Raw genomic sequence first — 43,506 nt, forward strand, 5'->3', positions numbered from 1 at the left:
TCTCAGTTGCACTCGACTTAATAAATCCTCAACATTTAAGAAACTGGTTTGCTAGTTGCTGCTACTGTACCTCATAACAGCCGGAAGTGCTGTATCTGCGCTAGGACTCAAAAAATACGCCCCTCGTCCCTCGCTGATATCAAATTCTTGAAAGCTGTGAAATAGATTGATTTGGCGACTTGCACCACCTGTAATTACTTCAATTGGTTGTCCTTGAAAGTTACTTATAACTTGCGAGGACTCAGCGCCAAGTGTCTTATCAGGTACGATATTACTTTGCTGTGCCTGGGTTTTTGCTGTGGAGATATTTGCACTTAACCAGCCTAGTAAGCCTGCTAATCCAAACTGCAAACACTTGTGTAATCCGTATTTGATCGTCATTAGGTGGGCTTTTATATAGATTATTTGAGTATCTAATAAAACTGCACCTTTGGACAATAAATAAACGAATAATTGTTAATTATGCAGTTTTCTGTAATTCTCCATTCTCCACCTGTATACTGTACGCAAACAAGCAGAAAGGCTGGATGCATAAAATCAATTAGAACATTCTCGACTCAATAGCATTTGTCCATTATTCAGCCGATATAATCCTTGTGGTTCGATAATTGGCTCGTTTTTCTTCCAAGCATGGGATGTAGTTTCAAAGCTTTGTACATCTCCAGTTGTGTAGTAGGTAGAAACTAAAATTCCCGGACGATTAGTATTCAAACCACCAGAACCAGTGATAGTAAAAGAGTTTTCTTGTCGTTTAGTAGCGCGTGAAATGCAGCTATTGGCGATGAGTGCATTGGTATCAATAACTGGAGATAATTGGGTAAAGCCGTTTTGAATGGAACTGGTATCAGGTGCGTTAATGTTGATAACACCTGAAACGCCAAGTTCTGAACTGGCGGTAATATCACTTTTTTTGGTTGGTTTTGTCCGTGACTCGATACCAAAGATACCTTGCGAGTTGATTTGAACTTTTCCACCTATTCCTGTAAAGGCATTGGCTGCGATGTCGCTGTTTTCTTCGGGGACGGCAACGATAAATCTGGAATCAATATTGATGTTACCACCATCGCCACCTGATTGCGCTGTACCTGCGGTGGTCGAAATTTGGCTACCATTACGCAATAATAAGCGATCGCTGGCACTGAAATTAATATTTCCACCATCACCAGAGTTAGTTATTGCAGCAATAGATGCTTTATCAAGTGCTGTAGAAGCAGAATTAATATTAATATCTCCGGCTTTTCCTTGTCCAAAGCTGCTTGAACTGATTCCCCCGCGATTTAAAAATAAAAAATTTGTTGTCAGGTTAATATTACCTCCATTGCCCACAGCGTCTTGATTGACTGTACTAAAAACACCGCTAGAAAAACCTGTGGTGCTAACACCCTCAATAAAAATGCGATCGCGTGCATCAATGGTAATATTACCTCCATCGCCTCTAGAATAAGTACCAGCATTGACTATTCCACCATTAGTTAAAAATAAAGAACCTGTTGTCAGGTTAATATTGCCTCCCCTACCTTCACCTTGTAAGGTACTAAAAACACCACTTGATTTTCCATTACTACCAACACCATCAATAGCAATCGCATTGCTAGCATTAACTATAATGTCACCTGCATTACCTTTACCAAAACTGGTAGCAGCAAGTTGTCCGCCATTGCTTAGTTTTAAGGAATTGGTTGTTATTTGAATATCCCCACCTTTGCCAACACCTCCATCCTCTAAAAAACTAAAAGCGCCACTAATACCATCGATAATTACAGCATCGCGGGTATCAATATTTATATTTCCAGCATTCCGTTTTGCAGAGGTGAGAATACTAGCGCCATTTTTTAGCGTCAACGTTCCTGTTTTAACCTGAATATTTCCACCATTCCCGCTTCCACTAGCATAGATATATACCCCGCTTGGCACATTTTTACTATTGCTTCCGCCAAAGGTAACAGCATCGCGCGTATCGACAAAGATATTACCACCATTACCTTGACTACTAGTAAAAGCGGCAAGTGAAGCACCATTTTTTATAAATAACTCCCTCGCTTTGATGTCAATATTCCCCGCGTTACCCGTGCTATTGCTTCCCGCCACAGTGCCTACGGAAGTAAATAAATCATTTTCACCACCATCAAAAGTTACTGTATCGCGGGCGTTAATGGTGATATTGCCTCCATTTCCCTTTCCATCTGTACTTCCAGAAATGGCTGCGCCGTTGGTGACGGAAAGTGAACCTGTTGTAATTTTGATGTCACCTCCTTTACCTTCACCACTCAGTAAGTTACTAAATAAACCGCTATTTACATTAATAATTTGGCCATTATTCAAAGTTACACCCTTGACGACACCATCAATTTTGACCGTATCACGAGCATTAATGGTGATATTTCCACCATTACCCCCCTTTCCTTCAAAAAGTGAAGAAGATATCGTACCCCCATTTGTTAATAACAGCGATCCTGTTTCAATTTGAATATTTCCGGCCTTACCACTGTATGCTTGCGTATCGGCTTTACTAGGCAAACCATTACCGCCAATTCCATCAAAAGTAATAGTATTGCCAATATCAAGAAAAATATTACCTCCATTTCCTTGTGCGCCATTGAAAGCACTTATTTGTCCGCCATCTTTCAGCAGTAAATTACCCGCAGTGATGCGAATATCACCACCATTACCTATTGCCTTATAAATACCTTGACTTGACACTATACTGCCATATTTTCCTCTCCCTCCAAAACCTGAAAATGTTACATTATCGCGGGCATTAATAGTGATATCTCCTCCATTTCCAACTCCAGCAGTAAAGCTAGATATTTCAGCACCATTAGTAACAGAAAGCGATCCTGTTGTCACTTGAATATTTCCTGCTTTGCCGACACCTCCAATATTTAAGTTGCTTTTCAAACCACTGAACACATCATAATCTAAGTTATTAAGATAAAACTTACCCGCCTCAATGAAAACGCCATCTAGCTTGACATTACCAGAGGCTTCCACAGTAATATTTCCAGCATTACCTTGTCCTGACACATTTGTTGATACTTGCCCGCCGTTAGTTAACGAGAGGGAACCTGTTTTCAGATAAATATTTCCTCCGTTACCTACCCCTTCATTAGAAACATCACTACTAGCATCACTATTAGTATCAAAGGCTATATTATCAAGAGCATTAATACTAATATTTCCCGCATTTCCTTTGCCATTGGTACTGCTACTAATAAAGGCTCCATTAGTAGCTTTTAGCGTACCTGTTCTGATTTCAATATTACCTGCGTTACCTTCAGCAGTGGGTTGCACATCATTAATAATCCGGCTAAAAACATTACCGGCATTACCATCTAACGAAATATTATTACGAGCATTAATGATGATATTACCAGAATTACCTTTACCATAAATGCTACCTTGAATTTCTGAACCATCGTTTATTTCCAAAGAACTGGTATTAATAGTAACGTTACCACCATTACCTATAGCGCCTTCATTTACCTTGACAAAAATTCCGTTAGATTCCCCTAGTATCGAGTTACGAAAACTGATATTACCTTGAGCATTGATATTTACATTTCCTGCATTGCCTTGCCCGTAGAGATTAGCATTGATTTGTCCAGTCTTTTCTAACGTCAATGTCCCAGTTGCAATGTTGATATCGCCAGCTTGACCAAATGCTCCTATTTGGACTACGTTAACGATCGCACTTCCATTTATTAATGTTGTATCTCCTGTAGCATTAACAGTAATATTTCCACCTTTACTATTTGGACTGCCTAAACCTATATCTATTCCCGCTCTTAATACACTTCCCTCTGCCAAATTTACATTTCGAGCTTGAATGTTGATATTTCCGCCACCCGCACCGCGAACATTAACTTCTGCGCCATTACTCAACGAAACATCGGCACGTTCAACATTTTCAGGTAAAACTAAACCAAAATTATCACCCACCATATTTAATCCCACATTTCCCGGTGCAGCCAAACCCGCTAACTCAATGTTTCCCTCATAAGCGCGAACACTCCCGCCATCTATATTGATATTTCCACCAACAAGCAGCAAACTTTTACCATCAGCAACTCGCAAACCTGTAACATCATCACCGATGGGATTAATACCTGCGGGTGCTTGGGATTGATTGATAATTCCTCCATTTGCTTGGATTTGATTAAACAGCAATACTGAAGGATTAATAGTCAACAATGGCACGGCTTGGGGATTTGTGGCACTAAAAACCCCTTGATTCCCAAACTGCAAACCGTTTGCAGTCGTCCCCACAAAGGAACCTTCTACATCTAAACTGGCATTTCTCCCAAACACAATGCCATTGGGATTTATCAAAAATAAATTTGGGCTAGAATTACCGAATGTGCCGAGTATCCCCAAAATTTCTGAACGGTTATTCCCTGTCACCCGTGCCAAAATATTCTGAATATCTGCGCTAGGGCTGAAAAAATATGCTCCCCGTCCCTCGCTGATATTAAATTCTTGAAAGCTATGAAATAGATTGCTTTGGCGAGTTGCACCACCTGTTATTACTTCTATTGGTTGTCCTTGAAAGTTACTTATAACTTGAGAGGACTCAGCCCCAAGTGTCTTGTCAGGTACGATATTACTTTGCTGTGCTTGGGTTTTTACTGTGGAGAGACTTAAGCAAAAGCAGCCCACTAACCCTACTAATCCAAACCGCAAACACTTTTGTAATTCGTATTCTCTGGTCATTTGATGCAATTCTATTAGATTACTTGAGTATCTAATAGAATTGCACCTTTGGATAATAAATAAGCAAATATTAATTATTAATTATGCAATTTTTTGTAATTTGTCTATTCTCTATGCATGTACTTGCAAGCAAATAAGCACAAAAGGCAAATGGGTAACATTAATTAGAACATTCTCGACTCAATACCATCTTTCCATTATTCAGCCGATATAATCCTTGTGGTTCGATAATTGGCTCGTTTTTCTTCCAAGTATGGGATGTAGTTTCAACACTTTGTATATCTCCAGTTGTGTAATAGGTAGAAACTAAAATTCCCGGACGATTAGTATTCAAACCACCAGAACCAGTGATAGTAAAAGAGTTTTCTTGTCGTTTAGTAGCGCGTGAAATACAGCTATTGGCGATGAGTGCATTGGTATCAATAACTGGAGATAATTGGGTAAAGCCGTTTTGAATAGAATTGGTATCAGGTGCGTTAATATTTGTTGTACCTGAAACGCCTAATTCTGAACTTGCAGTAATATCGCTTTTTTCGGTTGGTTTTGGACGCGACTCGATACCGAAGATCCCTTGAGAGTTGATTTGGACATTTCCACCGGAACCGGTGTATGCATTCGCGCTAATGTCGCTGTTTTCTTTGGGGATAGCGATGATGAATTTAGAATTGATGTTGATGTTACCGCCATTGCCACCTGCTTTTGCCCTACCTGCGGTAGTGGAAATTAAACCGCCACGGCGCAAAAGTAATAAATCATGGATATCGAGCGTAATGTTACCACCATTACCTGCATTTGTGAAAGAAGCGATTCCGCTACCTTTACCAAGAATTTCCAGAAAATTAGCCTTAATTCTAATATTTCCAGCGTCACCTGTACCGAAGCTGCCGGAGACAATTTCAGCATCATCACGCACAATCAGGCGATTGGTAGTAATATCTATATCGCCACCTTTACCATTAGCCCCTTCCTGAACTGATGATAGTAATCCAGTTGCAAACTCACTGTCTGAACCAGTCAGGATAATGTTATCAGCTTTTACTGTTAAATTACCTGCATTTCCATTTCCCCTAGTTCCTGATGATATCTGCGATTCTTCTTGGACATTTAATAGTTGAGTTTTGATGTTGATATTGCCTCCATTACCCTTAGCTTCACTGTCAACCTGAGTTCTAATGCTGCTACTTCCTCGTAAATCAATTTTCTCGGCATTAATCCCAATATTTCCGGCATTACCTTGACTGAATGTGCCGGCAGAAATTTCTCCCTGATTGCTGAGGTTTAAGCGTCCTGTTGTCACGTCAATGCTGCCCCCAGAACCAATTCCCCCCGTTTGTAATTCTGCAAATAAACCTGATGGTGCAAATGAGCCATCTAGTAGTTCTCCACCAACCCCAGTAATATCAATAGAATCAGTGGCACTAACCACCAAATTACCCCCTTGTCCTTTACCCCCTATTAAAATTGAGGCTGATATATTTCCACCATTACTCAACCGCAACCGTTCTGTGTCAATAGTTATCGTACCACCCCGCACATCTGCATTACTTTTCAACACATCCGAGGATAAGTTACTTCTATAAAAAGTACCCCCGAAGCGAGACAGAAATTCTTGTGTTAGAGGGTCAGACAAAATTTCTTCCACACCAGCTTGATCTAGTGCAGCCAAAAACTGTTCTTTAGGTATGAAAACAAACCCATCCAATTCTACATCTTTGGCGCGGATGGTAATATTCCCGGCATTACCACTGCTTTGCATGGATGTGGTGTCTATATGTCCTCCTTGACTAACAGTGACTCGCGGCGTTTCAATCGTTAAATTACCTCCATTTCCTGAGCCAGAAAATGTACTGCTTGATACATAGCTAGAGTAACCGCTAATATCTACGTATTCATTAGCTTTAATAAAAATGTTAGCTGCATTTGCACTGCTATTAGTATCCGTTCTAATCTGACCGCTATCTTTGAGATTAAGTCGCTGGGTTTCAATGGTGATATCCCCTGCTATTGCTTGAGTTGTACTTCCTCGTGGTGTAGCAATAGCCGTAGATATATTACTCTGAGTCACCTCAACCGCATTCCGAGCCTGAATCGAAATAGAACCGACATTTCCACCACCAGATGAATTTGCTGTCACTCCGCTTCCTAATAAATTATTTTGAACTCGCAAAGTACCCGTTTCAATCCGCAGATTGCCTGTTGAACCTGAACCAAAGCTTCCAAGTCCTAAAGAAGCTTTGTTAGTGATATTGACAGCATCTGTGGCTCGCAGTGTCAAGTTTCCTCCATTACCTACACCAGCAGATCCAACAGAGACAAAGCCACCATTGATATTAACCGAGTCCGTAGCATTTAAAGTCAGGTTCCCTCCATTGCCTTGGCCAAAACTCAATGCAGAGATAGTACCGCTATTTTCTGCTATTCCATCTCCGCTAATTGTGATTTTCCCGGCATTGATGCTAACGTCACCACCCCCACCCGTGGCTAAAGCGCTGCTAGCAGATACAATCAAACTGCTGTTAGCAAGAATTACTGCATCGCTGGCTTGAATTTGAATATCACCACCCTTTGCTGCACCAGAAGTAGCGCTGAGAATTCCAGCACTGTTATCTAAATTCAATTGAGTTGCATCAACAACAATTGAGCCGCCATTTCTACCAAAAATAGACGAACCGTTTAGTCCAATCTCTCCCCCAAATAGTTCAATTGCACTATTGCCACTTGCAATGATGAAGCTACTATTTGTTAAGTTGATGGGTGCGCGTCCGAAATTTTCTGGTAATTTAAAACCCAATGAGGAGCCATTGACATTTAGCCCAACAGTTGTATCTCCACCAACTGCTCCTAATTTAACTTGTCCATTTTGACTAAACAAATAACTACCATCCAAGGTGATTTCACCCCCTATAAGTGCTAGTGTGCTACCAGAGCCAACACGTAAAGCATCAATAATATTTCCCTGTGAATCTCGAATCACTGCTTGGCTAGTAATACTTCCAGGTTGTGAACCAAATTGCAAACCAACAGGTACATTGATAGCTAATAACGGCGGTGCTTGAGGATTTATGGCGCTAAACTCTACCCCATTGGGAAAGATTAAGCTATTTGCTGTCGTCCCCAGAAAGGAACCCTGTACATCTAAACTGGCATTTTTGCCAAACACAATGCCATTGGGATTTATCAAAAATAAATTTGGGTTAGAATTACCGAATGTGCCGAGTATCCCCAAAATTTCTGAACGGTTATTACCTGTCACTCGTGCCAAAATATTCTGAATATTTGCGTTAGGGCTGAAAAAATACGCTCCCCGTCCCTCGCTGATATTAAATTCTTGAAAGCTGTGAAATAGATTGCTTTGGCGAGTTGCACCACCTGTAATTGCTTCTATGGGCTGTCCTTGATAGTTGCCTATAACTTGAGAGGACTCAGCGCCAAGTGTTTTATCAGGTACGATATTACTTTGCTGTGCTTGGGTTTTAGCAGTAAGAATACTAACAATTAACCAACTCAATAAGCCTGTTAATCCAAACTGCAAAAACCTGTATGATCTGTATTTAATTATCATAAGGTGTTATTGATATAGATTCTTTGAGTATCTAATAGAATTGCACCTTTGGATAATAAATAAGCGAATATTTTGTTAATTATGCAGTTTTCTGCAATGGAGCGATGTCTGACGACTAGCCTTACAGCTACGCATTTCTGCATTATCCGGTTTTTCTCATGTCTGCTTCGGTAGGGGCAATTCATGAATTGCCCCTACGTGAGAATAAGGGTTTTGGCTAAGGTGCGATCGCAACATATCATGTCCGCTTGATTACTTGTTAAACCGAAGAACCCCTCCCCGCGTGCGGCTACGGTGTACATACAAGTCGTATTACCCCCCCTTATAAAGGGGGGAAATCGGAAATCCGGTTCCCTCCCCTTATAAAGGCGAGGGTTAGGGTGGGGTGCAATGATCGTGGGAATCATAACTAATTAACCGGACGTGATATTACACCACAAGTTATTTTTCTTACAAAAGTCTTATTTTTTGGCTAAAAATTGCATAAAAGCTGTCAATGCACTTTTCTGCATCTTCCAGGTGGAAAAACTGCACACAAAGCAGCAGAAAAGGTTGTGGCTTCCTATGAACTTCTCAGATATTGTGTAACTCATGGGCAACAGTAAAACTACTGAACGCCACTATTTCCTGGTTTTTAAGCTAAGTAATTACACAATTTCAGATTTGTACAAGTTAATTGCATACATATTTTATAAGGATGTTGAAACGATGATTATCGTCATGAAATCCGGTTCCACTCGACAAGAAATCGACTTATTACTCACAGAACTTTCACGCTGGAATGTTGTCCCAGAACTCTCTGTAGGTAAACACAAAGTAGCTATTGGTTTGATTGGTGATACGACAGAAATCGACGTGCGCCAAGTGCAAAATTTAAGCCCTTTTATTGAGCAAGTGCTGCGGATAAAGAAGCCATTCAAGCGGACTAGTTTAGAGTTTCGTAATGGTGAACCCAGTGAAGTCAAGGTGTTTACACCCTCTGAAACCATCACTTTTGGTCAAAACCATCCTGTAGTCGTAATTGCCGGACCCTGTTCTGTAGAAAGCGAAGAGATGATTGTAGAAACTGCACTGCGAGTCAAAGCAGCAGGTGCAAAGTTTCTCAGAGGAGGTGCTTACAAACCCAGAACTTCACCTTATGCTTTCCAGGGACATGGAGAAAGTGCCCTGGAGTGGCTAGCAACAGCTAAAGCGGTTTCTGGTTTGGGTATTATTACTGAAGTAATGGATGCGGCTGAATTGGAAGTAATTTCATCAGTTGCAGATATTTTGCAAATTGGCGCACGCAATATGCAAAACTTTTCTCTTTTGAAAAAAGTCGGTGCAACAAATAAACCTGTGTTCCTCAAACGTGGTTTGTCAGCCACTATTGAAGATTGGCTGATGTCAGCAGAGTATATTTTGGCAGCAGGAAATCCCAATGTGATTTTGTGTGAACGAGGCATTAGAACCTTTGACAGGGAATATACACGCAACACTTTAGATATATCTGCAATTCCGGTTTTGCGTAATTTGACTCACCTTCCAATTGCGATCGATCCTAGTCACGCTACTGGTAAATCGGAATTGGTGACATCAATGTCGCTGGCTGCGATCGCGGCTGGTTGTGATTCGCTCATGGTTGAAGTTCACCCTAACCCTCAAAAAGCCCTTTCAGATGGGCCTCAGTCGCTCAATTTTCCTAACTTTGAGCAATTTATGAAAGAAATCACTCCTCTGGGCAAATTCTTTGGTCGCTGGCAAGAACCAAGATACATAAACAGTAAAGTAACTCAGTCGCAGACATCCTTAGCAAATTGGAAGATTGGGGTTCTTTAAGAATTGTTCACTCGTCAGCCAAGATTGAAAACTTTAGTCACAACAAACTATCAAAAACATGAATACAGTTAGCTTAAGTACAAACACTGCCCAAAAAACTGCCTTTCCTTTTGTCTCTAGTTCTGATGATGCTGTAGTCGTAGGCGATCGCAATCTCACTGTTGAAGAAGTAATTAGTGTAGCGCGTTATGGCAAACAGGTACGTTTAACTGACGATCCAGAAAAACTCGCTAATATCCAAGCATCCTGCGATTATATTCGTAATGCCGTTGAATCTGGTGAACCTATTTATGGGGTGACAACTGGTTTTGGTGGGATGGCAAATGTAGTAATTTCTCCTGAATCTGCGACTTTACTACAAAATAATTTGATGTGGTATCACAAAGTAGGCGCAGGTAAAAAAATACCTCTGGTTGATGTTCGGGCTGCCATGCTTCTACGTGTGAATTCCCACATTAGTGGTGCATCGGGGATTCGTTTAGAAATCCTCAAGCGGATGTTAATATTTCTGAATGCTGGTGTTACACCTCATGTCTGCGAATTCGGTTCCATTGGTGCTAGTGGTGATTTAACACCCTTAGCATATATTACCGGGGCATTGATTGGTTTAAATTCCAGTTACACCGTTGACTTTAACGGTGAAGAAATAAACGCCCTAACAGCACTCAAAAAGCTGAATTTAGAGCCAATGCACCTACTTCCTAAAGAAGGATTAGCAATGATGAATGGCACTTCAGTCATGACAGGTATCGCTGCTAATTGCGTCTACGACACCAAAAACCTCTTAGGTTTGTCAATGGCTGCCCACGCCTTAGCTATTCAAGGTTTAAATGGGACTAATCAATCATTCCACCCATTTATCCATAAACTCAAACCACATTCAGGACAAAAATGGGCTGCCGATCAAATGCTCAACCTGTTAGAAGGTTCACAGTTAGTTAGAGACGAGTTAGATGGCGATCACAAATATCGTGGCGTACATCCGATTCAAGATCGTTATTCACTACGTTGTTTACCTCAATACATGGGGCCAATTGTCGATGGTTTTGACCAAATAAAAAAACAAATTGAAGTAGAAATTAACTCTGTAACTGATAACCCACTTATCGATTTAGAAAACCAAGCAAGTTATCATGGCGGTAATTTTTTAGGACAGTATATTGGTGTAGGGATGGATCAATTGCGTTATTACATCGGGTTGTTAGCTAAACACTTAGATGTACAAATAGCGTACTTGGTAGCACCAGAATTTAACAATGGGTTATCTCCATCTTTAGTTGGTAACACAGAGCGAAGTGTCAACATGGGGTTGAAGGGATTGCAAATTACTGGCAACTCGATTATGCCTCTGTTAACCTTCTATGGAAATTCTATAGCCGATCGTTTTCCTACCCACGCAGAACAATATAACCAAAATATCAACAGCCAAGGTTTTGCTTCTGCAAATTTAGCACGTCAATCAGTAGAAATCTTTCAACAATATATAGCGATCGCTTTAATGTTTGGTGTGCAAGCAGTTGATTTACGCACATACAAAAATTTGGAACATTATGATGCTCGCGCTACACTCTCGCCTGCAACTAGAGATTTATATCTAGCAATTCGTAATGTCGTCGGACAAGCGCCTTCTGCTGAACGACCTTACATTTGGGACGATAACGAACAAGCCCTAGACGAACACATTGCCAAAATTGCAAGTGATATTGCCAATAGCGGACAAATTGTGCAAGCAGTTAACAATCTTTTGTTGACCTTAGAGGATGTTTGAAAAGTTCTCTGAGCGTTAGCCAAGGGTTCTAGATCCTCTTAAATTCCTTTATATATTGGGGGACTTTAAATCCGGTTCCCCCCTTTTTAAGGGAGAGTTAAAAGGGATCAATTAAACACTTTTCAAACAATCTTTAAACTTCTTATAGGAGATGCAAGAGACAGTTTTTTTACGTTCGCGGAGCGTGCCGGAGGCATTACCGCAGAGGCGCGGAGGACTCAGAGAGAAGAAAGAGAAGAAAAAAATTGCTTAAGCCTAGTGTATTGTCTTCTCAGATCATCTCAATCTGTTACGAAAAATAATAATTTTTTCTATTAAATTGGGGAGAAAATACAATGGTTCAACAGAATATATATCAAAGTGTACGGAAAAATCCTCCTGGTCCACGCGGTTTTCCGATTATTGGCTGCTTTCCACAAATGTCAACAAATCCATTACAATTTCTTACTAATGCAGCGCGTGAGCATGGTGGTGTTGTCCATTTAGGGGCAATTGGCCCGCAACAACTTTACTTAATTGCCGATCCAGATTGTATTAAGTATGTATTGCAAGAAAATCCTCAAAACTATACAAAAGGTGAAAATTTCAAGGATATAAAACTGGTAATTGGTGAAGGCTTGGTAATTAGTGAGGGTGATTCATGGCGTTCCCAACGTCGCCTAATGCAACCATCTTTTCACCGTCAGCAAATTTCCGCGATGGTCGATGACATGACCCAGCTTACTGACCAGATGTTAGAACGCTGGCAAAAAAAAGCAGCCGGTACAACTCTTGATGTCTCTGAGGAAATGCTCGTTCTAACACAGAAAATACTCCTGAAAACGACTTTGAGTATTGAAGCTGATAGCGACACTACTAAACTAATTCAAGCTTGGAATATTATTTACAAGTTTCTTAGCGATCGCTTATGGGCTGTCATTAAGCCGCCTATTAGCTTCCCTACGCCAAAAAATCGCCAGTTTACACAAGCAATTAACACCCTCCGCACAGTTGCCAACAACATTATTCAGCAACGCAAACAAGGCAATGATACTACTCATGACATACTTTCAATGTTCATGAGTACCCAGGATGAATCTGGTAAAGGATTGAGCGATCGGCAATTACACGATCAGATAGTTGGACTCTTCTCGGCTGGATTTGAAACCTCAGCTGTCACACTCGGCTGGATTTGGTATTTGCTTTCTAAGTATCCCACTATAGAACGCCAATTACAGGCAGAACTGACTACAGTATTGGCCGGAAGAACCCCGACTTTTGAAGATTTGCCGAACCTTAAATATACCAAAATGGTTGTTCAAGAAGCCATGCGACTTTATCCGGGTGCTTGGGTTTATGCCCGCAACAACTTAGCTGACGATTCCATTGGCGGCTATGATATCCCAGGTGGTTCCATGCTTTTAATTAGTCCTTTTGTTACACACCGCCTCCCTGATTTTTGGGATAATCCTGAAGGCTTTGATCCTGAACGATTCACACCAGAAAACTCTGCCGATCGTCCGCGTTATGCCTACTTTCCTTTCGGTGGCGGCCAACGTCAGTGCTTAGGTGACATCTTTGCGTTAACAGAAATTCAGTTAATTGTAGCAATGGTATGTCAACGTTTCCGCCTCAATCTATTGCCGGAACATCCAGTTGAATACCAGCCATTGCTAACTCTGCAAACACGCAAAGGTATCATGATGACATTGGAGCCACGAACTAAAGTTGATAACGTCAGTCAGTTAAATAATCAAAAGACATTATTAACTCATTAATGCCATTAAGACTTACGCAAAACCACACGCAGTAGGAGCAGTTCATTAATTGCCCTCATAAGAAAATCATGATTTCGATTATTGTTTGCGTAAGTTATGACTATTTCAGATGTTTTAATTTGCCGATGAATTTTTGAGAATTTTATAACTGTAAAAATAGGCAAACGTAATAAAATTAAGTGAGTATTTTTAGCCATGAATATTGCCAATCATATCGAGCGTGGTCATCAATTATATCCTGAAAAAAATGCTCTGATATTTGAAGATCAACTCTTTACCTATAAAGAGCTTAATCAGCTAGTAAATCGTGTTACTAATGGGTTACATGGATTAGGAATTAAAAAAGGCGATCGCGTCATTTTGTTTTTACCAAACATTCCAGAATTTATCATTTCTTATCTTGGTATTCTCAAAATTGGTGCGGTTGTCGTCTCAGTTAACGTCATGCTCAAAAGCAATGAAGTTAGCTACATTTTCAATGATTGTGCTGCTAAGGCAATAATTACCACAGAGTCACTCGTTGAAAATGTACCAGAGGTAGATTTACCAGAGCTAGAGCATATTTTGATTGCAGAAGGTAGCACCAAAAAGGGAGTTTCTTTAGCGAAAGTAATGGAAACTGCTTCTCCTAATGCACACGCTATTCAAATAGAACGCGATGCTCCTGCTAGCATCGTCTATACATCAGGAACAACAGGTTTTCCTAAAGGAGCAACTCTTTCCCACGGCAACATAATTTCTAATATGTATTCCCAAAACCGTTGTTGTGGAATGCAACCAGACGATCGATTACTACTTTACTTACCCTTATTTCATTGTTTTGGTCAAAATGCTATTCTCAACGCCGCATTGAATGTCTGTGCTACAATTATCCTACAACGTCGATTTGACCTTGAACAAGTACTTAATGCGATCGCAACTCATCAAGTAACAATGTTCTTTGGTGTACCAACGATATTCATTAATCTCTTAAATAATGATTTATCTAGTTACAATCTCAATAGCGTGCGTTATTACTTTTCAGCAGCCGCACCGATGCCAATTGAAGTTGCACAAACTTGGCAAGATAAGTATGGAAAAGTCATCAATGAAGGATATGGTTTAACTGAAACATCACCATGTGCATCTTATAATCACGATTTGAAATACAAACTCGGTTCTATTGGCGCTCCCATCGAGAATGTAGAAATGAAAGTTATTGACACTAGGGGTAATCAGGTAGAGGTTGGTGAATTGGGTCAGATAGTAATTCGAGGGCCTAATGTCATGCTTGGTTATTGGAATCGCCCATTTGAAACTGCTGAAGTAATTAAAGATGGCTGGTTCCATACTGGCGACATTGGTCGGGTAGATGAAGACGGTTTTTTCTATATCGTTGACCGTTTAAAAGACATGATTAATATGTCTGGATTTAAGATATATCCAACTGAAGTAGAAAATGTAATTTATCAACACTCATCTGTTGCCGAGGTAGCTGTATATGGTGTAAATGATGATTATAAAGGTGAGATAGTTCACGCAAATATTATTTTGAAACAGGGTCACGTAATTAGCGAAGAACAAATCATCAAATTCTGCTCTGAAAGAATGGCAAAATATAAACTTCCCTGTAATATTAATTTTGTAGATTTCTTGCCAAAAAACCCAACGGGGAAAGTTCTAAAACGAGTTTTGCGCCAGCAATCAAGTTCTAAAAGGCTCTTAACAAATAAATCCTAGTTTGAGTTAAATACTCAATAAAAATGAAAGGTAATAGGGAAAACTAGATTTTAACTTATCCTACAAGACAAGGATTGGTACGCCCACGAGGAGCAAGGCTTTAAACCTTTAGCTTATTGTGTAAACAATCAACAAAGAGTAATCAAGTTTGGCAATCATGAATATTAAATCTATCAACAAAAGCACTACTTCTTCTCAAGCTTTGGGAACGAAAACTAACCCATCACCTAATCAAATTTCATTTGAAACTTCAACCGGATCTTCCATTTTCTCGCCTGCGTTGCTAAATGAAAAATCTTCAGAGTCAGAATTAACCCAACCTACAGTTGCACAAGCTTTAATCGAGATATTAGAAAATTTGGGAGTTGAGTATGGATTTGGTGTTTCAGGAGGCGGTATCGGGCCATTATGGGCAACATTAAACCGTAGCAGCATCCAATTGCTTCACTTTCGCCATGAATCAGGAGCAGCCTTTGCCGCGACTGAAACTTATTTTGCCAGCGATCGCCCCGTCGTGGTATTTACTACTACAGGGCCTGGGATCACTAACGCTCTGACTGGGCTTTTCGCGGCGCGAGGGGAAGGAGCAAAGGTAATTTTCTTGTCGGCTGCAACCTCAACTGCAAATCGCGGTCGGGGAGCTTGTCAAGAAACTAGCGCCCACACAATGCCTTTCTCAGGAATTTTTACATCAGGGCCACTATTCAATTACGCAACTATATTAGAGTCTGGGGATCAACTACCAGAAATTTCTCGCAGACTTGCCCAAGGTTTAGCCCAACCAGGCAGCTTTGTAGCCCATATTAGTGTTCCCACCCCAATCCAGACGACACCATTAAAAGCACAATTACCTCAGCAAGGGTTTTCTCAATCTGTACCAACAGCTAGCGAGGAAGCGATCGCTGAATGTGTAAAACTATTATCTGAAGAATCCTTTGCCATCTGGGTTGGCTTTGGGGCGCGACACGCCGCAGAGGAAATCCGCCAGTTGGCACAAAAAACTGGGGCGGCGGTAATGACATCACCTCGCGCCAAAGGGATTTTTCCAGAACATCATCCCCAATTTATCGGTGTCACAGGCTTTAGCGGACATTTGTCAGTCCTGACATATATGCAGGAGCAACGACCGCAACGCATACTAGTGTTGGGAACCCGCCTTGGTGAACCTACTTCATTTTGGAGTCCGACGATGATTCCAAGTAATGGATTCATTCATGTTGATATCGATCCGCAAGTTCCAGGAGTAGCTTATCCATCTGTAGATACTGTTGCTATCCACTCAGAAATCAAAGCATTCCTCAGAGCTATATTAAAACACTTGCCAGATCGTCTTAATTGGTTTCCCAATTCCTCACTACCGCGTCCTGAAATCTACACCAATGCTCCCCGCGCTAATGGTTTAGTGCGCCCCGAAGTACTCATGGATGCAATTCAACGGCTGATTATTGAGGGCAGCGATGCCTCAATCTTAGCTGAAGCAGGTAACTCCTTTGCTTGGGCAACTCACTTGTTGCGATTTAAGCAACCAGGTCGTTACCGGATTAGTACTGGTTTTGGCTCTATGGGTCATGCTACCACCGGGGTAGTCGGTACAGCATTAGGGCGAAAAGGTAAAGCTGTTGCTATTGTTGGCGACGGAGCAATGTTGATGAACAACGAAGTCAGCACAGCAGTAAGATTTGAGATTCCATCTGTCTGGATTATCCTCAACGATGGACGCTACAATATGTGCGCCCAAGGAATGGCATTGCAAGGGTTAAGTGGCGAGGTTCCAATAGATACAGAGATACCAAGTACTGATTTTGCCGCGATCGCTAGAGCTATGGGAGCCGACGGTATCTGTGTTAATACTGAATCAGACTTGGAAGCAGCCCTACAAAAAGCACTTTCTTCTACTCTTCCATTCATTGTTGATGTGAAAATTGACCCAACCCGACCCGCACCTATTGGAGGTCGCATCCAAAGTTTGATTAAGCAAGGAGCTATAGAAGCCAAAACGGTTATTGGTCATTAGTCATTAGTCATTAGTCATTGGTCATTGGTCATTGGTCATTAGTACCAATGATTAATAACTATATAGCGTTTCCAAATCATACAAGGTATATCATAGCCCCCTCAGGGGGTCGGGGTGGGGTTCTTTTACCTCACTCAACTGAGAATCGCTCTAGTATCAGTATTTTCCACTTTCATCGTGTAACACCAAAAACAAAATCAAAAGGATATTTGTCATGACAACATTAGAACCAGTAGGTATTCGTGCAGTCTCGGTTAACTTTCCTAGCATCATCCGTACAAACAATTACTACAGAGAGAATTTTCCAACGATGGTTGCTGAGGCTGAACAAAAAACTCTAGCAAAACTGTTTGTACCCGACCAAGCCACAGTCACCAGTGATGACGATATCTGGTCACAAGAGGTAACACCATATATGTCAGACCCCTTCCGTGGTACTGTCGAACGAAGGGTGTTAGCTCCCGATGAGACTTCACTCTCACTAGAGTATCGCGCCGCTATCGATGCCCTCGAAGCCGCAAAGCTATCTCCTGAAGATATCGATCTCATGATCGTTACTTCACTATTTCCAGAGCAAATCACACCTGGTAACGCTGCTTTTCTCGCTGGGAAACTGGGACTACAAGGTGCGGCGTGGAATATAGAATCAACTTGCACTTCAGCATTAGTTTCGCTTCAGACGGCCTGTTCTCTAGTGCAAACGGGACAGTATCGCAATGTGTTAGTGGTCGTCTCAACTACATATTCGCGCTATACTGACGAAAATGATACTTTGGCCTTTTTATCAGGCGACGGTGCTGGAGCCTTTGTAGTTGGGAAACTGAAACCAAACCAAGGTATTCTCGGTACTAAAATTGCCAATACTGCTGCTACCTGCGGTGCTTTCTATAATGAATTCACCACCGACGAACATGGTAACGTCAAAATGTTCATCCGAGGCGGCAAGGGTGCAAGCAAGATGTTTAACGAGACAACGGTGAAGTTTATTCGTCTATGTTGCCACGGTGCGATCGCTGATGCTGGACTCACCTTAGATCAAATCAACTTTTTTGTCTTTAATACACCTAGTGCTTGGTATTCACGAGTTTGCATCCGCGCTCTAGGTATTAAACCAGAGCGTACAATCAACATCAATCCTCTATATGCCAACATTGGGCCAACCTTTCCTGTTGCTAATCTCTATCACGCCGCCCACGCAGGTAAAATTCGTGAAAACGATTTAGTTCTCGTCTACACAATGGGTTCATCATCTAATGCTGGTGGTTGTGTAATGCGCTGGGGTGATGTCGCACTAGGCCCTGCTCCTGCTCCTTCAGTTAGCTTGTCTCAACAAGAGGATAGAATTCTGATTCGTCATTAGAATTCTTGAGAATTTGGAACTTATGAAACTCTTGACGAGAGCCAAAATCGTCAAAAATCAAAAAAATCTTGACTTTTGTAGAGACGCGATTAATCGCGTTTCTACAGTGCATACACTTAGATAGCAAACTATATTTTTTGAAAGGAGTTTTTTGATGCAGATTACAGAGTCAATGGCACAAGTACTGACCAATTCCAAGTCCGTGCTGAATGATCCAGGTTTTGTCCAGGCTTTTTTATCAGTAGCAGCATTTCCTCAAGATCCTGAGCTTGCATGGTATTTCAAGTTGGAAGAAACAATCAGGCATCTGGACGACATGCAAGCTTCTAACTATGTTGAACAGTTGCAACTTAATCCTGGCATGGCAGAAATGATTTCAAAACGCTATTTGGGGCCTCAGTATAAATTAGAAGACCTCAATAAAGACTGCGCTCCAGGGACTCTAGGTTATGTCTACTATCATCACATGACTGAAAATGGCATTCCTGCTTATGACTATAGTGCTTATGATTCACCTGATGATTTAAGCTATATCAAAATACGCAAAATGCAGACTCACGACATTTGGCACGTAATAACTAGCTATAATACAGAGATTTTGGGAGAATTAGCACTCCAGGGTTTTTGTCATGGTCAAGGGCCAACAGTCTATCAAACCTTATTGATGACAGCTTTAGTGCTGCACTTCACAACCGTTGAAACCAAGAGTCTGGGCTTGGCTCTAGAGGCACTATTTGAAGGCTGGCAACGGGGTCATGCTGCTCATCCCCTTTGGGCTGTGCGCTGGGAAGAAATGTGGCACAGACCTTTAGAAAGTATCCAGGCAGAGTATAATATACTCCCAGGTCAAGTTTTAAAACGCGATCGCCTACAAAACGATAAAATTTTCAGCCTGAAAGTATAGCTATATTGCGACATAACTAAAATGGCTTTGTTGAATAAATTCTCAATTGCTTCTGCTGTCAGCATTGCAGCATTTTTAGCTTTAGGAACCCTTGGTACAGATCCAGCCCAAGCTGCTCTGTTTAAATTTAGTTTCGAGGGTGAAGGAGCAAATGGTTACTTTATTTATGATGACTCCACTCCAAGTAATCCTACTAATACTCCTAATCTTGGTGAGTATTACGGCGCAGTTACAGATTACAAAGTTGATTTGGGAGCCAAAGGTGTTTTCGAGGGGTCTGTAGCTGACACCCTTCTATTTTTAAATCGTGATGGTAGTGGTCTTCCAGATCCTGAACAAGATCAATTTATTCTTTTTGTCAAAGAAAATGATCGCGTACCTGAGTCTGAGTACTCTGTCTCCGCAAGATTTATTTACCCCAAGGATGCAATAGGATCTTACAAATTAGTAACTACTGTCCCCAGCACGGCTGAATTAAAAGTCTTTCCATTTGTGGACTTTATTAATCGAGACTTTGGCGATTCCGTGTTTGAAGGAACTGTACAAACTCGGATTGAACCGATTCCTGAACCTGAATCAGTGTTTGGATTACTGGGAGTGGGTGCTTGGTTGATCTTCCGTCGTCAACGCCGACAATTATTATCTGCACAGGATTAATTAGGATCTTCAGTACTTAGTATACTAAATCAATCTACTGAAAAGTTTAAAATGTTGCTGTACACCAAAAACAGACATTATTTTTCACATTTTAGGCTTTTTCTAAGAACTGAAACGTTTTAAGCTTGATTTGAAAGTCAAACTTTGATGTTTCACTATTAATTTTGCATACCAGGTACTGAAGAACCATTAATTATAGCTAACTGATAGTATTTAGGTTTTTTCTGTTAGTTTATTCAGTTTTTTGCTATGAAGTTCAGGCGGTTCATTAGGCTTTAAATGTATCAGCTTTTGTAGAACCGGATTTATGACATGACGGAAACTTATTAACGCTAACAGTTTTCACCATCAAACATTTTGAGGGAGTTTCAAAAACTAAATTTGGCAATCATTTTTTTTAGAGGTAATAAAAATGGGTGTATTGAATAAATTTTCACTTCCTGCTATTTCAAGTACAACAGCCTTACTCCTGTCAGTCACATTAAACATAAATATTGCTGAAGCTGCCCTGTTTAAATTTACTTTCGAGGGTGAAGGAGCAAATGGTTACTTTATCTATGATGATTCAGCTAAGAAGCTAGAACCTCTCGGATCTAACTTTCCTCTTGCTGAGTATGATGGCTCAGTGGAAAATTATTCCCTTAATGCAGGGGGTATCATTGCTCAGGGAACTAAGGGATCGCAGCAAGATATACATGATGAGGCCAGAAATATTGTTTATCTTGGACGTGCCGGTAATTTGGGCTACGATGATACCATTGATGACTTTATTCTTTACGTTCCTCCGGCTGCTAGTGGGCGGCAATACGGTTTGTCAATTCGCTTTACCTACCCGGAGGGAACCTTTTCAGATTCTGTTGCCATACGAACGAGTGTACCTGACACCGCTAGACTCAGAGTTTACCCATACTGGGATTTCCCTAATACGACGGGAGACTACACATTTCAAGGAACTGTTAAAACAAAAATCGAACAGATTCCTGAACCTGCATCAGTGTCTGCATTACTGGGAGTGAGTGCTTGGTTTATTTTCCGTCGTCAGCGCCGACAACTATTATCTGCACAAGATTAGTTCACCGAGCCAATTTAGAGGTTGTTTGAGAAATTGGAAAGTATACTCAAAACCCCACTTCCATTCCTCTTCCCGATAGTCACAAAGGCTTTGAAACTACCATTCCCTTCTAGGGAAGAGGGCTATGGGGTTTAGGTTTCCAAAATTTCAGATGTTATCAAAAATACTTTTCGAACATCCTCTTAGTGCAAACCCGAATTGAGAAGGTTAGTGAACCTACAGTCGTGCCTGGATTATTTTTGGCAACAGGGGGCTTGGTTTATCTTCCGTCGTCAACGCCGACAACTATTATCAGTACAGGATTAATTATAGCGAACCAACTTAGTAGTATAATCAAGGCTTTTTCTGTTGATTTATTAAGTCTTAATATTATCAACATCAGGCAGTTTATGATATTCTTCGTGTGTCAGCTTTCCTATAACCTGATTTCTGAGAAATGGCGAAAACTTATTATCACTAATGTTTTTCACCATAAAAATTTTGAGACAGGTTAAAAAATTTAATTTGGCAATCAATCTTTTTTAAAGGTAAGAGAAATGGCTCTATTGGATAAATTCTCACTTCCTGTTATTTCAAGTGCAGCAGCATTCCTCGTATCAATAATATTAAATATCGACACTGCTCAAGCAGCTTTGTATCGATTCAGCTTTGAAGGTGAGGGAGTGAACGGTTACTTTACTTACGATGACACTGCCATAGGAACTCCAGATTCACCGAAGTCTACCCTATACTTTGAAGGGGGATATGATTATAAATTTGACTTGGGGGAGAAGGGAGTTTTTCAAGGAACCGTTGGCAATCCGATTGTTTTTTTACCCCGTCAAGAAGATGGTCTTACATCACCTGAAACCGACGATTTTCTTTGGGAGGTACGCGCTTCTCAACGGCAGCCAGCGTCTGAGTTTGCTTTGCTGAACTATTTTCATTACCCAAAGGGTACATTTGGGGAATCTACCGCTATACGAACAACAGTCCCAAGTACTGCAATCCTTGATGTCTATCCAAATGTGGACTTTCCTAATTCTACAGGCAACCTGCTGTATACAGGAACTGTCCAAACCCGAATTGAGAAGGTTTTTGAACCTGGATTGTTGCCTGCATTGTTAGGAGTAGGCGCTTGCTTTATCTTCTGTCGTCGTCAGCACCAAGGAAAACTAATTGATATAGATATGTAGAAAAGATGCTGGGTTGGTTAACTTCTAGCCCCATCTAGATTACCCCTCTTTCATCACCTTGGATCAAATTTTCAATTGTGAAACAATCGTTAATTTATCCAAAAAATGGAAGAGGAATAGAAATACTTGTTTTGTTTTTTAAGTTTTTATTCTCAATAATATTTCTATAACTTTCTCAGTAAATTTCGTCTACACCTGATATATATTGTATAAAGACCAGGCTAGACGATCGCACCCTTCAAAGCAGCATCAAGCTATTGGTATTAAGAGATAGTAAACATCAATACCAATAATATCATACCTTTCCCAAATTGAGTTCTAGCTAGCTATTCTTTAGCAGCAATCTCTGACAATTTGTGCTACGAAATAAAACTTTAAACTGATGAAACCGAAATATCCGCTTGAATCTAAAACAGAGAAGTTTGCTATTACACCACCCCCTATAAATAAATGGCTAATCACAACAACTCTCATGCTAGGTACATTAATTGCGATTCTTGATACTAGCATTGTAAATGTTGCCATTCCTCAAATTCAAAACAATTTAGGTGGGTCGATTGATGAAATTAGTTCAGTTGTAACATTCTATATTATTAGTAATGTGATTGTAATGCCCTTAACTGGCTATCTGAGTGCCTTATGGGGTCGCAAACAGTTTTATGCCGGAGCAATCATATTATTTACAATTGCCTCATTATTATGTGGACTATCTTGGAATTTATCAGCCCTTGTATTCTTTCGTGTTCTTCAAGGATTAGGTGCAGGAGTTCTTTTTCCAACTGCTCAGGCTATTTTATTGGATACCTTCCCTAGAGAAGAACATGGCAAAGCAATGAGCATTTTTGGTCTGGGAATGCTTGTAGCCCCGGCTTTTGGGCCTGTATTGGGAGGCTATTTAACAGATATGCTTACCTGGCGTTCTATCTTCCTGATTAACGTTCCAATTGGATTGATTGCTGCGGTAATGGTGTTTCGATTTATTCACGATTCACCTTATTTAAAGAAACCACAGGGTAAATTCGATTGGTCAGGTTTGATAGCTTTGGTAATTGGTTTATCTAGTTTGCAATATGCTCTAGAAAATGGGCAACGATTGAATTGGTTTGACTCTACGTTAATTATTGTTCTATTGATAGCTGGGGTTAGTGCGATCGCATATCTCGTTTGGTGGGAGTTAGTGAATCCCTCTCCCATCATGGATTTATCATTATTTAGAAATAGAACTTTTGCCCTTGGTAACATCATCACATTTTTAGCTGGATTTAGCCTTTTTGGTGTACTGTTTATATCTCCGGTGTTTCTGAGTCAAGTTCTGAATTATGACTCATTAACAATCGGAATGCTACTCATGCCTGGGCCAGTGGCGACTGCTTTGATTATGCCTTTAACAGGTGTGTTGGCAAACCGTCTAGATGCTCGGATGATTTTGGCAATAGGAATAGCTTTTTCTGCTGCTGGTACTTGGCAATTAGGCGATTTAAATCTGCAATCAGATTACTGGAATATATTTTGGCCCCAGATTTGGCGAGGAATTGGTTTAGGATTATTATTTGTCCCTCTGTCTTTAACGACATTAAGCTATGTCAGCAAAGCTAAAAGAACTTCTGCTTCCGGCCTCTACAACCTGATTAACCAGTTAGGAGGTAGTATTGGCATTGCTGGGCTAACCCTGATGCTTGGGCGTTTGCAAGCATTTCACTCTACCAATCTCGCCCAGATCGTCAAACAATCCGAAATAGTGCAGCAGCAAGCAGCAGTTTTTGCTTACAATGACTTATTTCGCTACAGTACCTTCATCATTCTTGCTAGTTATCTACCTTTAATATTTCTGAAAGTTAGACTAAAAAGTCGAAAAAAAGCTCCAATTATCTTGGGTTGAAAGAGTAGCTAACTAAAATTTTGTATTGAGACAAAAATTAAGTTTTTAAAGGTCAAATCAATATGGATAAGTTCACATTGCTTACAACACATACATACCAACAAACTCACATGTCAGCGCAACTCGGAGAATGGCGGGTGCGAGGACTCCGGGGTGCAACCACAAGCCAAAACTCAGCACAAGCGATCGCTGAGGCTGTAGATGAGTTATTGAATGCTTTAGAAGCAAACAATCCCTTAGATCCTGCCGAAATCGTTAGTGTCACCTTTTCAGCGACTTCTGATTTAGATGCAATGTTTCCAGCTGCTGTGGCACGTCAACGCCCGGGTTGGGATCAAGTTCCTCTGTTAGATGTGCAGCAAATGCAGGTAAACGGTAGCCTGAAATGCTGTATTCGGGTGCTAATTCACCTTAATACCCCTATGCCTCAAAATGCATTACGCCCGATCTATTTGCGGGGTGCTGCACAGTTACGCCCAGATATAGCGAGATGCAGTTAAGCGTAAGCGTAGCCGATCGCAGACATCGTTATATCTGGAAAAAATCATCATATATTTGAGAGGTCTTATGCTTCCAGAAAAGCTGAAACAAATTGACCAACAACTGATTGATTTACTAGGAAAAAGAATTGCTGTTTTAGCTGAATCACAATCTATATCTTTAGAAGAACAAATTACTAATTTTGCATTTTCCTTAGTGCAGGCTGGTGTTCCAGAGTCAATGTGGAAAAACCTGGTTACAGGTTGTACCTCTGCTGCTAGTGCATTTTCGCCTCCAGCAAATACCAAACCACGACGAATTACTCTAGTTGGCGGACGCGGTATAATGGGGTACTTTTTCCAGCAGAAGTTATCAGCCGCCGGTCACTACATCAGTATTCTTGACCAAGGAGACTGGGAACAAGCAGAATCTCTACTAAAAAAAGCAGATTTAGTTTTAGTTTGTGTTCCTATTGAATATACAATAGATGTGATCCATAAACTTGCTAAATACCTCTCTCCAACTACTGCTTTAGCTGATATTGCTAGTATTAAAACTCCAATATTACAGACTATGCTTGAGCAGCATAGTGGCCCAGTAATGAGCTTACATCCAATGTTTGGCCCAGGGATAAAATCGTTTTTATGCCAAAAAGTGGTAGTCTGTTCTGGTCGTGGAGACAATGCATTTCAATGGCTTTTGGATTTAATTGAACATGATGGTGGTAAACTGATTGTGTCCACACCAGAAGAACACGATGAAATGATGATTGCTGTTCAAGCAATCCGTAATTTTACAACGTTTAGTCTTGGTGTTTTCTTAGCACGAAAAAATATTGATATCCGTCGTAGCTTAGATTTTTCTAGCCCAATTTTCCGTCTAGAAATGGATATAGTTGGTCGGTTGTTCAGTCAGTCTGCACCCCTGGTAGTAGATATTATGCTTGCGACATCAGAGCGTCGAGAAGCTATTGGGCAACTAGCAAACACTTATAATCGGTTGGCACAATTAATTATTCAAAACGATCGAGATAGTTTAATTCAGGAGTTTAAAGCAACCCATAGCTTTTTGGCAGAAGACATGCACTCTGCTGTAGAAGAAAGTACTCATGTGATTAACACCCTGAGTACACTCTTAGCAGCTAAAGATGTCGAACAAAAACAACTATATTTTAGTAAACAAAGTGCGATCGCTAATCAACCCATAGCACCACGAGCCGAGATGCTTTCTCATGGGAGAACTATTGAATCCAAAGGGTAGGGTGCATTCGCGCAGCGTCTCGTCAGAGAAGGACACAAAGAAATCAGAGTTTCAAAGAGTTCTTGCATAAGTTCTAAATTCTTGTATACTCGACGCTAATTTTTACAACAGAATCAGAAATGTTAACTAGAAAGCAATTTTTAATGATGAGCGCAGGTTTAGGAGTAGCAATCCTGCTCCCCGAACTACTTAAAGGAAAGAGAACCTATGCAGCCTCGCCCCCACTTTCAAAATTTACCGAGTCTCTGCCGATTTCATACCCAATTTCACCGCCTAGTACCTTAGATATTGCCCCAGGTACACACTCGTTTCATAGCAGCTTAGGGTCTTCTACCACCTGGGGTTACGGCGGATTGCCTTATCTTGGCCCCACTTTCGAGGTAACAAGGGGAACGCCTGTTACGATTCAGGCATTCAACAAACTTGGGACTCATCCATTAGCTGGGTCAGTAGATACAAACTTGCATGGTGTCAATGCATCCGACATAACTAACCCACGGACAGTCATCCACTTACACGGCAGCAATACTGAACCTGAGAGCGACGGTTATCCAGAAGATACATATCTGCCAGGACAGAGCAATGTCTACAACTACAACAACAATCAAGAAGCCGGGACACTCTGGTATCATGACCATTCCCTTGGCATGACCGCCTTGAACCTCCAAGCCGGGTTAGCTGGAATGTATCTGATTAGGGATGACGACGATCCCATTGGTGGCAATGGCCCCCTTGGTATCCCTGCCGGAGCGCCTTATGAAATACCGTTAGTGCTGCAAGATCATTCCTTCAATTCCGATGGTTCGATGTCCTTCCCAGCTAGATGGGATCATGAGTTTTACGGTGATGTTGCTGTCGTCAACGGTAAGGCTTGGCCAAACCTGAATGTTGACCGAACTTTGTACCGCTTCCGCATCGTCAACGCCTCAAACTCTCGATTTTTCAGGCTTAAGCTGTCGTCAAATCGGCAACTAATTCAAATTGGCAGTGACGGAGGATTCCTAAACGCTCCAGTATATTTGTCTAAGCTACTGCTAGGGCCTGGTGAACGAGCAGACGTACTCATTGACTTTTCTCAAAGCCTATCAGGAGATAAAATTGTATTGCAAAATGACGCTGCTGCACCGTATCCCAAGGGTTTGGCTACAGTCATTGACCAGGGTTTCTTTCAAATGCCAGAAGTTATGCAGTTTACGGTGAATCAGGGCGCTGCCGTTTCTAAACCTATTCCCACAAGGCTACGAATCAACAATCCATTGGTGACAAAGATTGCCACTACACCAGTAAAACAGCGCAACCTAGTTCTAACAGATATTTTGAACTCTAACTTTCAGGTGTTAGCAATGATGCTCAACGCCGTTTACTGGCATGAAGCAGTCAACCACCCAGAATTGATGGAGCGACCACAGGTAGACACAGTAGAGCAGTGGAACTTCATCAATCTACAGCCATTTGCTCACACAATGCACCTGCATCTAGTACCATTTCAAATTCTTAATCGACAATCAATCAATGATACTGCGTACTCGGCAGCATACAGAGCTACTGGGCCGCGTGAAGTACTCATGCATAACGCACCTGGTGGGGATACAGTGCCTTATGGTTATCCACCACTCGACCCTACTCCCTATTTAAAAGGTTCAGCAAAACCGCCAGCAGCAAACGAAGCTGGTTGGAAAGATACTGTAGTAGTAAATCCGCTTGAGGTGGTTCGTGTGATAGTTCCCTTCGGTGCTAAAGCCGCAGCAAACTTGCCTTTTGGTAATTCATTCACTGGACGGTTTGTGTGGCACTGCCACATGCTTAATCACGAGGATAATGACATGATGCTACCCTTTGAGGTGCTACCGTAGCCTCGTATGTATTGGGAAGAAAATTAAAGGATGGGATTCTTTGGGAATAAATCATCAAGCGAACACGATTTTAATAGTGGTTTGAAATAAAAGGGGAAATAGAATGAATTTTGACAAAAAACTTGCAGCTACTCTTACTGGGACGGTCTGTTTTCTAACAGCTATGATGGCTCCGGTTTCGGCTGCAATGTTTAATTTTTCCTACTCTGGTACAAGTGTACTTAACCCCAATGACATTGTTATAGGCAGTGGAACATTAACAACTAGCCCTTACGATTCAGCTACAAATAGTTCTGAGATTATAAATATTACTGGTACAAGAAATGATGATCCAATAGAGTCTTTATTATCTCCTGGATCATTTCTTGACAATGACAATCTCTTACTAGCTGATTCTCCGGCATTGAGTGAATTTGGATTTGCTTACACCGCAGGAGGAGTGTCATATAATGTTTTTAACACTTATGACTATTTAGAAGTTGGATATCAAGGTTCCTATACAGGTTATCCCCTGAATTCTTTTTCTATAACAGCTATACCTGAGTCTTCTTTAATGTTGGGCATATTAAGTGTAACTGTTTTAGTAGCTATCAATAAAATGAACGGTAGACTCGCTCTTAAAAAACTCAATTATCCCAATGAAGGCGTTGCTGATTAAGAGATAGTTTGAAAAGTCTTTCACTGTAACGCCAACTAGGTGATTACTAAATGACCCATTGATCTCAGGTTGAATTAAGTGTTTTTTACTGTCTAGTTAGGGTGGATAACTACCACCCCATTGTTAAAAGCGTTATAACTGTTTGAAAAATATAAATCTAAAAAGGACGGCTACCTGCAAGGCTAACCCGCTTCAAAACCCGTCGTTCATTTGGATCAAATGCTTGACGGTAGTGCAAGGTAGCTTGATTATCCCAGTAGACAATATCACCTACAGACCATTTGTGTTGGTAGTAAAACTTGGCTTGATTTAGATGTTGTCTCAACTGTTCAATCAGTTTAGATCCTTCTTCCGGTTCTAACCCGACAATTTCCACTTCCGTCGCTACATCTAAGTAAAGATGCTTTTTACCACTTTCTGGATGTGTCCTAACTAAAGGATGGGGAAAGATCGGGCTGATTAAAGGAATATTTTTGTCTAAACGATATAAAGAGCGGGGTGCATTTCTATCTTGTAAAAATGGGTTGTAGGTAATTAACTGTAAATCTGCAATCCGTTGTTTAGTGGCTTCATCTAATTCTTCATAAGCTAAATTGGTATTTAACCAATAAGTATCTCCACCATGAGTTGGTATTTCCAAAGCATAAAGCAGCGAACCACTAGATGGTGTGGGAGTCCATTTGTGGTCAGAATGGAAAGTGAGTTCTCCAGTACCTGTATAGCCGCCATCGACATTAGAAATCGCAATCACTACCGGAGTTTCTCCTGGTTTAGAAGCCAATACTGGGGTTTCATATGATGGTACAAAGAGTGCGCCAAAGTAGAAAGCGAAGTTGAAAAGCTGTTCATCAGAGAGCTTTTGGTCTTTGAATATCAAAATGTGGCGATCGCGCAAAGCTTCTTTAAGTTGTAATATAACTTCAGGTGCGATCGCTCCACTGGCATCAAGATCGGTAACTATCGCTCCCAATGGGGCATCGATAGGACTAATTTTTACCTTTGTCAAAGTCGAGGTAGCCATAATATTCTCCTGTATTTTAATTTCTTGTTGGGGATAACTACTTATTGGCTAACACGTCTGAGGGAGTAATTTTGACGTACTCTTCAGGCGTTAAAAAGCCATCTCTAACATTCACCTTCTTGGGTATAAGTCCGAGGCTGTACCACTTATCTGCAACTTCCTGTTGCTTGTTAATGACTTTCTCAGTAATTGGTACTAGCCCATAATCATATTTATCATGCATTTTTTCTAAAGTCGGCTGATCTAGCTGAGTTACAGGAGCAAGCAATTGTGCCACTTCTTTGGGATAATCCTTAGTCCAGATTTCTGCCTTTTCTAGCTCCTCTAAAAACACTTTGATTACATCAGGATGAGCCTGATAAAATTGGCGTGAAGTGGAATAAAAGTTACCAGTATCTCGTAACTTTCCACCATCTGCTAAAACACGAGCTATTTTCTTTTGTTCATTTCTAGTAGCAAATGGCTCCCAGATATACCACGCATCCACCTTATTTTGACTGAATGCTGCATTTGCATCTGCCGGTGCTAAAAAAACTGATTGGACATCGCTCAGTTTTAAACCGGCATCTTCTAATGCTTTAACTAATAGGTAATGGCCAATAGAGGCTTTTTGAAAAGCTACTTTTTTACCCTTCAAATCGCTAACAGTTTTAATCGGAGAATTTACAGGAACTAAAAGTGAAATAGCTTTACCACTAGGGCGTGTAGTAGCTAGATAAACAAGGGGCGCTCCTGCTGCTTGGGAAAATATAGGAGGCGATTCAGCTGTAGATGCAATATCCAATCCATTTGCATTTAGGGCTTCTAACTGTTGTGGCCCAGCCGCAAACTCAGCCCACTGTACTTTAAAACCTAGAGGCTCTAATCGCTTTTCTAAGGAACCCTGTTTTTCTAAAACTGCTAAAGCGGAAAGTTGTTTTGAACGTACAATCCGCACTAGTTGCTTCTCTGTAGTGCTAGATGAAGCCACAGATACAGGGGAAGCTGCTGACTGTTGAGTGTTATTTTTTGCTTCACTACAACTTGATAGAGTCGTCGATAACATTAAGCAGTAGCCGAGAGCAAATAACAAGGAACGACGTGTTGTTATTAGACTTTTTCTGAATTCAAACTTTCCTTTTAAAGCTGGCATGGGTTATTTTATTGGTTCTCTTTTAGGTGGTTAGAACAATGGTGATTAATTGCAATATCAAGAACGAAAAGTCTATTTAAAAACTCTAATCAATAGATGTTTTTTATAATTCAAAAATTTTCATCATCAGTTAGCAATTCATAAAGGCGCTCAAGCACTAGTTCGCGTTCCATCCAGTGGAAGGCTCTACCAATTGTGGTTAACTTAAATTTCCCTAAACTAGAGTCGATTAACTCTGCTCCTTGTTCTAACCAAGTAATATTATTTGCTCCAACTGCTGCTGCTTGCCGTTTAGCTTCTGCAATCATGCCGGGATCGGGATCGATCGCCACAACTTCTTCAAATCTAGTTCGTAGACCAATTGAAATTAATCCAGGCCCAGTACCTAAATCAAGGAGTCGCCCTTGACCATTGAGATGAAATATTTCGGCTAATTTGTCGAATACAACCGATGGGTATTTGGTTCTATATTGAGCGTAGCCCTCTGCGGCTCCCTCAAATAAACTTGGGTCATAGGTAGCAAGTGTTTTTAGTTGAGTCATATCAATTTTGTATTTTAGATTTTGGATTATGTAGAGACGCGATGAATCCCCTCTGTCTGTGCGGATGAGGGAGCAGGGGAGGCTCTTAAGGTGGAGAGAGAAATAACCAATGCCCTAAGAATATTGGGTGATTACAGGTAGCTGATCGTTGAGTATCCAATCGCCGATCGCTCTCAATTTGTAATCCACAGGAGCGTGTAGGGTAAAGGTTCGCAAATCTCGCCAGTAACTTTTAAGGCATCAATCCAAGTTGCACCAATGCCACCATATTGCTTGGGTACAATCAGTGGTAGCAGTCCACTTTCACGTAGTTTATTAATTTTTTACTGATAGAACCTGTTCCTACTGGTAACGACAGCATAACTATTTTCTCCACCGCACTATTTCATCTGCTTCAAAATTTTAAATGTTTGATCTGTTTTGGCTGTTGAAGTGCGCTTATGTCCCCAACCAATGTTTTCTCGATAACTACCCAGTAGCCCCGCTTCTGCCAATTCTGCCTCGTTGACTGAAGTCGTCATATCGCTTTCTGGTGCTACATAAAGAGCATCAACTGGACAATACAATTCGCACATATAACAGGTTTGGCAGTCACTCTGTCGAGCAATGGTTGGTGGCGCATGAGGCACTCTGTCAAACACGTTGGTTGGACAAATATTTACGCAGATATTACATTCTATGCACCGCGACTTGCTGACCAACTCAATCACACTGCTGCTCCTATTTTGGATTGTGACTTTTCTGTAGTATGTAAAGGCTGACTCTTCACCCAAACTCGATCTAATCCGCCACTAATTAGGTGATGTTGCTGATTAGCATCAAGTTCTGGATAATCTTGATGTTTGTGCATACCACGAGTTTCTTTCCGTTCAATGGCACTGCTGTACATCCATCGTGCTGTAGCTACCATCGCCGCAGCTTCTCGCGCCCGAATTAGCTCTTTATTTGATTTTACCTGGCTACTGCGGAGTTCTTGCCAAAGATGATTTAGCTTACCCAAAGACTCGGTTAAGCCTTTTTCTGTACGGAAATAGTTCTTTTCGTAAGGAAATACTTCAGCTTGGACTGCTTGAATAATTTCATCAGTTGCCAACGTTTGAGAGCGATCGCTCTCAAATCCTACCTCCCCAACACCCTTAACATGGCGTTGAGTTTTGTATTCTCCCAAACTGCGGCTATACTCAGCAGCCGATTTCCCCGACCAATAGCCAGAAGATATTGCCCAAGCTGCGTTGTGACTACCACCGCCAGTAAATCCGCCACAAATCAGTTCCCGTGTGGCCGCATCTCCAGCCGCATAGAGTCCCCGAATAGAACTACTACAACTCTCATCTACAATCCGAATTCCCCCCGTACCGCGCACAGTTCCTTCTAAGCGCAGAGTCACAGGGAAACGTTGAGTAAATGGATCGATCCCTGCACGATCAAAGGGTAAAAAGAAGTTGGGCTGTGCTAAACGCATAGATGGCCGCATTGATTCAGCCGCTTTATCTATGATGGCGTAAACTGGCTGTTGCAGTAATGTCTCAGCAATTACTGACCGTCTATGAGAACTTGCCCCCGGAATTACAGTACCGTCTTCGTAGGTGAAGGTTGCCCAGTTATAAAACAGGGTTTTGGTAACTGAAGAAAAGGCGGCAGAGATGCCGTAAGCATTGGAAAATTCCATACCCGACATCTCAGCACCAGCTTCAGCCGCCATTAAATAACCATCCCCTGTTAAGACGTTGCATCCTAACGCTTTGCTGAGAAATGCACAGCCGCCTGTAGCAATGATCGTGGACTGCGATGTCTGGCGACAAGCCGCTTCGCGTCTACGCACTATCCATTTCTCACCAGTCTGACGATTCACACCTGTTGCACCAGCAACAGCACCATCGTCATCAACCAGTAGTTCTAAGGCGGGGCTGTTGTCTAAAATCTTGACTCTGGCGCGTTGAATTTGCCGCCGCATCAGCCGCATATACTCTGGCCCTTGGAGCGATCGCCGATAGGGTTTACCTTCATCGTCGGTAGGGAAGGGATAACCCCACTCTGCTAACTGATTGACGTTTATATATGTCTGATCCAGTACCCGATCCATCCAGTTGCGATCGGATAAAAACCCACCCAATGATTCCCGACTCGCTTTTGCAATTTCTCGTGCTTCTGGATCGGGTGGCACGTACCAAACACCATTCCCAGATACCGCAGCACATCCAGTCGTACCACAGTATCCTTTGTCTACGAGGATAACTCTAGCTCCACTTGATGCAGCACTCCAAGCCGCCCAAGTTCCGGCTGGCCCGCCTCCAATCACAAGCACATCTGTTTCTAAGTCGAGTTCAAAATCGGTTGTTAACGTCTTCAGCATCTAACATTTCCCCCCATCGATAAAGTCTTAAGCATCAAGTCTTCACCCAATCGATGCTGCAAAATAAATAAAAATCTAGAAATGGTTGCCCCTTAATAGAGGTTCTCACTAGATTATCATTTAACTACTTTATCTCGACCGATAAACAGTAGTTTTTAATATAACAAAGCTTTTCACAGTTTTCGACAAAAAGCAAGCATTTTACCAAATAACTTCAAACGTAAATTTATGTAAAATAAACGGAGTTATAGCCGTAGTCACACAGGTTAGGACATTTTGAAAGCATGAAAGCTAGGAATAGTAATACTTTTACCTCCTGCCTGCTGCTATATCTCTCATTGAAAAAGGCAAAAGGTTTCGTACCCTGCGGGAAGCTACGCAACAGACGGGGATTCAAACCCCGCCTGAACGAGAGCCACCAAGGTTAAAATCTAAAGACAGTACGAACCCAAGCAAATAAACTATCAGGATTGCTGGAATCCGAGTTTGGTGCAGTAATCCAGATCAAACCCGGTGTCACCTCAATATGATCTCCGATTTTATATTGGTAGAATGCCTCAACGTGTAGGGAAGTATCTTTGTCTGCTTGTCCGGCACCTGCTCCCAAATCTACATTCTTACTAAGACTGGTCATTTTCGGCTCCATACCAACTAAAATCCCCCCTAAAGCACCTTCACTAAAAAGATCCGGGAATGCCAGTCCTACAGCCCAATCCATAGCTTCGCCATCTCCATGCCCCAAATAGCGGTGTGCTGCATAACTTACCCAGGCATTGATTGCAAACTTGGGATTAACTTGATAGAACGCCTGTAGACCATAGAGGTTGCCCACAGTTCCGGCTCCAGGTACGGTACTGTTTACCAGGTTGCTCCCGACTGCTGGGCCAAAATTTGTTCCACTAAAACCTAGTGTATTTGGTGGGCTATAGGTATTAACGTAAGTTGCAGCCACCCGAAAATTCCTATCACCTGAGTAGTATATTAACTGTGCTAAAGCTAGATACCTGCCTGTAAATAAACCATTATTAGTTGTCGGATTGTTACCGTTTGGTGCGCTGTACGCTATCCCGAATTGAACCTGTTTGCCTAATCCTTGGAGTATGGCAATTCCGGGGCCGCTATCTCCATAGTTATAGACCAAAGACCGCCGTGAAAATCGTGAAATCCCATTAGCACCAGTCGCAGAAGACGATTCAAAATATGGGTTAATCGGACCAGAAAGACCTATCTCACTAGCTCCGTCAGACAAGGGATAAATGTTGACTTGGGTATTTGGAAAAGGTAGAAACCGATAGCGAACACCATTAAGAATAATAGTATTGCGTGCAAAAGTAATACTGGAGTTATCAGCAGCTCTCCCCTCATAAGTTCCCAATAATCCAGCTCTTGTTTGTCCCAATGATTCAATATTTCCACCTCCTATTGTTATACCTAGTGAATCTTTACCATTAAAACTGGTGTTTAACCGTAAAGAAGTTGAGCCTTGAAGTGTAGCATTGTGAGGCGCTGGTTTTTTGCTGACGACATTATTACCTGTTATAACTTCGCCAAGGACAATCTGAGTTCTACCTATAAGTTTGGTTGTGGTTGTAAACTGAGTTGATTCTAACTTCGCACTTCGTGCTTCCAGGCTATCTAAGCGTCCCCGAAGTTGAGCGAGTTCTGGAGAAAATTGTTCTTGTAGTTTTTTAATGGTATCCAAGTCTTCGCGTTTGACTAAATCTGTTGTTGAAGTCGCTATTAGTTCATTGAGGCGATCTAAAGCTGCATTCAATCCAGCTGCAAATTCATAGCGTGTTAGGGCGCGATTCCCTTTAAATGTGCTATCTGTATATCCTGCAATTACACCGTAGCGCTCAACTAAAGACTGTAATGCTTGAAATGCCCAATCTGTCGGCTTAATATCTGATAATTGCGAGACGGATGTTACTTGCCCTGCTGCATTATTTGGAGCTTTTTTGTTAGTTGGTGGTGCAACTTGTAACAATTGTGAGACAGGTGTGACTCGATCTCGCAGATTGTTTGGAGTTTTTTTAAGAGTGACAGGTGCAATTGAAGTGTCTACTGTTTGATTTACAACTGCTTCTGGAGCTTTGTTCTCTTCTACTTCAGTCGTAGATACATCAGATTTAGGCAGTTCAGCTTGACTTTTGGCTGGATAAAAAACCAGGATAGCTAGAATATCTAGCAATGAAAGCAAGAACACTATCCATCTATAATTTGAGCGAAAATTCGACATTACCGTTAAACTCCTCAACCTGAAAAACGGATAAATTATCTCTAAATCGGACAGCAGAATTATCAGAGAATTTTGACTAAAACTTTGTGCTAAATTATTAGCTAATAAAGTTAGTAAAGATTCCCCAATTAAAAAAAGTACAAATTTTCGACAAGTATCGCAAGTAGTACTAAGAAATTGAATTTAGACTCCAAAGATCGTAGTAAATTCTCAAAAGAAAATTCATAATTCAGAATTTGGTTTGCGATTGTATTGGAGTACCATCGATGAGCCAACGCAACAAAATTTATCAATATCTCCTGACATTGACTAAAGCTTGAATTGGAATCAAGCTATTATCTGGCAATTAACATTAGCTGAGTACACTAATTTGTAAGCAGCTAGGTTTGACAGTCTCAATTGTTAATAAAAATCGATAAAACTATAAGTCGATAGATTTACCGGACTTTGTGTAAAATTATCTTTGCATAGAGCTTGTTACAATGCAAGACCCAGTATTTATCCAGAAAGGAAAAATATATCGAAATTATTGGCTAGCTCAACTCAAGGAACTGCGATCGCTACAAATCCCCTAAATTTTTTATTTATGGGTATTCCCCCTACCTCCTTAATTAGCGATCGCTGAGAAATTTTCCTTACTCAATAAAAAGTTGTATTTTTCAACACAGCAATTCTGACCCAAAAGTGTCAAAATTAACAATTAGGCAGTTCATTATCGAGGGAGCCGTTTTTTACTAATGGTTAAATTAGGCTTGATTTTTAGGTAATATCGGGTAGAATTTTGTCTATAAAATACGGTAATTCGATAAGGTAATCGTATATTTAGTTCCCATACCCTGACAAACATGCAAATTCTCTGGTTTATTCCTACTGGATCTCATGACGGACGCTATTTAGGCACAGATATTGGTTCTCGCGTTGCCACACCTGATTATTTGCAGCAAATTGCCCAAGCTGTAGATAGTTTAGGCTATACAGGCGCATTGTTACCCACAGGGAATTCTTGTGAAGATGCTTGGATAACTGCCGCCGCTTTTATATCTGTCACCAAGCAGATGAAATTTCTCGTGGCAATTCGTCCAGGAATTACTTCTCCAGGTGCTGCTGCACGGATGGCAGCAACATTCGATCGGATTTCTAAAGGAAGATTGTTGATTAATGTGGTGACAGGCGGAGATCCGGTGCAACTAGCTGGGGATGGCTTACATCTGAGTCATGACGATCGCTATGATTTAACCGATGAATTTCTTACCGTTTGGCGGGGTATGCTGAGTGGAGAAACAGTCGATTTTAAAGGAAACTACCTCGATATCAAAGGTGGTAAACTCCTATTTCCACCAGTTCAAAAACCCTACCCACCCTTGTGGTTTGGTGGTTCATCTGCGGCTGCGAAGCGAGTTGCTGCAAAACATATAGATGTTTACCTGACTTGGGGCGAACCTCCACAACAAGTTGCTCAAAAGATTGCCGAGGTTAGAAGATTGGCGGCTGAACAAGGTAGAACAGTCCGCTTTGGGATTCGCTTGCATGTAATTGTGCGAGAAACCGAGTCTGCGGCTTGGGATGCGGCCAATGAGTTAATTAAGTATGTAGATGAGGATGCGATCGCTAAAGCTCAGGAAAGCTTGGCTAATTCTGATTCTGAAGGACAGCGACGGATGAGCCAACTACATAGTGGTAGTCAAAAAAACTTAGAGATTAGTCCCAACCTGTGGACAGGAATTGGATTAGTTCGGGGTGGTGCTGGTACGGCTTTAGTTGGAGATCCTGACACCGTTGCCGCGAGAATGCTGGAATATCGCAATTTAGGGATAGAAACCTTTATTTTCTCTGGATATCCCCATTTAGAAGAAGCATATCGCACGGCTGAATTATTATTTCCACGTTTACCTTTGCAGAGGGAAACTGCACCGCTAACGCCACCAGTTTTGAGTACTGTTAGTGAAATAGTTACCAATGACAAATTTGCTAAACAATTAACGAGTACCTCATGACTAATTCGTAATTCGTAATTAAAGAGGAAATTCCGAATTATGTTGACGATGCTGCTAGATTCATCCTTTGGAACAATCTACAATCTAAAATCTCATGACTATTACCTTTAAACACACCAAAAGAAACAATAATATATCCTGGAGCGAGGTATTAGAAAACCCGAAAATCGATAAAATAGTTCCCTGGATTGTACCCGTTCTAGTGTTAGTACTTTGGGAAGTTGCTTCCAGAACGGGTTTACTCTCAACCAGAATTTTACCCGCTCCTAGTGGTGTAATCATTACAGCTATTAGATTAGCCTCCAGTGGAGAACTTTTTCAACATATAGGAATTAGTGCTGGACGGGCAATATCTGGTTTTATAATTGGTGGCAGTATTGGGTTTGGTTTGGGATTGCTCAATGGCTTTTCCCGTATAGCAGAAAAGTTATTAGATAGTTCCCTACAAATGCTCCGCACAATCCCTAATTTGGCATTAATTCCCCTAGTGATTCTCTGGTTTGGTATTGGGGAACAAGCTAGATTATTTCTAGTATCTATGGGGGTATTTTTCCCGTTATATCTCAATACATTTCATGGCATCCGCAGTGTTGATCCTGGAATGATTGAAATGGGAAAAGTTTATGGATTAAAAACACCACAACTTCTGTGGCAAATAGTTTTTCCAGGAGCCTTATCTTCGATTCTCGTCGGTGTCCGTTTTTCTTTAGGAATTATGTGGCTGACGCTAATTGTGGCAGAAACGATCGCAGCAGATTCTGGACTTGGTTATATGGCAATGAATGCTCGTGAGTTTATGCAAACTGATGTTGTGGTCTTGAGTATTGTGATTTATGCACTGTTGGGTAAATTAGCAGATGCTGTTGCCAGAGGATTAGAAACAAAATTCTTGGCTTGGAACCCCAATTATCAAAGGTCATAAATGGCAAATTACCCAAATTAAATAGTTAAAATCAAGACTTTTTAAGTTTTAACTTCTATTGATTTTGAGTGTGATTTGCTTTGTTTAACGTCTCATTATTGTTCTGAAAATAGGAGTTGTTGCAAGTGATTTCTAATCTACAGGGTACGCAACTAAGTATTTTGGATTTGACCAAAGCTTTTGGTAAAAAAACTGTTTTAAACTCGCTGAATTTAGAAGTTAAAGCAGGTGAATTTGTCGCTATCGTCGGACGAAGTGGTTGTGGTAAGAGTACTTTATTGCGTCTGGTGTCAGGGTTAGATAAAACAACTTCAGGTGGAATACTCCTAGATGGAGAACCACTGCGTAGACTCAGCAGCTCTGTAAGAGTGATGTTTCAAGATCCCCGTTTATTACCGTGGAAGCGCGTTATCCAGAACGTAGGATTAGGCTTACAAGGCGATTGGCGTGAAAAAGCTTTGTGGGCACTCGATAAAGTCGGACTCAAAGATCGGGCTGATGAGTGGCCGTCTGTTTTATCGGGTGGACAACGGCAACGGGTGTCATTGGCAAGAGCTTTAGTCAGTCAACCCCGTTTGTTGTTGCTAGATGAACCTTTGGGAGCATTAGATGCTCTAACTCGCTTAGAAATGCAGCAATTAATTGAAAATATATGGCAAGAAAGAAGATTTACTGCGTTTTTGGTTACTCATGATGTGGAAGAGGCTGTCGCGTTAGCAGATCGAGTGATAGTGATTGATGAAGGACAAATTTCTCTCGATCTACCTGTGAGACTTTCGCGCCCGCGAGATAGAAGTAGCGAAGTATTTATCAATATCAGAGAAGCAATTCTCCAGCGAGTAATGACCAATGAAAATACTCTGTCAAATATTCAATTGTTACAGTTGAGTAGTTGAGATTTAGCTTTCGTTAGTTGATTGATATAATGCTTGGGGTAGCTGTTGTAAAATAGGCTACTTCGAGACTCAAGATAATTAATATAACAATCTTTTTTGATAGATTAAAAATAATTGTTTATACCTGCGATCGCTTATATACTAGCTCATGCCAAACACCTGCCAGAATTATATGCTATCCAAAATGGAATTAGGGAGTAGCAAATGGTGAAACTAATTTTATCCGATCATCTCATTGCTGATATTAAGCCACATCTGCCATCTGATATAGATGTTGTAGAGGTGGATAGTGAAGGCAATCTTGATGGTGATGCCAGTGATGCAGAAGTTTATGTCAACGGATTTTATCTGAAAACTTCTACCCTTGATAAAGTACTGACAGCAGCACCTAGACTGCGTTGGCAACAATCACCGAGTGCTGGCGTGAATCACATCCTCACACCAAGTTTTTTGCAAAAGGACATTATCCTTACTAATGGCGCAGGGGTTCATGCGATTCCAATTTCGGAATTTGTAGTGGCATTCATGCTCTATCACGCCAAGAATCTGCGGAAATTGCAGACTTTGCAGGATACACACACTTGGGTAAAAGGAGTGTTTCTTGAAGAGTTGGCAGACGCAACTTTATTAATTCTCGGCACTGGGAATATAGGTCAAGCGATCGCATCTCGCGCTAAAGCGTTTGGTGTTAAAGTTTGGGGTAGTCGCCGCCATCCCGAACCCCTACCGAATTTTGACAAGATTGTTGGTGCTGATGAATGGCGATCGCTCCTGCCATCTGCCGACTATGTAGTAATTGCTACACCGCTAACTCCAGAAACTAAAGGCTTGATCGATGAAGCTGCATTGCGCTCCATGCGTCAGTCTGCTTACTTGATTAATATCGCTCGTGGTGCGATCGTGGATGAAGCTGCATTGCTCACTGCACTAAGCGAGGGATGGATTGCGGGTGCTGGATTAGATACAGTGGCTACAGAACCTCTACCACCGGCAAGTCCCTTGTGGTCGTTACCGAATGCCTTTATCACACCCCATTGTTCAGCCCTTTCGCCACGCCTGAGAGAGCGCATAGCACAACTGTTTCTCGACAATCTCAAACGCTACCAAACTGGCCAACCTTTGCGGAATGTTGTAGATAAGAAAGCTGGATACTGATTGGGGATTGGGGATTGGGGATTGGGGATTGGGCATTGGGCATTGGGCATTGATTATTTCTCCCAGTCCCCAGTCCCCAGTCCCCAGTCCCCAGTCCCCAGTCCCCAGTCCCCAGTCCCCAGTCCCCAGTCCCCAGTCCCCAGTCCCCAGTCCCCAGTACCCAATCACTTTACTTTCAGCGCCGATTTACCTAATGACTGACAAATAACATCATTTTGTGGTGTGTGGATACGGCTGCACAGAACGTCACGGTAGTGTCGCTCTAAAGGATTCCTTTTTAACATACCAGGATTACCAGTCAGTTCTAAGGCAATTTCTACAGCCCGAATTGAGTTAGTTGTGGTGAGGTATTTAACAGCTTGTGCCTGTAATCCTACGTTAGACTCATACTCGCCCTTGTCAATATCTTGAGCCAAGCTATAAATTAATGTATTGTTAGCAAACAGCAGTGCTTCTATTTCACCTACGGCAGTTTGGAAATGTGGTAGAGTTGCCAGTGACTCTTTGAGATTAGAAGGCGATCGCTCCCAAAGATATTTAACCAGCCAGTCTCGCGCACTAGTAGCAACACCGAGATATAAAGCACTCACTGTCAAACTGCCCCAAGTGGAAATAAGCGGATCAAAGGATGGCGCAGCAGATATGGGATTGATATTCAGGGCATAATCTAAGGGAATTAATACATTCTCCAAAATCAGATCGTGGCTGCCTGTAGCTCTCATCCCCAAGTGATCCCAAGTTTCGAGAATTTGCAAACCGGGCAAATCGCGCGGAACTAGAAAATTGCCAACTTGTGGTTCATCTTCAGTTGTTCGCGCCCACACAACAAAGTAACTGAGGATGGGACTACCCGTGGTGTATTGCTTGTGGCCTGTTAAACGCCAACCCTCTGTTGTGCGTTCGGCAATTGTGGCAGGTAATCCGCCTCTAGCTGGTGTTCCTAACTCTGGTTCAACACGAGCCGCATTCAGCAGGGCAATGCCTTCAATGGATTCACGACACAGCCGTTTATATATTTCTGGATTCCAGCGACGGCTACGGGCTGCATTGGCATGTTGGAGATAGTGCATCGTCAGTACTAGCGCGGTTGATGCATCGCCACGCGCTATCCCTTCAATGACTCGGCAGATAGTGTGTAACCCTAAACCCTCACCGCCTAATTCACGGGGAATGGTGAGGCTGAGTAATCCTGCCTGATGTAAAGCTGTAAAATTCTCGAAGGCAAAAGAACCCTCTTTGTCGTGTACTCCTGCACGAGTGGCAAAGTCTTTGGCTAGAACTTCAACCTGGTAGAGAATATTGGGGTGAGTTTCTAAGCTTTTGGTTACAAAGGTGTCTGCCACTGCTTGCTCCAACTTTGACATAAAGTTAGCCTAAATCCTGCTTTCTTTTCTTCTTTAGTTTATGACTTCTAACTCAGGTCTATACTACTTAAGGTTGCTCGGATTTTAGTATAATATGTAAATATGACACAAACAGCCTTCACAGAGCAAGTCAAGCAGAGAATTTAGCGATCGCTGAAATAGGCAATATCAACCTACTAGTACCGTGTGGCGTAAATACGCCTACCATTTTTAAAGACTGCAAATGATGATTTTTTCAAGGTTCGTAATAGTGGGTTTATTTCCGCCGACTTGTACTAGATTAAAAAATAAACGCCGTGTGCAACTTTCTTAGGACTTACGCAACAGTATACGTTGTAGGGGCAATTCATGAATTGCCCCTACCGGGAAATAAAAGTTTGGGCTATTTTTTACCTAAATCCCATCAATAATGTTGTGCAAAAGTCGGCTTGTAAGGGACTTCCAAATAAAAAAATATTCCAAAACTGAGTCAAAAATCCTCTTAATCTCTCCTCTCTCTGTGTTCTCTGCGTCTCTGTGGTTCGTTTTTTGGGATAATTTATTCCTTGGAAATCCCTAAGCAAAAATAATATTAGCAAAGGCTTTTAGGCACGGGTGCTTGTGCGATCCTTTAACGCAAACCTAAAATTTCAGAAATCGCCGTTACAATATCTAAATAAAAGTTGCCTTTTACTGCACGAAATAATTCAAATTTGGAGTCAGGCGCACCAAAAAATGGTCTGAGAAACCATCCTAACTGCATACCAACAAAGGCATAAAGCAATAACCAGGATCTTAAAATAGTGGTGCGGGTTTTTTTGCCGACTTCATCTTGTTGAGAAAGTAATTGCATTCCTTCATACAAGAATTTCACACCAAAGATGCCTGTAATGCCAAAAATAAACACATTCAACAGTTTAAAAAATTGATAAGAATCTGGTGTAGTGATGAGAAAGAATAGCGTGACTGGTGCCAAGCTAAATAAAAGTACGCTAATCACTGATACAGAGGTGAGTAATACAACAAAATGCTGTTGAATACTGCTTCGGGAACCAAACAAAACATTAAAAAAGAACAAAGTCGGGAAACAAATAATCAGTGTTAATAAATAAAAGGCTGGAAGTTTAATAGCGCCGGATAATGCCTGCGCCCAACTATGGGATGCACCGATACAGCACCTGCGTCTATTATGAGGTACACTAAATTAAAATACAAATACTTTTAAATGAAGTCATATTCTGTCGATCTTCGAGAAAAAATAGT

30 protein-coding genes and 1 pseudogene are annotated in these 43,506 nt (G+C 41.3%); 19 read left to right on the top strand and 12 right to left on the bottom strand.

Annotated elements, in window-relative coordinates; translation table 11 throughout:
- Positions 1 to 51: 51 nt before the first annotated feature.
- The 3 genes from V7K38_RS06675 to V7K38_RS06685 all read right to left on the bottom strand — a co-directional run bounded on the left by V7K38_RS06675 (position 52) and on the right by V7K38_RS06685 (position 8,242).
- A complete protein-coding gene (locus V7K38_RS06675) occupies positions 52 to 381 on the bottom strand; it encodes a hypothetical protein (RefSeq protein WP_334856423.1) in 330 nt (109 codons plus the stop codon).
- 156 nt (positions 382 to 537) lie between these two features.
- A complete protein-coding gene (locus tag V7K38_RS06680; protein ID WP_334856424.1) occupies positions 538 to 4,710 on the bottom strand; it encodes a beta strand repeat-containing protein in 4,173 nt (1,390 codons plus the stop codon).
- A 160-nt stretch (positions 4,711 to 4,870) separates the two neighbouring features.
- Complete coding sequence (locus V7K38_RS06685; protein WP_334856425.1) at positions 4,871 to 8,242, bottom strand: two-partner secretion domain-containing protein; 3,372 nt, start codon at positions 8,240 to 8,242, stop codon at positions 4,871 to 4,873.
- Positions 8,243 to 8,980: 738 nt separating this feature from the next.
- On the opposite strand from V7K38_RS06685, the gene aroF reads away from it, so the two are divergent.
- The 15 genes from aroF (at position 8,981) to V7K38_RS06760 (ending at position 28,646) form a co-directional block, all read left to right on the top strand.
- Positions 8,981 to 10,090, top strand: a complete 1,110-nt coding sequence (gene aroF / locus V7K38_RS06690) for a 3-deoxy-7-phosphoheptulonate synthase (protein ID WP_334856427.1) — start codon at positions 8,981 to 8,983, stop codon at positions 10,088 to 10,090.
- Positions 10,091 to 10,148: 58 nt separating this feature from the next.
- Positions 10,149 to 11,858 carry an HAL/PAL/TAL family ammonia-lyase gene (locus V7K38_RS06695; RefSeq protein WP_334856429.1) on the top strand — a complete coding sequence of 570 codons (1,710 nt, stop codon included), beginning with the start codon at positions 10,149 to 10,151 and terminating at the stop codon, positions 11,856 to 11,858.
- A gap of 335 nt (positions 11,859 to 12,193) precedes the next feature.
- The gene (locus V7K38_RS06700; protein WP_334856431.1) at positions 12,194 to 13,615 is read left to right on the top strand and encodes a cytochrome P450; all 1,422 of its coding nucleotides are present in this window, start codon (positions 12,194 to 12,196) and stop codon (positions 13,613 to 13,615) included.
- 195 nt (positions 13,616 to 13,810) lie between these two features.
- Positions 13,811 to 15,334 carry a long-chain-fatty-acid--CoA ligase gene (locus V7K38_RS06705; RefSeq protein WP_334856433.1) on the top strand — a complete coding sequence of 508 codons (1,524 nt, stop codon included), beginning with the start codon at positions 13,811 to 13,813 and terminating at the stop codon, positions 15,332 to 15,334.
- 157 nt (positions 15,335 to 15,491) lie between these two features.
- Entirely contained in the window at positions 15,492 to 17,348 is a 1,857-nt protein-coding gene (locus V7K38_RS06710; RefSeq protein ID WP_334856435.1) for a ScyA-related TPP-binding enzyme, read from the top strand.
- Positions 17,349 to 17,562: 214 nt separating this feature from the next.
- The gene (locus tag V7K38_RS06715) at positions 17,563 to 18,708 is read left to right on the top strand and encodes a 3-oxoacyl-ACP synthase III family protein (protein ID WP_334856438.1); all 1,146 of its coding nucleotides are present in this window, start codon (positions 17,563 to 17,565) and stop codon (positions 18,706 to 18,708) included.
- Positions 18,709 to 18,862: 154 nt separating this feature from the next.
- Positions 18,863 to 19,612, top strand: coding sequence for a Coq4 family protein (locus tag V7K38_RS06720; protein WP_334856440.1), 750 nt, complete (start codon positions 18,863 to 18,865; stop codon positions 19,610 to 19,612).
- A 21-nt stretch (positions 19,613 to 19,633) separates the two neighbouring features.
- Complete coding sequence (locus tag V7K38_RS06725; RefSeq protein ID WP_334856442.1) at positions 19,634 to 20,269, top strand: PEP-CTERM sorting domain-containing protein; 636 nt, start codon at positions 19,634 to 19,636, stop codon at positions 20,267 to 20,269.
- Between the two features lie 412 nt (positions 20,270 to 20,681).
- The gene (locus V7K38_RS06730; RefSeq protein WP_334856444.1) at positions 20,682 to 21,341 is read left to right on the top strand and encodes a PEP-CTERM sorting domain-containing protein; all 660 of its coding nucleotides are present in this window, start codon (positions 20,682 to 20,684) and stop codon (positions 21,339 to 21,341) included.
- Between the two features lie 536 nt (positions 21,342 to 21,877).
- Positions 21,878 to 22,516 carry a hypothetical protein gene (locus V7K38_RS06735; RefSeq protein ID WP_334856446.1) on the top strand — a complete coding sequence of 213 codons (639 nt, stop codon included), beginning with the start codon at positions 21,878 to 21,880 and terminating at the stop codon, positions 22,514 to 22,516.
- Positions 22,517 to 22,898: 382 nt separating this feature from the next.
- Positions 22,899 to 24,395 carry a DHA2 family efflux MFS transporter permease subunit gene (locus V7K38_RS06740; RefSeq protein WP_334856448.1) on the top strand — a complete coding sequence of 499 codons (1,497 nt, stop codon included), beginning with the start codon at positions 22,899 to 22,901 and terminating at the stop codon, positions 24,393 to 24,395.
- A gap of 110 nt (positions 24,396 to 24,505) precedes the next feature.
- Entirely contained in the window at positions 24,506 to 24,895 is a 390-nt protein-coding gene (gene aroH, locus V7K38_RS06745) for a chorismate mutase (protein WP_334856476.1), read from the top strand.
- A gap of 67 nt (positions 24,896 to 24,962) precedes the next feature.
- Entirely contained in the window at positions 24,963 to 26,135 is a 1,173-nt protein-coding gene (gene tyrA, locus V7K38_RS06750) for a bifunctional chorismate mutase/prephenate dehydrogenase (RefSeq protein ID WP_334856450.1), read from the top strand.
- Positions 26,136 to 26,278: 143 nt separating this feature from the next.
- Positions 26,279 to 27,988, top strand: coding sequence for a multicopper oxidase family protein (locus V7K38_RS06755; protein ID WP_334856452.1), 1,710 nt, complete (start codon positions 26,279 to 26,281; stop codon positions 27,986 to 27,988).
- 103 nt (positions 27,989 to 28,091) lie between these two features.
- Complete coding sequence (locus V7K38_RS06760; RefSeq protein ID WP_334856454.1) at positions 28,092 to 28,646, top strand: hypothetical protein; 555 nt, start codon at positions 28,092 to 28,094, stop codon at positions 28,644 to 28,646.
- 157 nt (positions 28,647 to 28,803) lie between these two features.
- Here V7K38_RS06760 and V7K38_RS06765 read toward each other — a convergent pair whose 3' ends face one another.
- From V7K38_RS06765 to V7K38_RS06790, 7 genes are all read right to left on the bottom strand, one after another.
- A complete protein-coding gene (locus V7K38_RS06765; RefSeq protein ID WP_334856456.1) occupies positions 28,804 to 29,667 on the bottom strand; it encodes a TauD/TfdA dioxygenase family protein in 864 nt (287 codons plus the stop codon).
- 37 nt (positions 29,668 to 29,704) lie between these two features.
- Positions 29,705 to 30,799 (bottom strand): aliphatic sulfonate ABC transporter substrate-binding protein, encoded by a 1,095-nt coding sequence (locus V7K38_RS06770; protein WP_334856457.1) that lies wholly within the window; start codon positions 30,797 to 30,799, stop codon positions 29,705 to 29,707.
- Positions 30,800 to 30,909: 110 nt separating this feature from the next.
- The gene (locus V7K38_RS06775) at positions 30,910 to 31,341 is read right to left on the bottom strand and encodes a class I SAM-dependent methyltransferase (protein ID WP_334856459.1); all 432 of its coding nucleotides are present in this window, start codon (positions 31,339 to 31,341) and stop codon (positions 30,910 to 30,912) included.
- Between the two features lie 173 nt (positions 31,342 to 31,514).
- Positions 31,515 to 31,661 (bottom strand): acyl-CoA dehydrogenase family protein, encoded by a 147-nt coding sequence (locus V7K38_RS29615; RefSeq protein WP_442940754.1) that lies wholly within the window; start codon positions 31,659 to 31,661, stop codon positions 31,515 to 31,517.
- A 60-nt stretch (positions 31,662 to 31,721) separates the two neighbouring features.
- Positions 31,722 to 32,051 carry a ferredoxin family protein gene (locus V7K38_RS06780; RefSeq protein WP_334856461.1) on the bottom strand — a complete coding sequence of 110 codons (330 nt, stop codon included), beginning with the start codon at positions 32,049 to 32,051 and terminating at the stop codon, positions 31,722 to 31,724.
- A complete protein-coding gene (locus V7K38_RS06785) occupies positions 32,048 to 33,694 on the bottom strand; it encodes an FAD-binding protein (protein WP_334856463.1) in 1,647 nt (548 codons plus the stop codon). Before V7K38_RS06785 ends, V7K38_RS06780 begins: the two co-directional genes overlap by 4 nt.
- A 424-nt stretch (positions 33,695 to 34,118) precedes the next feature.
- Positions 34,119 to 35,933, bottom strand: coding sequence for an iron uptake porin (locus tag V7K38_RS06790; protein ID WP_334856465.1), 1,815 nt, complete (start codon positions 35,931 to 35,933; stop codon positions 34,119 to 34,121).
- 845 nt (positions 35,934 to 36,778) lie between these two features.
- Between V7K38_RS06790 and ssuD the strand changes: the two genes are divergently transcribed.
- The 4 genes from ssuD (at position 36,779) to V7K38_RS06810 (ending at position 40,900) form a co-directional block, all read left to right on the top strand.
- Positions 36,779 to 37,927, top strand: coding sequence for an FMNH2-dependent alkanesulfonate monooxygenase (gene ssuD / locus V7K38_RS06795; RefSeq protein ID WP_334856467.1), 1,149 nt, complete (start codon positions 36,779 to 36,781; stop codon positions 37,925 to 37,927).
- 94 nt (positions 37,928 to 38,021) lie between these two features.
- A complete protein-coding gene (gene ssuC / locus V7K38_RS06800; RefSeq protein ID WP_334856469.1) occupies positions 38,022 to 38,849 on the top strand; it encodes an aliphatic sulfonate ABC transporter permease SsuC in 828 nt (275 codons plus the stop codon).
- 125 nt (positions 38,850 to 38,974) lie between these two features.
- Positions 38,975 to 39,745 carry an ATP-binding cassette domain-containing protein gene (locus V7K38_RS06805; RefSeq protein WP_334856471.1) on the top strand — a complete coding sequence of 257 codons (771 nt, stop codon included), beginning with the start codon at positions 38,975 to 38,977 and terminating at the stop codon, positions 39,743 to 39,745.
- 204 nt (positions 39,746 to 39,949) lie between these two features.
- Positions 39,950 to 40,900, top strand: a complete 951-nt coding sequence (locus V7K38_RS06810; RefSeq protein WP_334856473.1) for a D-2-hydroxyacid dehydrogenase — start codon at positions 39,950 to 39,952, stop codon at positions 40,898 to 40,900.
- A 164-nt stretch (positions 40,901 to 41,064) separates the two neighbouring features.
- On the opposite strand, the gene V7K38_RS06815 is transcribed toward V7K38_RS06810, so the two are convergent.
- Both V7K38_RS06815 and V7K38_RS06820 read right to left on the bottom strand, forming a co-directional pair.
- Entirely contained in the window at positions 41,065 to 42,264 is a 1,200-nt protein-coding gene (locus tag V7K38_RS06815; RefSeq protein WP_334856474.1) for an acyl-CoA dehydrogenase family protein, read from the bottom strand.
- A 610-nt stretch (positions 42,265 to 42,874) separates the two neighbouring features.
- Positions 42,875 to 43,414 (bottom strand): annotated as a pseudogene (locus V7K38_RS06820) (actin-binding WH2 domain-containing protein); the annotation flags it as partial.
- Between the last annotated feature and the right edge of the window lie 92 nt (positions 43,415 to 43,506).

Origin of the sequence: Nostoc sp., from assembly GCF_036917465.1 — a bacterium.
Taxonomy (GTDB): domain Bacteria; phylum Cyanobacteriota; class Cyanobacteriia; order Cyanobacteriales; family Nostocaceae; genus Nostoc.

Coding starts and splice junctions, on each gene's coding strand:
- V7K38_RS06760 (WP_334856454.1), top strand. CDS start 28,092: ATGAATTTTGACAAAAAACTTGCAGCTACTCTTACTGGGACGGTCTGT.
- V7K38_RS06725 (WP_334856442.1), top strand. CDS start 19,634: ATGGCTTTGTTGAATAAATTCTCAATTGCTTCTGCTGTCAGCATTGCA.
- V7K38_RS06735 (WP_334856446.1), top strand. CDS start 21,878: ATGGCTCTATTGGATAAATTCTCACTTCCTGTTATTTCAAGTGCAGCA.
- V7K38_RS06715 (WP_334856438.1), top strand. CDS start 17,563: ATGACAACATTAGAACCAGTAGGTATTCGTGCAGTCTCGGTTAACTTT.
- V7K38_RS06705 (WP_334856433.1), top strand. CDS start 13,811: ATGAATATTGCCAATCATATCGAGCGTGGTCATCAATTATATCCTGAA.
- V7K38_RS06810 (WP_334856473.1), top strand. CDS start 39,950: ATGGTGAAACTAATTTTATCCGATCATCTCATTGCTGATATTAAGCCA.
- V7K38_RS06740 (WP_334856448.1), top strand. CDS start 22,899: ATGAAACCGAAATATCCGCTTGAATCTAAAACAGAGAAGTTTGCTATT.
- V7K38_RS06770 (WP_334856457.1), bottom strand. CDS start 30,799: ATGCCAGCTTTAAAAGGAAAGTTTGAATTCAGAAAAAGTCTAATAACA.
- ssuC (WP_334856469.1), top strand. CDS start 38,022: ATGACTATTACCTTTAAACACACCAAAAGAAACAATAATATATCCTGG.
- V7K38_RS06730 (WP_334856444.1), top strand. CDS start 20,682: ATGGGTGTATTGAATAAATTTTCACTTCCTGCTATTTCAAGTACAACA.
- V7K38_RS06680 (WP_334856424.1), bottom strand. CDS start 4,710: ATGACCAGAGAATACGAATTACAAAAGTGTTTGCGGTTTGGATTAGTA.
- V7K38_RS06700 (WP_334856431.1), top strand. CDS start 12,194: ATGGTTCAACAGAATATATATCAAAGTGTACGGAAAAATCCTCCTGGT.
- V7K38_RS06755 (WP_334856452.1), top strand. CDS start 26,279: ATGATGAGCGCAGGTTTAGGAGTAGCAATCCTGCTCCCCGAACTACTT.
- V7K38_RS06765 (WP_334856456.1), bottom strand. CDS start 29,667: ATGGCTACCTCGACTTTGACAAAGGTAAAAATTAGTCCTATCGATGCC.
- V7K38_RS06720 (WP_334856440.1), top strand. CDS start 18,863: ATGCAGATTACAGAGTCAATGGCACAAGTACTGACCAATTCCAAGTCC.
- aroH (WP_334856476.1), top strand. CDS start 24,506: ATGTCAGCGCAACTCGGAGAATGGCGGGTGCGAGGACTCCGGGGTGCA.
- V7K38_RS06695 (WP_334856429.1), top strand. CDS start 10,149: ATGAATACAGTTAGCTTAAGTACAAACACTGCCCAAAAAACTGCCTTT.
- V7K38_RS06785 (WP_334856463.1), bottom strand. CDS start 33,694: ATGCTGAAGACGTTAACAACCGATTTTGAACTCGACTTAGAAACAGAT.
- aroF (WP_334856427.1), top strand. CDS start 8,981: ATGATTATCGTCATGAAATCCGGTTCCACTCGACAAGAAATCGACTTA.
- V7K38_RS06675 (WP_334856423.1), bottom strand. CDS start 381: ATGACGATCAAATACGGATTACACAAGTGTTTGCAGTTTGGATTAGCA.
- V7K38_RS06790 (WP_334856465.1), bottom strand. CDS start 35,933: ATGTCGAATTTTCGCTCAAATTATAGATGGATAGTGTTCTTGCTTTCA.
- V7K38_RS06710 (WP_334856435.1), top strand. CDS start 15,492: ATGAATATTAAATCTATCAACAAAAGCACTACTTCTTCTCAAGCTTTG.
- V7K38_RS06775 (WP_334856459.1), bottom strand. CDS start 31,341: ATGACTCAACTAAAAACACTTGCTACCTATGACCCAAGTTTATTTGAG.
- V7K38_RS06815 (WP_334856474.1), bottom strand. CDS start 42,264: ATGTCAAAGTTGGAGCAAGCAGTGGCAGACACCTTTGTAACCAAAAGC.
- tyrA (WP_334856450.1), top strand. CDS start 24,963: ATGCTTCCAGAAAAGCTGAAACAAATTGACCAACAACTGATTGATTTA.
- ssuD (WP_334856467.1), top strand. CDS start 36,779: ATGCAAATTCTCTGGTTTATTCCTACTGGATCTCATGACGGACGCTAT.